This is a genomic window from Aeromonas sp. WP2-W18-CRE-05 (assembly GCF_014168615.1).
GTDB lineage: Bacteria > Pseudomonadota > Gammaproteobacteria > Enterobacterales > Aeromonadaceae > Aeromonas > Aeromonas caviae.
The window spans coordinates 4,740,001-4,782,500 of sequence record NZ_AP021917.1 but is presented as its reverse complement, the minus strand read 5'-3'; the positions used below and the strand labels follow the sequence as shown (position 1 = coordinate 4,782,500).

Sequence of the window (42,500 nt, the reverse complement as noted above, 5' to 3'; positions counted from 1 at the left end):
CTACGGTGCGGAAGCCATTGATGCCCTGCTTCCAGGAAAAGCCTCTAAGCTTCAGATTACAAGTCATCGTACCCCAAACCGACACAGGTGGTCGGGTAGAGAATACCAAGGCGCTTGAGAGAACTCGGGTGAAGGAACTAGGCAAAATAGAACCGTAACTTCGGGAGAAGGTTCGCTCTTGATGGTGAAGTCCCTTGCGGATGGAGCTGTCGGGAGTCGCAGTGACCAGATGGCTGGGACTGTTTATCAAAAACACAGCACTCTGCAAACACGAAAGTGGACGTATAGGGTGTGACACCTGCCCGGTGCCGGAAGGTTAATTGATGGGGTTAGCGCAAGCGAAGCTCTTGATCGAAGCCCCGGTAAACGGCGGCCGTAACTATAACGGTCCTAAGGTAGCGAAATTCCTTGTCGGGTAAGTTCCGACCTGCACGAATGGTGTAACCATGGCCATGCTGTCTCCACCCGAGACTCAGTGAAATCGAATTCGCCGTGAAGATGCGGTGTACCCGCGGCTAGACGGAAAGACCCCGTGAACCTTTACTACAGCTTGGCACTGAACATTGAACCTACATGTGTAGGATAGGTGGGAGGCTTTGAAGGCGTGACGCCAGTTGCGCTGGAGCCGTCCTTGAAATACCACCCTTGTATGTTTGATGTTCTAACGCAGGGCCCTGAATCGGGCTCGCGGACAGTGCCTGGTGGGTAGTTTGACTGGGGCGGTCTCCTCCCAAAGAGTAACGGAGGAGCACGAAGGTTGGCTAATCCTGGTCGGACATCAGGAGGTTAGTGCAATGGCATAAGCCAGCTTAACTGCGAGACGGACAGGTCGAGCAGGTACGAAAGTAGGTCATAGTGATCCGGTGGTTCTGAATGGAAGGGCCATCGCTCAACGGATAAAAGGTACTCCGGGGATAACAGGCTGATACCGCCCAAGAGTTCATATCGACGGCGGTGTTTGGCACCTCGATGTCGGCTCATCACATCCTGGGGCTGAAGTCGGTCCCAAGGGTATGGCTGTTCGCCATTTAAAGTGGTACGCGAGCTGGGTTCAGAACGTCGTGAGACAGTTCGGTCCCTATCTGCCGTGGGCGTTGGATGATTGAAGGGAGTTGCTCCTAGTACGAGAGGACCGGAGTGAACGAACCTCTGGTGTTCGGGTTGTCACGCCAGTGGCACTGCCCGGTAGCTAAGTTCGGAATCGATAACCGCTGAAAGCATCTAAGCGGGAAGCGAGCCCTGAGATGAGTCATCCCTGACCCCTTGAGGGTCCTAAAGGGCCGTTGGAGACCACAACGTTGATAGGTGGGGTGTGTAAGCGTAGCGATACGTTGAGCTAACCCATACTAATTACCCGTGAGGCTTAACCATACAACACCCAAGAAGTGTTTCTGGCCTTGTAGCGAATGAGCGAACTACTTACGAATTCAGTGGTAATGACAACGCAAACTAGCGAAGTCGTTATACACATCAGCTTTCTGGATTAAGAATTTGCCTGGCGGCAATAGCGCAGTGGAACCACCTGACCCCATGCCGAACTCAGAAGTGAAACGCTGTAGCGCCGATGGTAGTGTGGCATTCGCCATGCGAGAGTAGGACACTGCCAGGCACCCAATTAAACGGTGATGTGAAAGACATGACCAGCTGCGAGGATGACACCTCAGAATAAGCGGCAAAAGATTTAGCGAAAGCTAACCGAATGCGGAGCGGTAGTTCAGTCGGTTAGAATACCGGCCTGTCACGCCGGGGGTCGCGGGTTCGAGTCCCGTCCGCTCCGCCACTACTTAAGAAGCCCAGTCGAAAGACTGGGCTTTTTTTCGTTCCCGAGACAGCACCCATTTCCCCTCACATCAACACCGCCATCATCCGATCATCGCCCCTGAGAGAGGTTGCCGCTATAATGGCCGCCCTCAAGCAAGGTGGTGGTATGAAAGCAGAGTATCTACAGCGATTCGGGGGCATTGCCCGTCTTTATGGCCAGCGTGCCCTTGGCTCCTTCAGTCAGGCGAAAGTCTGTGTGGTCGGGATCGGTGGTGTCGGCTCCTGGGCGGCCGAGGCGCTGGCTCGGGCCGGCATCAACCAGATCACTCTGATCGACATGGATGACATCTGCATCACCAACACCAATCGCCAGATCCATGCCATGCAGGGCACGGTCGGCCGTCTCAAGACGGAGGTGATGGCCGAGCGCATCCGTGCCATCAACCCGGATTGCGAGGTGATCGAGGTGGATGACTTCGTCACCGCCGACAACCTGAGCGAGCATATCAAGCGGGAGTTTGACTATGTGGTGGATGCCATCGACTCGGTCAAGGCCAAGGTGGCGCTGATTGCCTTCTGCAAGCGCAACAAGATCCCGGTGATCGTGGCGGGCGGTGCCGGCGGGCAGATGGACCCGACCCAGATCACCGTGGCCGACCTGGCCAAGACCATTCAGGATCCGCTGGCCGCCAAGGTGCGCTCCGACCTGCGCCGACTGCACAACTTCAGCAAGAATCCGGCGCGCAAATTCGGGGTGGAGTGTGTCTTCTCAACCGAGCAGCTGAGTTATCCGGATGGCAATGGCGGCACCTGCCAGGCCAAGGCGGCCAGCGACGGCAATATGAAGATGGATTGCGCCTCCGGCTTCGGTGCCGTGACGCCGGTGACGGCCACTTTTGGCTTGGTTGCCGCGTCCCGGGTATTGAAGAAGATTGCCGAGCGGGGAGCCCGCGCCGAGAAAGAGGCCGGAAATGAAGACGCAGGGTCGATTGGCGAAGCCTGATCGACCACTGTACAAGGTGGGTTAGGCAGCCTGCTCCCGGATTGCCAACACGATTGCCCTGAGCCCGTTGCCTCGCGACGGGCTCAGGTGTTTCTCGAGCCCCAGTTCGCTGAAATAGGTATCCATATCAAAAGCCTGGATAGCGTTGGCAGTCTGATGATTGAGCGCCGCCAGCACGATGACGATGAGTCCACGCACGATGCGGGCATCGGAGTCGCAGGCAAAGTGCCAACGGTCATCCTCGCTCTTCTCACCCTTCAACCAGGCCTGGCTTTCACACCCCTTGAGGCGAAATTCCTCCTGCTGCCATTCGCCGGGCAGTGCAGGCAGCTGTTTGCCGAGCTGGATGATGAGTCGGTACTGGTTCTCCCAGCCGTTTGCTGCCGCAAACTGCTGACGGATGCTATTTGCGTCGGGCTCAAGGCCTATGGGGGTATAGGTTGCGAGGCTGTTCATCGGGTGTCTGCCTTAGAAGAAATCACGGAGTTTGTGCAGGGCGGCCAGCAGGGCGTCGACATCGTCCCGATTGTTATAGCAGGCCAGCGAGGCGCGCATCGTGCCGCCGACACCGAGCGATTCCATCAGCGGCATGGCGCAGTGATGGCCGACCCGCAGGGCTATGCCCTGCATGTCGAGCAGGGTAGCGGCATCTTGCGGGTGGATGTCGTCCAGCAGGAAAGAGACAGCGCCGGCGCGCTGACCGGGTTCGCCGACCAGACGCAGCCCTGGCACCTGTTGCAGTCCGGCAACCAGATAGTCGGTCAGCGCCGCTTCATGGCTGGCCAATGAATCCTTGTCCTGCTCCATCACAAAGTCGATGGCGGCGGCCAGGCCGATGGCGCCAGCGATATGGGGGGTGCCTGCCTCGAACTTGAAGGGCAGGGTGTTGAAGGTGGTGCCGCTGAAGCTGACCCTGTCTATCATCTCGCCTCCCGCTTGCCAGGGCGGCATCCGCTCCAGTAGTTCGGTGCGGCCCCACAACACACCGATGCCGGTCGGACCATAGAGCTTGTGACCGGAGAAGGCGTAGAAGTCGCAACCTATGGCCTGCACATCTACCTCCAGGTGAGCCACTGCCTGGGCACCGTCGATCAGACTCAGGGCCCCGACCGCCTTGGCCGCTGCCACCATCTCTTTGACTGGATTGACGGTGCCAAGGGCATTGGAGACGTGAGCCACGCTCACCAGTCGGGTACGTGGCCCCAGCAGGGCCAGATAGGCAGCGATGTCGAGATCGCCCCGCTCATCGAGGGGGATGACCCGGATGACGGCACCGGTACGCTGGGCGACCAGCTGCCAGGGGACGACATTGGCGTGATGCTCCAGGGTGCTGAGCACGATTTCATCCCCCGCCCTCAGCTCGCTCATCCCCCAGCTCTGGGCCACTAGATTGATCGCCTCCGTGGTGCCACGGGTCCATATCACTTCGTGGCTGCGAGGGGCATTGATAAAGCGGGCAGCCGTCTTGCGGGCATCTTCGAAGGCGCGTGTGGCCCGGCCGCTCAGGGCATGGGCGGCGCGGTGTACGTTGGCATTGTCGGCACGATAGTAGTGATTGATCGCATCCAGCACGGCTTGCGGTTTCTGGGTGGTGGCGGCGTTGTCCAGATAGACCAGAGGGTGGCCGTTCACCTCCTGCGCCAAGGCTGGAAACTGGCCGCGCAGCCGGTCGTGCTGTTGCTGATTCATGCTCCCCTCATCTCGTCTGGAAAAGTCGGTCATGATCCGGAAAATGGCGGGCAAACACAAGATGAAGTGGCGGGATCCCGTGCCCGGTTTCGGCTGCCTGCGGGATCTCTGCTACAATGCCGCCCCTCATCATAAGCCAAGAGATCCGGCCCATGAAGCTCAACCCCAATCAGAACGAAGCGGTCAAGTATGTCTCCGGCCCTTGCCTGGTGCTGGCGGGTGCCGGATCGGGCAAAACCCGCGTCATCACCAACAAGATTGCCTATCTGGTGCAGCAGTGCGGCTACAACGCACGCAACATAGCGGCGGTCACCTTTACCAACAAGGCGGCGCGGGAGATGAAGGAGCGGGTCGGTCAGACCCTGGGTCGCAAGGAGGCGCGGGGGCTGATGGTCTCCACCTTCCATACCCTGGGGCTCGAGATCATTCGCCGCGAGCACAAGAGCCTGAACCTCAAGGTCAACTTCTCCCTGTTCGATGACACCGATCAGCTGGCGCTGCTGAAGGAGCTGACCGAGGCAGAGCTCGACAACGACAAGGACAAGCTCTCGGCCCTCATCAGCCAGATCTCCAACTGGAAGAACGATCTCATCCTGCCTGCCCGGGCCATGCGTATCGCCCGCGGGCCGGAAGAGGTGCTGATGGCCCAGCTCTACGAGCGTTACCACCGCCAGATGGTGGCTTACAACGCGCTGGATTTTGACGACCTCATCGTAATGCCGACCCTGCTGCTCAAGAGCAACCAGGAGGTGCGCGAGCGCTGGCAGAACAAGATCCGCTACCTGCTGGTCGATGAATACCAGGACACCAATACCAGCCAGTACGAACTGGTGAAGCAGATCGTCGGCGAGCGGGCCCGTTTTACCGTGGTGGGGGATGACGACCAGTCCATCTACTCCTGGCGTGGGGCCAAGCCGCAGAATCTGGTGCTGCTGAACGAAGATTTCCCCAATCTGCGGCTCATCAAGCTGGAGCAAAATTACCGCTCCAAGCGGCGCATCCTCAAGTGCGCCAACATCCTGATCGCCAACAACCCCCACGTCTACGACAAGGCGCTCTTCTCCGAGCTGGACGAGGGGGTGAAGCTCAAGGTGCTGTTTGCCAAGAACGAGGAGCACGAGGCGGAGCGTATCGCCGCCGAGCTGATGGGCCACAAGTTCATGAATCGCACCCGGTTCAAAGACTATGCCATCCTCTATCGGGGCAACCATCAGTCGCGCATCTTCGAGAAGGCGCTGATGACCAACCGCATTCCCTACCGTATCTCGGGCGGTACCTCGTTTTTCTCTCGCACCGAGATCAAGGACATCATGGCCTACCTCAAGCTGCTGGTGAACCCGGACGAGGACACTGCCTTCCTGCGGGTGGTCAACCTGCCGCGCCGCGAGATAGGCCCTACCACCCTCGAAAAACTGGGCCAGTACGCCAACCAGCGTGGCAAGAGCCTGTTTGCCGCCAGTTTCGAGCTGGGGCTGGAGCAACACCTCTCCGGGCGCGGTCTATCCGCCTTGCAGGCTTTCACCAACTGGCTGGTACGGCTCGGTGAGCAGGCGCTGCGCGGCAATCCGGTGGAGGCGGTGCGGGACATGATCAAGGAGATCCACTACGAGGAGTGGCTCTATGAGACCTCCCCCAGTCCGAAGGCGGCCGAGATGCGGATGCAGAACGTCTCCACCCTTTATCGCTGGATCAGCGAGATGCTGGAGGGGGATGAGCTGGAGGAGTCGATGACACTGGCTCAGGTGGTGACTCGCCTCACCCTGCGGGACATGATGGAGCGCAACGAAGGGGAGGATGAGGCGGATCAGGTGCAGCTGATGACATTGCACGCCTCCAAGGGGCTGGAGTTTCCCTATGTCTACATGGTGGGCATGGAGGAGGGGCTGCTGCCCCACCAGACCAGCATCGACGAGGACAACGTGGAGGAGGAGCGGCGCCTCGCCTACGTGGGGATCACCCGGGCCCAGACCGAGCTGACCTTTACCCTCTGCAAGGAGCGTCGCCAGTTTGGCGAGTCGGTACGGCCGGAGCCGAGCCGCTTCCTGCTGGAGCTGCCCCAGGATGACCTGGAGTGGGAAAACCAGAAGAAGGTGACGGCAGAGGAGCGCCAGCAGAAGGGGCAGGTTGGTGTCGCCAACCTGCGGGCCCTGTTCAAGAAGGATTGAGGCCGGAAGGCTTGGCCTCTCGGGCGGCCTGACCCAGCAGGGGGGGAATATCGGCTCCCGGCAGCGGGGGGGAGATGTGGCGCCCCTGCCCGAGGGCGCAGCCAAGCTCGATGAGCTTTTGCAACTGTTGCTGATTTTCGATCCCCTCGACCACCAGGGTGAAGTCGAGGTCCTGGCAGATGTCCCGCATGGCGCGGATAAGCGCCAGATCCTTGGGTGAGTTCAACATGCGATGGGTGAAGCTGTCGTCCACCTTGATGTAATCCACCGGGAAGTGAAACAGGGCGTTGAGAGAAGAGAAGCCGGTGCCGAAGTCATCCAGGCTGACCTGGATCCCTTTCGCCCTCAGTTCATGCAGGGCAGTGAGGGAGTCGGCACTCTGCCGGGAGAGCTCGCGCTCGTTGAACTCAAAGATGAAACATGCGGGGATGACACCCTCCTCCTCCATGATGGTGAGGAGTTGCATGATCTGCTCGTGGCTGGCCAGGTGCTTGCCGGAGAGGTTGATGGCTATCCTGAAACGACCGACCCCGGAGGCGGGTTGCCAAAGCTTCAGTTGCTGGCAGGTGCGCTTGAGGATCTGGCGGTCCAGATCCTGAATGAGGCCGCACTGTTCCGCCAGAGGAATGAAGTCGAATGCATCCTTGAGCTCCCCTTCCTCCGTTATCCAGCGCGCCATCACCTCCAGTCCGACGAGGCGGCTGTCACACAGCCTGATCACCGGCTGGAAGTAGGGCACAATCCGCCCTTCCCGCAAGGCTCTGAAGAGCCGCTCTTCCGGTGACCCCGCCTGTTCGGTACAGGCCTCCGAATACATGACGATGCGGCTGCGACCGTTGCGCTTGGCCTGGTACATGGCGAGGTCTGCCTGGTGCAGCAGTTCACTGACATCGGCCGTTTGCTCCGTCACGCTGGCGACCCCCAGACTGACGGTGATGGTCAGTTCGTTGCCCTGGATCCGGAACGGATGGCCGATACGGCCAATCAGGCGATTGAGCACGGGGCTGATGTCCTCTTCCCGCTGGCTGTTGTCCAGATAGATGACGAATTCGTCCCCTCCGAGCCTCGCCACCATGTCATTTTGCCGGATGCAGCCTTGCAGCCTGCTGCCCAGCTCCTGCAGCAACTGATCGCCGGCACTGTGGCCCAAGGCGTCATTGACCTGCTTGAAGTGATCCACATCGACGAAGATCAGGGTGAAGCCGGCTGTCTGGTAGCGGCGGTAGCGGGTCATGGCATGATGCAGGTGATTCATCAGCAGCGCCCGGTTTGGCAACTGGGTCAGCGGGTCGTGCAGGGCATTGAACTGGAGCCGCCGCTCCAGCTCCTGATGATGCTTGAGCCGTTTCTGCAACCTCAGGTTGGTTTGGCGCAGCTGTTGGAGGCGCTGGTTGATGGACTCCTCCGAGTTGAGCTCATCGAGTTGCTGTCGCACCCTTTTGAGCTCCAGCAACAGGGTCAGCTGATGGCGCAGGAAATCGAGGAACAGCCTGTCATCGGTTTCCAGAGGCCGGGTCATGTTGAGGATGAGGTGGGCAAAGTATTGCTGCTGCTGGCGCAGGGGCAGGCTGTACCAGTAAAGCCCCTCTTCATGGCGCTCTACGCTGTTGGTGCTGTGGCACATGGCCCGAATGATGTCATCGTCGTATGTCAGGTGTGGTGGATAGAGTCGCTCCAGTCGCTGGTTTTCCAGCCGGATCAGCAACATGTCGCTGACCGAGAGCATCTGGCGCAACACAGCTTCCAACTGGGCAAACAGGGCATGCTGAGGCAGGTTGTGAGCCAGGCGCATCACTCGGCCGATCTTCTCGATTTTCTCCTGCCACTGGGGATCCCGCTGCATGAGAGGGGAGGCCTGCCCCGCCAGCTGGGTACCGGTCTGGGTTTCGTGCAGGCGTTTGGCCAGGCACTCCAGCAGCAACCTCAGGGTGGGTGCCTGATCCGGGGTGCTGCGTGCCAGCAACCACTGCACGTCGATATGCTCCACAGGCTGCACGCACCAGCCCTGACCTTCATCGAGCCGGGTGAGCTGTTCGGTGAGGCGAGGTTCTTCCCGTCCCAATTGTTGCTTGAACACGTCGGGAAGCTGATAGGTGTAACGCCAGTTCAGCCCCCCGTCGGCCAGCCCCAGCATGGCGAAATGTTGCAGAGGGCAGAGTTTGTCCAGCAGACCGACCAGTCGGGCGTAATCCTCGGGGGAGGCAATGCCGGGGGCGGGAAAATCCATGATGGAGGAGACGACCGCCAGCAAGGAGTGCGAGTCTGGCGGTGTGGTGGGCTGAACTGACATGCAACACTCCCGAAAAAACTTACCTTCAAGCGTAGTCGGAAGTGATGGGATTGAAAGGGCTGCAAGAGGAGCCCTTTCAATTACTTAGAGCTTGTCGATCATGTAGTGAATGGCGTTCTCGATCTCTTCGTCACTGCAGGTGGCGCAGGTCCCCCGCGGTGGCATCATGCCAGCCTTGCCGGTGAAGCCTTCGATGGCGTGTTTGCGCAAGGTGTCGAATCCCTGGGCGATGCGTGGCTCCCAGGCGGCCTTGTCACCTCGCTTGGGGGCGCCAGCGGCACCGGTATCGTGGCAGGCGAAGCAGGCACCCTTGAACACGGTCTCGCCGTCACGTGGGCCGGAGGAGGCTGCCGCAGGCGCCGCCGCCGCGGTCGCAATGCCTTCCAGATCCTTGGCGGTATAAACCTGGCCAACCGGGGCAATACGCTCGGCGATGGCCTCTGTCGACATGTCATCGGCGGCAAGGACGGCGCCGGACAGAGTGGCAGCCGCCATCCCGGCAGCCAGCAAATAGCTCAGTTTTTTCAACACGCTCATGTACTCCCAGCAGGCTCTTATTATCCCCAGAAAACGACGGGATTATAACCGAATAGTTACAGCCATTTAAACGCTTGTGTGTGAAGTGTTAAGCAATCTGCAAACAAAGTGGTAGAGCGGGAAGGGGTGATCCCACATAAAAAAACCCGGCATGCGCCGGGTTTCGTGAGGCTGAACAAAATAGGGCGCGCTGATTGCCCAGGCGCCCCTCGCGTGTCCTCAATCCCAGTTCAGGATCACCTTGCCGGACTTGCCGGAGCCCATGGCTTCGAAGCCCTGCTGGAAGTCATCGATATGGAAATGGTGGGTGATGATGGGGCTGAGATCCAGGCCAGACTGGATGAGGCTTGCCATCTTGTACCAGGTTTCGAACATTTCGCGGCCGTAGATCCCCTTGATGAAGAGTCCCTTGAAGATCACCTTGCCCCAGTCGATGGCCATGGTGGAGGGAGGAATGCCGAGCATGGCGATTTTGCCGCCGTGGTTCATCTTGTCGATCATGTCCTGGAAGGCGCTGGGCACCCCGGACATCTCCAGCCCCACATCGAACCCTTCGGTCATGCCGAGATCTTCCATGACATCGGAGAGCTTCTCCTTGGCTACGTTGACGGCACGGGTGGCGCCCATCTTGCGGGCCAGTTCCAGCCGGTATTCGTTGACGTCGGTGATCACCACGTGACGGGCGCCAACGTGACGGCAGACGGCAGCGGCCATGATGCCGATGGGGCCTGCGCCGGTGATGAGCACGTCTTCACCCACCAGATCGAAGGAGAGGGCGGTGTGCACGGCGTTGCCGAACGGATCGAAGATGGCGGCCAGCTCATCGGGGATGTTGTCCGGCAGCTTGAAGGCGTTGAAGGCCGGGATCACCAGGTATTCGGCGAAGGAACCCGGGCGGTTCACACCCACACCAATGGTGTTGCGGCACAGGTGGGTGCGACCGGCACGGCAGTTGCGGCAGTGGCCGCAGGTGATGTGGCCTTCGCCGGAGACGCGATCGCCGATGGCGAAGCCGCGCACTTCCTGGCCGACGGCGACCACCTCTCCCACATACTCGTGCCCCACCACCATGGGGACGGGAATGGTCTTCTGGGCCCACTCGTCCCAGTTGTAGATGTGCATGTCGGTGCCGCAGATGGCGGTCTTGCGGATCTTGATGAGCAGATCGTTGTGGCCGAGCTCGGGAGCCGGGACATCAGTCATCCAGATGCCGACTTCGGATTTGAGTTTGGAGAGTGCTTTCATGACAGATTCCTCACGGCGCCATGCCGGGTACAGAGGGTAATAAAATGGGGCCCAACCTTGGCCCCCGTTTTAATCAGCCAGCCATGTGATCAAATCACACCGAGCTCGCGACCGATGCGAATGAAGGCATCGATCGCCTTGTCCAGTTGCTCCCGGGTATGGGCGGCGGACATCTGGGTCCGGATGCGCGCCTGACCCTTGGGTACCACGGGGAAGGAGAAGCCCACCACATAGATACCGGCGTCCAGCATGCGGCTCGCCATCTCGGCGGCCAGTTTGGCATCCCCCAGCATGACCGGAATGATGGCGTGATCGGCACCGGCCAGGGTAAAGCCGGCGGCGCTCATGCGCTCGCGGAAGTAGGCACTGTTCTCCTTGAGGCGGGCACGCAGGTCGTGACCCTCGGCCAGCATGTCGATCACCTTGATGGTGGCCGAGACGATGGAGGGTGCCAGGGAGTTGGAGAAGAGGTAGGGACGGGAGCGCTGACGCAACCAGTCGATTACCTCTTTCTTGCCGGATGTGTAGCACCGGACGCGCCACCCAGCGCCTTGCCCAGGGTACCGGTGATGATGTCGACCCGTTCCATCACCTCGCAGTATTCGTGGGTGCCGCGGCCGTTCTCACCGATGAAGCCGACGGCGTGGGAGTCATCCACCATCACCAGCGCATCGTACTTGTCGGCCAGATCGCAGATGGATTTGAGGTCGGCGATGACGCCATCCATGGAGAAGACGCCGTCGGTGGCGATCAGCTTGAAGCGGGCGCTGTCGGCATCGGCCTGCTTGAGCTGGGCTTCCAGTTCGGCCATGTCGTTGTTGGCGTAGCGATAGCGCCTGGCCTTGCACAACCGCACCCCATCGATGATGGAGGCATGGTTGAGGGCGTCGGAGATGATGGCGTCTTCGGCACCGAATAGGGTCTCGAACAGACCGCCGTTGGCGTCGAAGCAGGAGGAGTAGAGGATGCTGTCTTCGGTGCCGAGGAAGGCGGACAGCTTCTGCTCCAGCTCCTTGTGCTGGTCCTGGGTACCGCAGATGAAGCGCACGGAGGCCATGCCGAAGCCGTGGCTGTCGAGCCCCTGATGGGCGGCGGCAATCAGGTCGGGGTGGTTGGCCAGCCCCAGGTAGTTGTTGGCACAGAAGTTCAGTACCTGCTCGCCGCCCACCGCAATCTGGGCCTGCTGGGCCGAGGTGATGATGCACTCCTGCTTGTATAGCCCTTCCGCCTTGACCTGTTCGAGCTGTTCGGTCAGGTGACGATAGAATCCGTTAGACATCCTCGGTCCTCATTGCTGTATCGACTGTGTTATCAGGATCCCGGGCCGTGCAACCCGCATGGTTCGGCGTTGTCACGGTCGCGACGAAACGCCGACAGACCCTAGAATGGGCAACATTTTACTGTAATCCCTGCGTATAAATTCAAATTTTTATGCTGATAATAAACAATTGTGAAACAGATCTCACCCGGCTGGTTGGGCCAGTTGGTGATAATGTTGCTCCAGTTGATGTATCTGGGGGGCCACCTGTGGCTGCACGTAGGGGCGCAGCAAAAACAGCACCCGCAAGACCCCCTGGTAGAGCAGGGGTTTGGTGATGCGGGTGGCCGGGGCCTGGGCGATCTGGAACGGGATCCAGCAGGTGACGACCATCTTGATGGTCTGGCCGAGATCCGGCAGGTCTTCATCGCTGACGGCGATGATGCCGCCTTCGCGCAGGCTTCTGAGCAGCGTCTCCACGGTGGCACGGAGCTGCTCCTGTGCCTTGAGGTATTTCTGCTGCAGCAGCTCGTCGCGACTCAGGATGTCCGGCAGGTTCGCGTAGAAGAAGCGGAACTGCCACATCAAATAGAAGATGGCATCCAGGTAGCCCATCAGATCCTCCAGCCGGATCTCGCTGCTGCGGATCGGAGTGAAGCTGTCGCTCAGGTGGCGGGCGTACTGATCGAAGATGGAGTGGATGATGTCTTCTTTGTTTCTGAAGTGGTAGTAAAGGTTGCCCGGGCTTATGCCAAGGTGTGCGGCAATGTGGTTGGTGGTAATGTTGCGCTCGCCCTGATCGTTGAACAGCTCGGTGGCGCTGTGGATGATCCTGTCTCTGGTCTTCATCGCTGGTCCCTCTGCCGAGCCCGAAGGGGAAAAGTCATCGAGGTCGAATCCCCTTGCGGCCCGTGATAAACTTTTCGGCAATTTCAAATTGGCCCACTATACACAGCTTTAACAGGCAGTCACACGGGGCCACAACGTACGCGAGGCAAACTCCATGATCGTAGTAACTGGCGGTGCTGGCTTTATCGGCAGCAATCTGGTCAAGCAGCTGAACGCTCAAGGACGGACCGATATCGTGGTCATTGATGACCTGACCGACGGCACCAAGTTCGTCAACCTGGTCGACCTCACCATCGCCGACTACATGGACAAGGACGAGTTCCAGGCGCGGATCGTCTCCGGTGACGAATTCGAGGAGTGGGATGACGGCATCGAGGTGATCTTCCACGAAGGCGCCTGCTCCGCGACCACCGAGTGGAACGGCAAGTTCATCATGGAGGTCAACTACGAGTACTCCAAGGATCTGTTCCACTACTGCATCGAACGGGAAATCCCCTTCATCTACGCCTCTTCCGCCGCGACCTATGGTGGGCGCAACGACAACTTCATCGAAGATCCCAGGTTCGAGCAGCCCCTCAACGTCTACGGCTACTCCAAGCAGTTGTTCGATCAGTACGTGCGTCGCTGGATGCCGGAGATCAACTCCCAGGTGGTGGGTCTCAAGTACTTCAACGTCTATGGTCCCCGCGAGCAGCACAAGGGCTCCATGGCGTCCGTGGCCTTCCACCTCAATACCCAGGTGAAGCAGGGTGACAATCCCAAGCTGTTCGAGGGCTGTGACGGCTTCCCGGATGGCGGCCAGATGCGCGACTTCATCTACGTGGACGACGTCTGCAAGGTGAACCTCTGGTTCTGGCAGAATCCGCAGCACTCCGGCATCTTCAACTGCGGCACCGGCCGGGCCGAGCCGTTCCAGAACGTGGCGGAAGCCGTGATCAGGCATCACCAGAAAGGCGCCATCGAATACATTCCCTTCCCGGATCACCTCAAGGGTCGCTACCAGAGCTTCACCCAGGCGGATCTCACCAAGTTGCGCGGCGTCGGCTATGACGGCGAGTTCAAGACTGTGGCCGAAGGCGTGGCCGATTACATGGCCTGGTTGAACCGGGCTTGATCCCTCTCTGGCGGGTGGCTCTGGCCACCCGTCGATCGGATGCGCTTGCATGAACATATTGATGGCTCTCTCCCAGCTCGAAGTGACGGGCGCGGAGGTCTATGCCACCACGGTCGGCAACGAGCTGACCCGCCGTGGCCACCAGGTTTTCTACGTCTCTGACACCCTGACCAAACCGACTCTGGGGCCGGTCTTTCGGTTGCGTTTCAACAAGCGCAGCATCCTGCGCCGCTTCTGGCACGTCTTCTATCTCATCTATCTGATCCGCAAGCACAGGATCCAGCTTGTGCACGCCCATTCGCGCGCCTCGGGCTGGAGCAGCTACGTCGCCTGCAAGCTGACCGGCACCCCCATGATCACCACGGTGCACGGGCGCCAGCCGGTACACGCCTCTCGCAAGGCATTCCATGCGCTGGGTTATCGGGCGGTGGCGGTGTGCGAGGATATCGCCAGCCAGATCATCGACAACCTGGGGGTGGACCCGGCCATGGTGCAGGTGCTGCGCAACGGCATCGAGACCGACAAGTTCCAGCCCGTGCCGATACCGGACAACGACAAACCGGTGATCGCCATCATTGGTCGGCTGAGCGGTCCCAAGGGGGAGCTCTGCTACCGGTTGCTGGACGAGGTGCTGGATCTGGAAGCCTGCAGGGTGCGCATCGTCAGCGGCACCCAGGTGCCGGCGCGTTTTGCCCGTTTTCAGGACAAGGTCGACTTCGTCGGTTATGTGGACGATGTGCCCGCCCTGATGGCGGGCTGCGATCTGGTGATCGGTGCCGGTCGGGTGGCGATGGAGGCGCTGCTGTGCGGTCGTCCGGCGTTTGCCATCGGCGAAGCCAGGGCCATCGGTCTGGTGACGGAGCAGAATCTGGACGAGGCGCTTGCCAGCAACTTCGGCGACATCGGCCCCAGGGATCTGGCCATCGACTTTGCTGGTCTGAAGGCGCAGATCCCTTCGGCGCTGGCCTCCAAGGTGGTGCCAGACCCAGTGCGTCAACGGATCCTGCAAGAGTATGATTTGCAAGGCGTCGTGACCGGGCTGGAATCCGTCTATCAGGATGCCGTGGTCGAGACCCTGCGCCGGGAGATGCCGGTCATCATGTATCACCGCTTCATCGAGCACGAGAGCGAAAAGGGAGTGCATGGCACCTGGCTCCCGGTCGCCATGTTCGAGAAGCACCTCAAGCTGATGAAGTGGCTGGGCTACGAGACGCTGACATTTGCCGACCTGGCGGAGAACGGGTTCATCCACCGGCTGCAATACGGCAAGAAGTACCTGATGATCACCGTGGACGACGGCTATCGGGACAACCTCACCCGCATGCTGCCGCTGCTGGAAAAGTATGGCTACAAGGCGGTGGTCTATGTGGTGACCGGTGAGGATCACAATCGCTGGGATGTGGAGCACCCGACCCACCCCGATACCCCGGTGACCCTGATGACCCCGGAGGAGATCAAGGCGCTGGTGGCCTCCGGTCATGTGGAGATCGGGGGCCATACCCTGACTCACCCCCGCCTGAGTACGCTCCCCCCAGAGGAGCAGGCCCACCAGATCCAGGCCAACAAGGCCTGGCTGGAGCAGCTGCTCGGCCATCCCCTGATCTCGTTTGCCTATCCTTACGGGGATCTGAACGACAGTGCAAAATCCCAGGCCGTTGCCGCCGGTTATCGCTATGCTGTGGCCACCAACAGCGGCCCCAGAGCCATGCACCGGGATCCGTTCCAGATCCGCCGGATCGCCATCTTCCCCCGCACCGACATGTTCGGCCTGTGGCGCAAGATCCGTGGCAACTATGTCTTCAGAAAATAAGACCGTTACAGAGAAGAGCATGTCCTCAAGTACAGATTCGTCGGCCCGCCAGGGTTTGTTTAAGTTGTCTTGTGACCAAGTCTTGCCTTGGGTGGTGCAACTGTCAGCCTTCTTGTTTGGGGCATTGTCGTTGTCTGTTTCAAGTGGGTACTCTTATGGGCCCGCCGTATTATTGTTAGCCAGCCTTTACTTTATGTGTACGAAGAGGCGTGAGTCCTGGGCAATGCCTCGGGAACTCAAGCTAATTGGACTCGGTTTGTTGCTCTATTTTCTGGTTATGTCTCTTTCTGTGTGGCTGGATGGAGGTAAGTTCAGTGAGATTGATAGGGCAAGCAAGGCGCTGATGGCGGCTGCCATATTGCCTTTAGTGGCCTGCATGCCGGTACGCCTCAATATATTGCTGTCGGGTTGCGGTATTGGTGCCATTCTTGCGTTTGCCATCGCTATCCATGACAAGTTCTTTTTGGCTTATGAGCGAGCATTTGGCGATGTGATGCCAATTCAGAGCGGCAATATTGCCATGTCACTGGGATTGTTTTGCCTCTGTGGTTTGTTGTGGGCGCAGAAGAAGGGGAAGCTGGCTTTCGCACTTTTCATGCTGGTGGGAACCTGTGCCGGCATGGGCGCCAGCTTTCTCTCGGGTTCCCGTGGTGGCTGGGTGATGCTCCCCGTCATCTTGATCACTATCGCAATGTTGTTTAAGGAGTGCCTTTATCGTAAGGGAACCCTGATTATGGTGATAAGTGTTCTTCTTTGTGGTGTTTTCTTCGTTGTTCAGCCAGAGAGTGGCGTGGAAAAAAGAATTGAGCTGGCGCAGCGCGATATCAGCCAGTATATGGACAAGACAAATCTCAACACTTCTCTCGGTATCAGGCTGCAGCTATGGAAAAGTGCTTGGCAAAGTTTCACAGAGAAGCCACTGTTTGGCTGGGGTAACCATGGGATAAGAGAATCACAGAAGGCACAATTGGAACAGGGGAAGATAACTCAGTTTATTTTCAACTTCAATTCTCATGCCCATAATCAATTTCTCGATGAAATGGCTAAACGTGGCATTTTGGGGCTGGGTTCCTTGTTGTTCATGTTGATTGCTCCTGTGCTTATAGTGAGGAGGAAATTGCGCCAGCCTCATAATATCGATGTGCATTGTGGGGCCACCTTGCTTATTGTTACCACGTTCTCATCTATTGACTATTGCCTCAGTCAGGCGTTCTTTGGCCACAATTCCGGTATCAGTTTCTTTGTCGCGTCGTTGGTTATGACAGCATCCATCGTCTTTGGGAGTCAAAATGAAGATTCGCGTCATTAGTTTGGCGACATCGATTGTCCGACGAGAAAAAATATCTCGTGAACTATCTTCGTTTGGACTGGACTTTACATTTTTCGATGCTGTGAACGGACTCACAACGGAGATAAAAGAGTATGATAATGCTCAACGAATGTGGGAAAAAGGACATGAACTGACAAAGGGAGAGCAGGGGTGTTTTTCAAGCCATAGATCACTTTGGAATGAGTGCTTACGTTTGGGGGAACCGTTGCTCATTATGGAGGACGATATTGAGTTCTCTGCTGATATTAAATCTGTCTTGAGTGAACTGAAGGGTCTATCCAGAGAGTTTGAGTATATTCGGTTAGGGCGTGGGACTTGTAGCTCTTTGCCGGGGATCGGTCCGTGGATAGATATGTTAAAGATAGATGAGAGTCATTCAGTTGTGAAATATATGACGGGCCCCAGTTGTGCTCATGCTTATATTATCTCTCCAGTTGCCGCCTCAAAATTTTTATCCGCATCGGAAACATGGTTTTGGCCGGTCGATGACTTCATGGATAAAGAGTATTTACACAAGGTCAATAATTATGGTGTCGAGCCACCATTGGCATGGCAAAGCGGAGAGGACTCAGATATCGGGGCTAGAGTGAAGCCAGCCTCAAGAAATATAATCGGTCGAATTCGAAAAGAGTATTACAGGGCCAAGGAGCGATTTTTTAATGACATATATAACTATGTCTTTTATATAAAAATAAAAAACAAAATGTAGATTTATGGAAATGGGTTGCTCATGCAGATATTAGGCTTTTTACAACATGCAAGAGATCGCATTCGTCGATACCTAGGCATCAAACTATTTGACCGCATCAACATAAACTCTAAACCTGATAACGGACCTGTAGTGATAATCCGCTGGGATGCCAAATTGGGCGATAGTATTATCTCCTCTTGGGTTCCCAGAGAGATTCGATGTGCTCAACCGGAACGTGAAGTCTGGATTGTGACCACTCCTGACGTCGCGCCACTCTTTCGCGAACACTTCAAGGCTGACAAGGTCATAGAGGTGCCCAAGCGCCCCAGTTATGGTGAATTGAAACGGCTGGCCCATCGCTTGGGAACTGTGGGTTATCTGGTTCATCTCGGTAAGCAGCTCAAGATGAAGGACATCTACTTCCTGACCCGAGTCGATGCCTCTCATATTGTGGGAATGGACGATAGTCTGGCTTGCGTTGATATCAAACTAGGGAAGGCTTCAGCAGGCTTGCACTTCGCCGACAAGTTTTCTCTTCTGTTATCCAGGATGGGCATTACCAATCCCGATACCCGCTATATAGTGCCAATGGACACAGCATGGGAGACAAAGCTTGCAGAGTGGTGGCCAGTGAATCAGAGGGTTATCGCTTTCAATCCTTATGGTAGCGGGCGCTCGCGTCGATTGCAGCCTGAGCAGATAGTCCCCATGCTGGAGAGCATGTTGGCGGCTTGCCCCCATCACTTGTGTCTGCTCTTTCCTGCTGGAATGGAGCAGGAGGTCTCAGCTCTGAAAGCCCGCGTGTCGGCACCTGAGCGAATCCTGATCTCGCCAGAGGTCCCTTCTCTGGGAGGCCTGTTTACTCAGATGCGTCATTGCCAAGGGCTGGTTTCGGTGGACACAGCCACCATCCACATAGCGACGGGGCTTCAATTGCCAGTCTTGGGGCTTTATAACCCCGATATTGGTGGTGGTAGTGAAAATTTCACCGAATGGCATCCAAACCAGGCTGATGCGGTCGTGATTTTTTCCAAAAACGTGCTGCAGCAGGAGATCAATTCTCTCGATCTCGATGAGTTCGCAGAAGCGTTCAGGGGGTGGGTGTCTGCCATCCGGGCAGGGTGAGTAGACGAGTCTTCACCAGCTCCGGCGTAATTGCGCGGAACAGGGCCTCATCGAAGAAGTCCTTCTCCTGGGTTGGCAGCTGGAAATCCTCTCCCTTGGCATCGAAGATATCGATGGCTTGATAGCGGGGGTGGTTCACCGGGTTGGCGATGATCTTGTCGCCACCAGGCGCCACTATGGTCAGCAGCGGCAGATCGATGGCCTGCGCCATATGCCGCGGTCCGGTGTCATTGCCGACGAAGAGCTGGCAATGGGCGAAGAGCCCCACCAGCTCCCGTACCGAACGGGTCTGAACATGGTCAAACACGCTGGCCTGCAACGCCTCTGGCAGCAGCGGCTTCAGCCCCCGGTTGTACTCCTCTTCCCCCGGTCCGCAATAGACCAGGATCTGGGCATTGTGCTCCTCGATGAGCCACTGGGCGACCTTGGCGAAGCAGTCGATGGGCCAGCGCTTGTAATGCCCGAGGGAGTTCACTCCCATGGCGATGAGTGGCCGGGTCGGGTCGACGCCAGCGGCCAGCAGGGTCTCGCGCCCCTGCCGCTTCTCCGCCTCACTCAGCCAGAGATAGTAGTTGCGATCCTCCCTGGCGAGGCCGAGGGGCTTGAGCAGTGAAAACCGGTCGTCCACCAGGGTGCTGTTGCCCTGATGCTCGGTGTCATGGCGAAAGCGCACGATGCGGTTGTGGCCCAGGCGCCATGGGAAGGAGTCGAAGCCGATCCGCAGGCGGGCGCCGGAGAAGAGGCAGGTCAGCAGGCCTATCATCTGGCCCTGGCTGTTGATCACCACATCGTAGCGCTCGCGGCGAATGCCCAGCAGCAAATCCTTCATGTAGCGCCACTCGTTGCGGCGCGCCTTCTCGATGACGATCAACCGATCGATGTTGGGGTTTCCCTCTGCCATGCCCGCGCAGTAATCCATGACCAGATAGTGAACTTCCCCGGCAGGGTCGTGCTGCTTGAGGTTGTTGCACAGTGCGGTGGAGATCAGCACATCTCCTATCTGTTTGGTTTGTACTACCAGGTATTTCATGGAAAGGGCCTCGAGCGAGGTCGGGTTGAACGTCAGCGCATCAGCATATCGCACTCCCCAGTCAGATGCTGCCGCTATGGGGTGAAAATCCGATCCAACGCACTGTGTTTGCACATATTTTCGACGTTGTTCGGGCTGGTGGGGCCCGGCTGGCAGTGCGGGAAGATGAGCGGGGGCATGGCACCGTCGGCCATGCCCCCGATGGGCAAGAGTGATCAGCGTACGATGAGGCCGAGCAGGATCCCCACCACGCCGAAGTCGGCATCGCTGAAGGTGGTGTTGGCAAAGCCCAGATCCCCCAGCACCGGCAGCAGGAATACCGGCAGGAAGGTGATCAGCAGGCCGTTGGCGAAGGCACCGAGGAGAGCGCCGCGACGACCGCCGGTGGCGTTGCCGAACACCCCGGCCGCCGCACCGACGAAGAAGTGAGGTACGACGCCTGGAATGATGACGGTGAGCCCCAGCAGGTAGAGCAGCACCATGCCCACCAGACCGGCGGCGAAGCTCGACAGGAAGCCGATCAGCACCGCATTGGGGGCGTAGGGGAAGACGATGGGGCAGTCCAGCGCCGGCTTGGCGTTGGGCACCAGCTTGTCGGAGATCCCCTTGAAGGCCGGCACGATTTCGGCGATGACCATCCGCACCCCCTGCAGGATGACGTAGACACCGGCGGCGAAGGTGATGGACTGCATCAGGGAGAACATGAACCAGTGTTTGCCCTTGGCGACGCTGGCGACGAACTCGGGGCCGGCGAAGGCGGAGGTGATGAGGAAGATGATGCCCATGGTGAAGGAGATGGCCACCGGGGTATCGCGCAGGAACAGCAGGCTCTTGGGCACCTGCACCTCTTCGCTGCTGTGGGCCTTGTTGCCGAACTTGGCGCCGATCCAGCCAGCCAGCACGTAGGAGCAGGTGGAGAAGTGGCCGAGTGCCACGTCATCGGAGCCGGTGATCTGCTTCATGTAGGGGTGGGCAAGGGCCGGGAACAGCACCATGGTCACGCCAACCACCAGGCTGCCCACCGCGATGAGCGGGATGCCGCTCATGCCGCCGGCGGAGAGGATGGCCGCCACCATCATCGACATGAACAGGGTGTGGTGACCGGTCAGGAAGATGAATTTCCACGGGGTGAGCCGGGCGATCAGGATGTTCACCAGCATGGCGAAGAACATGATCATCGCCATCTCCTTGCCGAACGACTGCTGGGCGATGGAGACGATGGCCTCGTTGTTGGGCACCACCCCCTTGATGCCGAAGGCGTGCTGGAAGATGGTGGCGAAGTCGCCCAGCGAGTTCACCACCAGGGTGGCGCCGGCCCCCAGGATGACGAAGCCCATGATGGTCTTGACCGTGCCCTTGATGCACTCGGTCACCGGTTTCTTCTGGGCGATCAGGCCGATGAGGGCGATGAGGCCGACCAGCACGGCCGGCTCCGACAGCACGTCAAACATCAGAAAATTGAAAAATTCCATGGTCAGCTCCAAGCAGATGGAAGCGGCGGCTCACCAGCCGCCCAGACAGTCGCAAAGGGGTTAGAGTGCGCCCAGCTCGCGCAGGGCGATGGCGAGTTTTTCTTTCATGGCGGCCTTGTCGACCATGTTGTCCAGGGATACCAGCCGGCCGTCGACGCCCATGCTGACCAGCTGTTCGGCGATGTCGCGGGTGGCGACAAAGATCTCGGCGCTCTCGCTGCCGGCGGAGGCGAGATCCCGGTGATCCACCTCGGCCGTCACGGCCAGCTCCTTGAGAATGCTCTTGATGCTCATCTCCATCATCAGGCTGGTGCCCAGGCCGTGTCCGCATACAACCAGAATTTTCATGTTCTCTTCCTCTGTCGGGCGCAGGGCGCCACTCAATAACGCGCCAGGATGCGCAAGATGTCGTCTTTGCTGGTGGCCGCCATGATGGCCGCCACGTCTTCTTCATTCATGAACAGCTCGGCCAGCTGGGCGATGGTCTCCACGTGGGAGTTGCTGTCGCTGGCGGCCAGGGTGACCAGCAACCGCACCGGGTCGTTGCCCTCGGAGCCGAAGTTGACCCCCTCTTTCAGTACGGTCAGCGCCAGTCCCAACCGGTTGACGCCGTCTTCCGGGCGGGCGTGGGGCATGGCCAGGCCCGGGCCCAGCACGTAGTAGGGGCCGAGCTCCTCGTGGGAGCGACAGAGCGCCGCCACATAGGAGGGCTCTATGGTGCCGTTGGCAAGCAGGGGGGCGGTGGCCAGCTCGATGGCGTGGCGCCAGTCGCGGGCGCCCGCTTCGATGGAAATGACCTCCTCGGTCAGCAATTGGGTCAGCATGGCAGTGTCCGGGCTGGATAGGATGGCGCCAATCTAGCGATCTTGCCCCTTGATAACTGTGAGCTTGATCTCGAAAGTTAGCGCTACCAGATGGCGCTAACATTGATCTGTGATAGCGCTATCATTTCTCTCACAGGAGGGATTCATCCTGCCCCTTATCGGCCTCAAAGAAGGTAAAATCCGGTTTGAGCAAATAGTCAGTGCCCCGCTTTTGTCTTAAAGTGAATGCCCGTATGCCGAGGAAGGGAAAGGATGTCAGAAGCGAAAAAACGCCGCAGCACGGGTCGGGTGACCCTCAACGACGTGGCCCAGTTGGCTGGGGTGGGAGCCATGACGGTGTCGCGCGCCCTGCGCACCCCCGAGCTGGTGTCCGACAAGATGCGCGAGCGCATCGAGGCGGCGGTGGATGAACTCGGCTATATCCCGAACCGGGCGGCGGGGGCGCTGGCATCCGCTACCTCCCAGACCATAGTGGTCATCGTCCCCAGCCTGGCGGAGCGCGCCTGCGGTGACATGATTGCCGGGCTGCAGCAGACCCTGCTCGCCGAGGGCTATCAGATCATGCTGGGGGATGCCCAGCACCTGAAGCAGCAGGAGGCCAGCCTGCTCAGCAATTTCCTGCAGCACAATCCGGCCGCCGTGGTGTTGTTTGGGGGGGATCCCGGGGAGGTCATCCGGCAGCGCCTGCAGGCGGCCCGCTTGCCGGTGGTGGAGGTGGGAGCCATGGCGCGCCATCCCATCGACATGAACGTCGGGGTCTCCAACTTCGATGCCGGTTATCAGCTGACCCGCCACCTCATCGAGCGCGGTCATCGCAACATCGGCTTTCTCTGTGCCCGCCAGGAGCAGTGGATGCTGCAGCAGCGCATGCAGGGCTGGCAGAAGGCGCTGCTGGACAACTACCTCTCCCCGGACGCCATCATCAATACCTCTGAGCTGCCGAGTTTTAGCACGGGGACGGCCATGCTGGGGGAGTTTCTGCTGCGCTGGCCCGAACTGGATGCGCTGATCTGCGTCAACGACGAGCTGGCGGCCGGGGTGCTGTTCGAATGCCAGCGCCGCCATCTGAGCGTGCCGGGCAAGCTCGCCATCGCCGGTTTCGACGATCTGGATGTGGCACGCGCCTGTCATCCTGCGCTGACTTCGGTCAGGATCCCCTATCACCAGATGGGCAGGGAGGCGGCGGAGCTGATCCTGCGCCAGCTGGCGGGCGAGGAGGTGGCCGGCATGAGCCTCGCCCTGGATTTTCAATTGCAAAAGCGCCAGAGCACCTGACGAGCGATGCCACGACAGGGCGAGGCAAGCATGTTCAAGGCGTTGTGACCGAAGGCCAGGTCGGTGCACCGTCGCCCTGCGCGGGCACTGCCAGCCGACGTGTTCGCCCGGTCTGTCACCGGGTTGGAGCAGAGCGTGGATGCCACCGGAGCCATGACTCCAGGTGGCTGGCTGCACCCTGGTCAAGCTCTGAGCGGAACCACTGGCGAGCACCATTATTCTGGATAGACTTTGTAGGCCGGTGCACTATCCAAGGAGAATGAGCATGGGTACGCAGACGCCTGATTTCGATCTCGATGATGACTGGGAGCCGGAATCCTGGGAAGACGAGCTGGAGGAGCTGGATGACGAGAGCTGGCAGGACTATGACCCTCTCGACGATCAGTGACTCCCTGTAACGCCTGAGGGCGGGCCTGGTGCCCGCCCGATTTTTTGTGTGGCGAGGGGGGCAGCCCTTGGTGAGAACGGGGCGGGCTGGTTAGAATGAACTGCTCAAATGACGCTGTACGAGGCAGGCAGCGGCTCAACAACGATTCCAACGACGCCAAGGATGAATATGCGCTCACTCGTCATCATGTTTTGTGCCGCCCTGCTCGGGGGCTGTGTTTCCAACTCCGACGACCCTTGCGAGAAGGTGTGGAGCGACGTGGGAGAGGCGGACGGCAAGCTCGGTTTTGCTGGCGATCGGGTGGCTTTTCACCAGACCCAGTGCGGGGAAAAAGTGGACGTTGCCCTTTGGGAGCTGGGTCGCCAGAAGGGGCTGGCCTGGTATTGCCGACCCGAGCATCTCTATCTGGCAGGACGGTCGGGAGAGGAGTATCGCGGCGTCTGTCCCAACGACGTGCAGGCCCGTCGCCTGTTTGAACAGGGTCGCCATGGCTGGACTGATCAATAAATCAGCCTTCCTCTCTCTTCTGAAATATTGCGTGAACCTCTTCGTGAGAAGAGGTACCTACCCTTCTTTATGCTTCAGCCGCAGCGGCTGGCACAGGTAATCCTTGTCATTGGCGCTGCGGGCACACTTGCCACACACGAATTTGGGTTTGCGCACAATCTTGCGCAGCGTCTTGAGATCGGCGGGGATCTCGTGACGGCGCCACTCACACAGCGTCTTGTGACCCATGACGTCCTCGACAGTGAATGCAACGGGTGAGAGGGGCAGGACCCCTCCCGGTGTGGTTACTGGTACAGGTATTTGGTGAAGATGAGCTCGCGGACCGCCTTCTTGCCCGTCTCCTTGACCAGCAGTTCGTTGACCTTGGCCTCACACTCCTTGCGCAGCTCTTCCCGGTTCACCAGGGACTTGATCTGTGCGCCCGTCTTGCTGCCAATCAGCCGGATGATGGCGTCGCGGATCAGGGGGTCGTGCTGCTCCAGCAACTTGAGGTCGGCAGCGTCCGTGGCCATCAGCTCTACCGTCACCCGTACATAGCCGAGGGTTTTGCCGTCGCCAAGGTAGTTGGTGATGATGTCCGGATCCAGTGCGTGATAGGCGAATCCCGGCTGGACGGCGGAGGAGGCGGGATCGGTGGCCTCTTCCTCATTGGCGAAGGCCTGTGTATTCAAGAGGGTACACCCCAGGGACAGCAGCAGAATTCTGAAGATCTTCATCTGGATGGCTCGGCAGCGACGGATGCCCCATTTTTGATGCTGCCATCGGGGCCGTCAAGCACGGATGTTCTTACAATTCGCCATTGATTTACGGATAATAAACCGGTTTTTAACCTGACAACGGAAATCTCCGGATGGTGAAGCTGTGAAGTCCGAGTTGACTGTTCCCCTCGTCCAGATCGTCCCGTGGCGGGCGCCTGCAGAGTGCGAACCGCCCGAGGCGCTGCGTCCCTGGTTGCTGGAGGCCGATTCCATGACCCGGCGCCTGCGTCGTTACAATCATCATCTCTCGGTGCAACTGCTCGGCAATCGCGCCGTGTCGCTGACGGTGGACGAGCAGGCGCTGGTGGCGGTGTTGTCCCCCGTGGGCATGTGCCGCGAGGTGATCCTGCACGGTGATGGCGGGCCTGCCATCCTGGGTTGGACCCTGTTTGCCGAAGCGGCCTTGCAGGGGGGCGGTTTGCAGGATCTGGGAGAGCAGCCGCTGGGAGAGCGCATTTTCGGTGATGCACCGGCGCGGCGGGATCACCTGCAACTGGCCTGTTTCGAGATAGCGAGCAATCCCTGGTGTCCGGCCGCCACCGTCTGGGGGCGTCGTTCCCGCCTGTTTCTGGGGCAATGGCCACTGCTGGTCCATGAACTTTTCCTGCCCTCGCTATCGTCTCATTCGTTGCCATCGGATAAGGAGCTGGAGTGAAGCTGTTAACCAAGGAGCGGGGACTGGCCTATGCGCAGTTGGCCCGCATCGACAAGCCCATCGGTACCCTGCTGCTGCTGTGGCCGACCCTGTGGGCGCTCTGTCTGGCGGCTGGTGGCCTGCCTGACCCCTGGATCCTGACCGTGTTCATGGTGGGCGTTTTTCTGATGCGCTCCGCCGGCTGTGTCATCAATGACTATGCGGATCGCAACTTCGACGGTCATGTGAAACGCACCGCCGGGCGACCGCTGCCCATGGGGCGGGTCGTCGAGCGGGAAGTGCTGGTGCTGTTCGCTGTGCTGGCGCTTCTCTCGTTCGCCCTGGTGCTGACGTTGAACCCGCTCACCATCAGCCTGTCCTTTGCCGGTCTGCTGCTGGCGGTCTGCTACCCCTTCATGAAGCGCTTCATCCCCATCCCCCAGCTGGTGCTCGGCATGGCCTTCTCCTGGTCCATTCCCATGGCCTATGCGGCCCAGGCCAATACCCTGCCGCCGGAAGCCTGGCTGTTGTTTCTTGCCAACCTGCTGTGGACCATTGCCTATGACACCGAGTACGCCATGGTGGACAGGGATGACGACCTCAAGCTCGGCCTGAAATCGAGCGCCATCCTGTTCGGTCGCCACGACAAGCGGATCATCGGCGCGCTGCAACTGGCGACCCTGCTGATCCTGCTGGGGGTCGGGCAGCTGATGGGGTTGGGATCCGGTTATTACTGGGGACTGCTGGGGGCGGCGGCGCTGTTCGTCTACCAGCAGCGACTGATCCGGGAGCGGCAGCGTGAGGCCTGTTTCCAGGCGTTTCTCAACAACAACTATGTGGGGGCGCTGGTGCTGCTCGGGGTGATGGTTCACTACCTCTAACCCGCCCCCTTCCTTGATGAAAAAAGGCCGCATGATGCGGCCTTTTTGTTGGGTGTCGACGCCTCAGAGCCGGTTGCCCGCCTGGATGGTGCGGCGGATCTTGTTGCTGAGCAGCGGCACTATGTTGTCGGCCAATGCCTGGAAGCGGCCGAGATCCGGTTTGCAGCCCGGATCCAGATAGCCTTCGCTGCGCAGGGTGTGGATCAGGGTGCTGAACAGCTTCTGGTCGAAGAACTCGGGGGCGTTGATGCCGTGCAGGGTGCCGAGGCGCTCCGCCATCATCAGGCCGTCCGCTTCCAGTTGCTCCGCCTCGATGTGGGGCTGGGCCAGCATGCGGGTCAGCACGATGGCGTAGCGTTGCAGGGTCTCCTGAATGCTTTCGGCCAAGAGCAGCAGGCGCATCTGGTTGCCGGGGTTGACCCAGTAGCCGCCGTCGCGTGCCTCGACCAGTTGCTGGCGTAACAGCTCGGCTAGCAGGGCATCGATCAGTTCAGGCAGCTCCTCCTCTTCATAGCGCAGGAAGAGTTCGGTCTTGAGCAGGGGGTAGATGTCGACACAGCGGGCGACGATCTCGCTGCGGGAGATCCCCTCGCACCGCTCGATCAGGGCCGCCACCAGGGAGGGCATGGCGAACAGGTGCAGTATGTTGTTGCGGTAGTAGGTGAGCAGGATCGCCTGATAGCGGTCAAGGCTGATGATCTGGCCCAGCTTGTCCTCGCTCACCTCGAACTTGTTGAGCTCCATCGCCTGCTCCAGCAGGGTCCTGGCGTCCTCGTCCGGCATGGTGCTGTGCGGGCTGTAGGGAACCTGCTTGAGCAGGTCCAGATAGGTGTTGAGCTGGGCCTGGAGTTCGTCCCGGGTCAAGGCGTGGCGCTCGGCGGCCAGCAGGGCCAGGGCACTCAGGGTCAGGCCGTTGACGGCGGCGGCATCGTTGATACGGGTCATCAGCAGCTCGGCCAGCTGATTGACGGTGGAGGTCATCCACTCGGGACGCTCCTCCCGGCCGATGCTCTCCTTCCAGGTGGGCACATGTTCGCCGAGGTAGCTGTTGAGGGTCAGCGGCTCACCGAAGTTGACGAAGCCACGGCCATAGTTGCGCAGCTTGCGCAGGATGCCGAGCACCTGCAGGAAGCTCTCCTTCTCCTTGCGGCTCCCCTTGAGTTCGTTGTGGTAGGTGTTCACCTCCATCACGTGCTCGTAGCCGAGGTAGACGGGGACCAGGGTCACCGGCCTGTCCAGCCCGCGCATCATGGCCTGCAGGGTCATGGCCAGCATGCCGGTCTTGGGGGGCAGCAGGCGACCCGTACGCGAACGCCCACCCTCGGTGAAGAACTCCACCGAGTAGCCCTTGGCAAACAGCAGGTTGAGGTACTCCCGGAATACCGTGCTGTAGAGCGGATTGCCCTTGAAGGTGCGGCGGATGAAGAAGGCGCCGCCGTGGCGGAAGATGGGGCCCGCCGGCCAGAAGTTGAGGTTGATGCCCGCCGCGATGTGGGGCGGCACCATGCCCTGGTGGTAGATGACGTAGGAGAGCAGCAGGTAATCCATGTGGCTGCGATGGCAGGGGACGTAGACGATCTCGTGCCCTTCCTGGGCCAGCTGACGCACCTGCTCTGCTCCGTTGACCGAGAGGCCGCGATAGAGCTTGTTCCACAGCCAGCCGAGGAAACTCTCCCCGAGGCGGATCAACCGATAGGAGAAATTGGAGGCGATCTCGTCCATGTAGCCGTGGGCACGCTTTTGCGCCTTCTCCAGGCTGATCCCTTCCCGTCTGGCCTCCTCCTCGATGGCCTGCTGGATCACGCTCGAATCCAGCAGTTGCTTGAACAGCAGGTTGCGGTTCGGCAGCTTGGGCCCGGTGGCGGCCAGCTGCTGGCGGCTGAAGTGGGTACGGGCCACCCGCGCCAGCTTGTGGGCGATGGCCTCGTCGGTGCCGTGCTTGTCCGCCATGTAGCGCAGGGAGAGGGGCGGGGAGAAGCGCACCAGGTTCTCGCGCCCTTTCAGGATCACGATCAGCGCCTTCTTCAGGCGGTTGGGCGCCAGGCTGCTGATGATGTTCCAGCCGGAGGCCTCCTCGCCTTCCCGGCCCGGGGCGCGGCCCCAGAACAGGGTGACGGGTACTACCTGGATGTCCAGCGCCGGATCCTGCTTGTGCAGGTCCAGCAGCTGGTGGAACTCCTGCAGGAAGGGGAGTGGCTTGTTGCGCGTGCCGAACAGGGGAGGTGGACGATCCAGACAGACGTAGCGTGGCAGCAGTTGACCGTTCAGCTCCAGCGGCGTGAAGGGGCCGGGCAGGCCGAGATCCTCGCAGCACTGTTGCAGGGTCATCAGGTCGGTGATCGAGCTGGTCTTCAGGGCATAGACGATGGGTCTGGCCGGATCCAGCTTGAGCTCGGTGATGGGGTTTTCCGGCAGGCTCTTGTGATTGACCAAGCCGCTGACCGGCCATTGCAGGATGGCTCTGGAAATCTTCTGTCCAAGGGACATGTGCGTCTGCTCTCCAAAAAAATGCGGCGTGAGCATAGCAAATCACCGCCTGCTTGTCGCCGAGAGGTACGATGAGTCGGCACTTCAGAGCGGGGGGAGGGACAAATGTGCGTCGGGTCGCGACAAATGCCAGTTGCGCCTTGCCTTGGCCCCAGCACTGTATATACTGCCAGTGTGCTGTATAAAAAGACAGGTGCCCATGCTATGAAACCCCTTACCCCTCGCCAGGCTGAAGTACTCGAGCTCATCAAGGCGAACATGAACGAGACCGGCATGCCGCCGACTCGCGCCGAGATTGCCCAGAAGCTTGGCTTCAAGTCGGCCAACGCGGCCGAAGAACATCTGAAGGCCCTGGCCAAAAAAGGGGTCATCGAGATCATGCCGGGTACGTCCCGCGGCATTCGTCTGCTGCTCGAAGAAGAGGACGTGCAGCCTGAAGAAAACGGCCTGCCACTGATCGGCAAGGTGGCGGCCGGGGAACCCATCCTGGCCCAGGAACACATCGAGAGCCACTACCAGGTGGATCCCGCCCTGTTCCACCCGCGGGCAGACTTCCTGCTGCGGGTGCAGGGCATGAGCATGAAGAACATCGGCATCATGGACGGGGACCTGCTGGCGGTACACAAGACCCAGGAGGTACGCAACGGCCAGGTCGTGGTGGCACGTCTGGACGAGGACGTCACCGTCAAGCGCTTCCAGCGCAAGGGCAGCCAGGTGTGGCTGCTGCCGGAAAACGAAGAGCTCTCCCCCATCGAGGTGGATCTCGCCAGTCAGCACCTTACCATAGAGGGCCTGGCGGTCGGCGTGATCCGCAACGCCGACTGGATGTAAGCATTCGATGCGATGAAGAGGCCTCCTGCGGGAGGCCTCTTCATTTTCATCTGCCGATGGCATCTTCCTCCCCACCTTTTCGCTTCTCCTTCCTGTGCACATAGTCTCGCCGCACGACATGCATTTCGGATATATCCTTTGATAAGGCCCCTGTCATGGTCGGTGATCAGGGAAGGGGGAGTCGCACCGGGCAGTACGCCATGGCAGGGATGCATGATCGCCGAGTCGGTGCGCAGAAGGGAGAGTCGCCTCAGACTGGGGACTCGTACAGTCAGTACGCTGCCGTGGTTGGTTCGTCGTTGGGGACAAAGAGACCCGTCAGCGTGACCTGTTGAGCAAGGAGGACAGGTATGGCTTCAAGCTCGCCGTGGGATCCGGTGCCGGCCGCAGCGCCCGCATCTTCCATCACCCGATTCATCAAGGGCAGTCGGATGACATGGTTCTATGCGCTCTGGGTCTATCACAAGGGAGATGGCTGGACCATCTGGCTTGGGTGCCCCAAAGACAAGATTGTCCGCCTGGTTCGTCTGTTTCGCCGTCATCACGACATCGGATTGCCGGATGAGCCTTGGACTGCCCCCGTCATCCCGCTGCGCGTCCCCCTGAGACGTGCCCAGCCGCAGCACAGGCTGCGGCCCTGATCCCTCTTCCTGTACAAACAAGAGCCCCGCCAGAGCGGGGCTCTTGTTTTGGCGCCGATGCGGCTTATCCATGGCACAGACGCTTTCCCGCCGGGATGCAAGACTAGCCATCGGCGGGGGCAGGCGGGTTACAATGACCCCTGCCGGTTTTGCCCCCCTGGGCTTCTAACATAAGCAAGGCTTTGTTTTATATGGTTAAACCACGCTTTTACCTGCTGCTGTTGCTGTTCATCGGCGCCATTGCGGCGGCTTATTACTGGAGTCAGCCCGCGGTGCCGGAACAGGCCGATTACTACCCGGCGGGGCGAGACATCAACCCGTTTACCCTCACGGATGCGGATGCACAGCCCTTTACCCCTGCCAACCTGACGGGACACTGGAGCTTTCTGTTCATCGGCTACACCTACTGCCCGGATGTCTGTCCGACCACGCTGGCGGATCTGCGCAGCGTCTATCCGGCGTTGAAGAAGATAGCCCCCACTAGCCAGGTGGTATTCATCTCGGCGGATCCCCAGCGGGATGACAGCGCCCGCCTGAAGAGCTATACCGCCTTCTTCGAGCCCGAGTTCAAGGCGGCGACCGCACCTCACAGTGCCCTCTTTCCTCTGGTCCGCAATCTGGGGCTGGTTTATTCCATCGTGGAAGGGGATCGCAAGGACTACCTGATCGACCACTCCGCCTCCATCGTGCTGATCAACCCCGAGGGGAAGCTGGTGGCCACCTTCCGACCCAAAGTGGCACCGGGTGAGGTGCCCCACGTGGACATGCAGACCATGGCGGCCGACTTCGCGCGCATCGTGCGGCTGGCTGGCGAGTGAGCCCGGCGCGCACCATGCTGATTCCCGCCTGGCTGAAGGATCCTCGCCGCCACCGAGCCGTCTTCGCCCTGGCCCTGCCCATGGTGTTCTCCAACGTCACCACGCCCTTGCTGGGGCTGGTGGACACCTGGGTGATCGGTCATCTTGGCCAGGCCTGGTTTCTCGGCGGCGTCTCGGTCGGTGCGACCTTCATCAATCTGCTGTTCTGGTTGCTTGGCTTCCTGCGCATGTCCACCACAGGGCTGACTGCCCAAGCTCAGGGTGCAGCCCATGCCGAAGGGCAGCTCGACACCCTGGCGCGGGCCCTGGGCTTGGCGATCGGACTGGGCATGGCGCTGTTGCTCCTCTTGCTGCCGTTCCTGCCTGCCATCATCGCCCTCGGTGGCGGCTCTTCCGAGGTACAGACCTATGCCGGTCAATATGTGTCGGTGCGGATCTGGAGCGCCCCGGCGGCCTTGTGCAATCTGGTCATCATGGGGTGGTTGCTGGGCATGCAGGATGCACGCAGTCCCATGCTGCTGCTGATCCTGGGCAATCTCGTCAACATGGTGCTGGATGCCTGGTTCGTGCTGGGATTGGGCTGGCAGGTGAAAGGGGTGGCCGCAGCGTCCCTGCTGGCGGATTACAGCACGCTCGGGGTGGGGCTCTGGCTGGTGAGCCGGCATCTGCGCCGACTTGATCCCGGGGTGTGGCACAACGCCTGGCTGCGTTGGCGCCAGTGGCCGGCCCTGCTACGGCTGCTCGCCCTGAACCGGGATATTTTCATCCGCTCCCTGTGCCTGCAACTCTGCTTCGTGTTCATGACTCTGCAGGGGGCCAGGCTGGGGGATGTGGCGGTGGCCGCCAATGCGGTGCTGCTCAATTTCCTGATGCTGATTTCCTACGGGCTGGATGGATTTGCCTATGCGGTGGAAGCCATGGTAGGGCGCGCCATCGGGCGGCGCGATCGGCCGCTGCTGCGGGAGGCCATCGTCCTCAATCTGGGCTGGGCGCTGCTGATCGCCCTGGCATTCACCCTCTCGTTTGCCCTGGGGGGCCACTGGCTCATCCGTCACATTACCGACATACCGGCGGTGATCGCCGAGGCGCAACGTCAGCTCCCCTGGCTGGTGGCCATGCCGCTGCTGGCGGTCTGGTGCTTCCTGCTGGACGGGGTCTTTATCGGCGCCACCCGGGCCCGGGAGATGCGCAACAGCATGCTGGTGGCGGTGTTTGCCGGCTTCTTTCCCATCTGGTGGTTCTGCCAGGGATGGGGTGTGGCGGCCCTGTGGGCCGCCATGAGTGCCCTGATGGCCGGTCGTGGCCTGACGCTGGGCTGGCTCTGCTGGCGACTGGAGCGTGATGGACGGCTGCTGGCGGGGCAGGGGACGGCGCAGTCAGTCTGAATTCTGGCCGCCTTGCCAATATCGTCAGCGGTCAGAGCGAGCCTGAATAGTCGAACTGTCGCCAGCTCTCGTAGACGAACACCGCGACGGCGTTGGCCAGATTCATGCTGCGGCTCTGGGGCAGCATGGGGATGCGCAGCCGCTGCTCGAATGGCAGGCTCTCGATGATCTCCATGGGCAGGCCTCGGCTCTCGGGCCCGAACAGCAGGGCGTCACCGGGGGCAAACCGGGCCGCCGAGTGGGCGGTGCGTCCCTTGGTGGTGCAGGCAAAGACCCGTTGGGGGGCGACGGCCGCCAGAAACGCCTCATAGTCAGGCCAGCGCTTGACGTCGGCAAACTCGTGATAGTCGAGCCCGGCCCGCTTGACCCGTTTGTCATCCCACTCGAACCCCAGGGGCTCTATCAGGTGCAACCGGTAGCCGGTATTGGCGCAGAGGCGAATGATGTTGCCGGTGTTGGGGGGGATTTCCGGTTGGTAGAGCACGATATCGAGCATGGAAGGATCCTGGGCTGGTGCGAAACGGGCGCCAGCATACCCAGCACCCGTGCCGATGAAAAGGGGGAGGTCAGGGCATGGGCAGACGGATGGTGATGACCAGGCCGGTCGGCTGATTGCTGCTGGCCCGGATGGTCCCCCCATGACGCTGGATTGCCTCGGCGGCGATGGCAAGGCCGAGACCAGTGCCCCCGGTCTTGGCGTTGCGGGCATCGTCCACCCGAAAGAAGGGCAGGAACAACCGGGGCTGCTGCTCCACCGGCACGCCAGGGCCGTCATCCCGTATGGTCATCACCCATTCCCGTCCCTCCCGGTACCAGTCCACCTTGATGAACTCGCGGGCATACTTGAGGGCGTTGCGCAGCGGGTTTTCCAGGGCGCGGGCCAACAGTTCCGGCCACATGGTGAGGGATTCGGCGGGCAGGGAAGGGAGCCTGAGCTGTTTGCCGTTCTGGTTTGCCTCGAACATGGCGTCGTCCAGGATGGGCTCCAGCAGCTCCGCCAGGGGCAGCGTCACTGGCGCCTCCACATGTTGCTGCACCCGCGACAGATCCAGCAGATCCCCTATCAGCTTGTCGAGCCGGGCTATCTCCCCTTCGATGCGCGCCAGCTCGGCGCTGTCCCCCTGCTTGCGGCGGATCAGCGCCTGTGCGAGCTGGATGCGGGTCAGGGGGCTGCGCAGCTCGTGGGAGATGTCGGAGAGCAGCTGCTTCTGCTTCTGGATCATGTCCTTGAGGGTATCGACCATGCGACTGACATGTTCGGCCAGCTGGCCTATCTCGTCGCGCCGCCCCAGGTTGGGGATCTGTATTTCCAGGTTGCCCTGGGCGAGTTGGGAGACCGACTGCTGCAACTGCAGTATGGGGCGGGTCAGGCGCCAGGCGAGCAACAGACAGAGCGGGGTGCTGACCAGCATGGCGATGCCCAGGATCTGGATGGGGTGATCCAGGATCTGGATGAAGAGGAACAGGTAGGAGTTTTCGACATTCAGACCGAAATAGACGTGATAGGTCTGGCCGTGATGGACCATCTGGAAGGGGCCGGCGATGGCGCGCTGGTGTTCGCTGCCCAGCATGGGCTTGGCCGGGTTGTCCGAGTCGAGCATGAAACGGATCACGAACTTGCTCAGCCGGGTGCTGGACTGCATCTGCCCCTTGGCATCGCGTAGATAGATGTTGTCCACCGGCAAAAGGCCCGCGGCATCGATGGCCTTGGCCAGATCGAAATCCTGCTCGGGATCCGCGCCCCGTTGCAGCGCCGCCAGGTTGTTGTTGAGACGGGTAATCTCGTGGGCCGGCAGCGGGATGATGTTGCGGGGGTCCAGGGTGGGTAGGATTACCACCGCGGCCACGACCAGCAGCAGGATGAACCAGAACCAGAGGAAGATCTGGGTGGAAAGGCCGTTGAAGGTGCGGGCCGATTTCATGCCTGCTCCAGCCACAGGTAGCCTCGTCCCCGCACCGTCTTGAAGCGGGGCTGGCCGTCGGCCCGCTCCGGCAGTTTCTTGCGCAGGTTGCTCAGGTGCATGTCGATGGCCCGATCGAAAGGTTCGAGCTTCTTGCCCAGCACCTGCTCGGAGAGCAGGCCCTTGCTGACGATCTGGCCCGGATTGCGCAGCAGGCACTCCAGCAGGCCGAACTCGGTGGCGGTGAGTTCCAGCAACTGATCGTCGCAGCGAGCCTGTTGCAGGCCAGGCTGCAGCACCAGATCCATGAAGCGCACCTCTTCCGAGCTACCGCCGCGCTGGGGAGCCTGGCTCTGGGTTCGACGCAGGATGGCGCGCACCCGGGCCAGCAGCTCCCTGTCGTCGAACGGCTTGGCGAGATAGTCGTCGGCACCGGCCTCCAGCCCGTTGACCCGATCCTGGCTGTCGCCACGGGCGGTCAGCATCAACACCGGGGTGTCGTGGGTCTTGCGCAGCCGGGTCAGCATCGCGAAACCGTTGAGTCTGGGCATCATGACGTCCAGCAGCACCAGGTCGAAAGCCTGTTCTGCCAGTCGCTGCAATCCCTCTTCCCCATCCTCGGCGACGGTGACCTCAAACCCCTCCAGGGTCAGGATTTCGGTGAGCAGCTGGGTCAGTTCGAGATCGTCGTCGACCAGGAGTATTTTGTTCATCTGGGAGTCACTCTGTTGATTTTGCACGCCAAACTGACGTCCGGGTCAGGGTATAATAAGTTTTTACGCGTCGGAGGAAAGCCGGTTTTGAGCCACCAACACTATTCCCGCTGGGTCACCCTGGCCAGCATGGCCGCTGTGACCACCGCCACCCTGCTCATCCTGGGCAAACTGATCGCCTGGCTGATGACGGATTCATCCAGCCTGCTGGCATCCCTGACCGATTCCTTCATGGACATCAGCGCCTCTCTCATCAATCTGCTGGCCATCCGTTATGCGCTGGCCCCTGCCGACGAAGAGCATCGCTTCGGCCACGGCAAAGCGGAGTCCCTGGCGGGTCTGGTGCAGTCGGCCTTCATCTCGGGGTCCGCCCTGCTGCTGGTGATGCACGGCATCTCGTCGATGCTGAATCAGGTGCCCGTGGTGCGCCTGGAGGCGGGGATCTGGGTCAGCGTCGGCTCCATCGTGTTGACCCTGTTGCTGGTGAGCTTCCAGAGCCTTGTCATCCGCAAGACCAACAGTGTGGCCATCAAGGCCGACATGCTGCACTACCGTTCCGACCTGCTGCTCAATGGCGGCGTGCTGGTGGCACTGGTGCTGGCGGGGCAGGGGTGGTACTGGGCCGACGGCCTGTTTGCCATTCTGATCGGTCTGTTCCTGGTGTGGGGGGCTGTCCATATCGGCTACGAATCGGTGCAGGCCCTGCTCGATCGTCAGTTGCCAGAGGAGGAACAAGCGAGAATAATGGCCCTCTGCTGCGCCGTAGAGGGGGTGCATGGCGTACATGACCTGCGTACCCGCCAATCCGGGCCGACCCGTTTCGTGCAGTTGCATCTGGAACTCGATGATCAACTGCCTCTGGTCAGGGCCCATCAGATAGCCGACGAGGCTGAACTGGCCGTCCGCCAGGCCTTCGAGCGGATGGATGTGATCATTCACATGGACCCCATCTCGGTGCTGACAAAAGAACGACAAAGCACTCACCCTGAACAACAGTAGGCTGCAACATGGATGATCTGGTTGCCAGAACCTGGCAAAAAATTCAGCAGGAAGCGCAGAGCATGGCGGCCCAGGAGCCCATGCTGGCCAGCTTCTTTCATTCCACCATTCTCAATCACCGGGATTTGCGCTCGGCGCTGAGCTTCCAGCTCGCCAACAAGCTCGACAGCACCACCATGCCTGCCATCGCCTTGCGGGAAGTGATCGAGCTGGCCCTGCGCAGCGAGCCCGAGCTGCTGGCTGCAGTGGCCGCCGACATCTGCGCGGTGCAGGATCGCGACCCGGCGGTCGACCTCTTCTCCACTCCGCTGCTCTACCTCAAGGGATTCCATGCTCTTCAGGGGTATCGGGTGGCCAACTGGTTGTGGCGTCAGGGACGCCGTGCCCTGGCGCTCTATCTGCAAAACCAGATCTCCGTGGTGTTCGGCGTGGATGTACACCCGGCCGCCCGCATCGGCAAGGGCATCATGTTTGACCATGCCACCGGTATCGTGGTCGGCGAAACCGCCGTCATCGAGAACGACGTCTCCATCCTGCAGAGTGTGACTCTGGGGGGGACCGGCAAGGAGAGTGGCGATCGTCACCCCAAAATCCGGGAAGGGGTGATGATAGGGGCGGGGGCCAAAGTGCTCGGCAACATCGAGGTGGGCGTCGGTGCCAAGATCGGTGCCGGCAGCGTGGTGATCAACCCGGTGCCGCCTCACACCACGGTCGCTGGCGTGCCCGCCAGGATTGTGGGCCGCCCCGAGTGCGACAAACCTTCCCTGGACATGGATCAGTGCCTCTGATCCCCTGACCGAGGCCGTTGTATGGTCAAGCGCTGGTCAGGCTTTCTGATCCTGGGGATGTGGCTGCTCAACCTGCTGCACCTCTATCTGGACTTCTCCCCCTGGCCCGCCGCCATCGCGGCCTGGGCCGCCTCCCTGCTCACCTGGCCCTGGCTGGTGGGTGCCGCACGGCGCCAGGCGCTGGCCCTCTACGGCGCGGCGCTCCTGCTGCTGCTCTTTTCTTGGTGGCGAGGGGCCAGCCTCAGCCCAGGTGACTGGTTCTTGCCGAACATCAACATGCTGACCATGTTTGCCGCAGTGAGCACCCTCAATCTGGCGACCTCCGGCCTCTTGACCGGCACCGCCTCCTGGTCCGGTCGCAAGGGGCTGTGGAGCACCATGGCCAGCCTCAATCTGCTGGGGGCCGTCATCAATCTTTCGGTGCTCTTCATCATCGGCGATCGGCTGGAGCGCAACGGGACGCTGGAGCGGCGTCAGGTCATGGTGCTGAGCCGGATCTTCTGTGCGGCTGCATTTTGGTCCCCCTTCTTCGTCGCCATGGCAGTGGCCCTCACCTATGCACCGGGTCTGCAATTGGGCAGCATACTGCCTTTTGGCATACTGGCGGCCTTGCTGGCCATGGGGCTGACGGCCTGGCAGGTAGAGCGACTCGGTGTGGAGACCTTTGAAGGTTATCCGCTGCGGCTCCAGACCCTGGGGCTACCGGTGACCCTGGCACTGCTGGTGCTGGTGATCCACCGTTTCTGGCCCGGACTCAGCATTCTGGCGGTGATCGCCCTGGTGGCGCCCTTGCTGGCCTTGCTGTTCATGCCGCAAGCGGGGCGAGGGGCTGCTCTCAAGCGCCAGGTGGTGGAGCGCTTCCCGGCCATCGGTGGCCAGCTTGTGCTGTTTCTGGGGGCCGGCCTGCTGGCGGCTGGCATCAACAGCGCGCTGTCAGTACTGGACTTTGGCAGTGGCCACGGCCTGCCGCTGTTCAACCACTTCGGCTGGCTGGAAGCCTGCCTGACCCTGCTGCTGATCTTCCTGGTGGCCATAGTGGGCGTGCATCCTCTCATCAGCATCTCGGGGGTGGCGCCGCTGCTCTGGCCGCTGGCACCGGATCCCAGCCTGCTTGGCATGTGCTTCCTCATGGGGTGGGGGCTGGCGACCGGGACGAGCCCGCTCTCCGGCTCCAATCTGGCGCTGGCGTCCCGCTACAACCTGAGCGCCGGGCTGCTGCTGCGCTGGAACCTGCTCTACGGCCTGTTGATGTACGCCGTGGCCTGTCTGATGATGGGGGGCTTCATCGCCTTGCATGGCTGATGGTGGCATCGGCAGGAGGGCGGGTTATGCCACGGCGGACGCCCGGGATCGAGGTTCCTGCTGCCTGCGAGAAAAACCGACGCATATTTAAGCAATACCGGGCTGCAGGGCGCATTTTGCAACGTGCTGGCTTGTTTGTGCCGAGCGCATCAGGGTATGCTGGCTCCACGCGCTTGAATCGCCCTCTGTGGGGCATCGCAATTGAACATACAGGTATGCATATGTCACTAGAAGTCCTTGAGCAACTCGAATCCAAAGTACAATCCGCCGTCGACAACATCTCCTTGCTGAAGATGGAGCTGGACGAGCTGAAAGAGCAGAACAGCAAGCTGCAAGACGAAAACCACCAACTGCGCAACGAGCACGTTGCCTGGCAAGAGCGTCTGCGTGCCCTGCTGGGCAAGATGGACCAGATGGGCGATGCCATCTGATCCCGTCTAGACTGACCGAAATGAAAGCGGGTCGCTCCTTGAGCGGCCCGCTTGTTTTGGTCTGCCGGGCAATCAGAGTGCCAGCAGCTGTTTGACGGTCTTCTCGATGCCGTCCGCCGCCTCCACAATATTGTTGGCCAGCATGTAGGCAGGGGTGGAGATGACCTTGCGCTCCTGATCCACCACGAATTCGCTCACCGGGCAGTCGAGATGACTGCCACCCATGGCTTCGATGGCGTTGGCGGCGCCCTCGTCGTTGCCAATGGTGGCCAGGGTGCCTGCCCCATAGATGAGCGGGATCATGGCCGGTGCGATGCAGATGTAGGCGGCCGGTTTGCCTGCTCTGGCAAAGCTCTGGCAGGCCTTCAGCACATCCAGCTGGATGCGGCACTCTGCTCCCTTGATGGCGAAGTCACACAGGTTCTTGGCGGCGCCGAAGCCGCCCGGCACCAGCAGGGCGTCGAAGTCAGCTGCATCCAGTTCAGCCACATCCCTGATCTGGCCGCGGCAGATGCGGGCCGCCTCGACCAGCACGTTGCGGCTCTCTCCCTCGCTGACCTCGCCGGTCAGGTGATTGATGACATGAAGCTGAGGGACATTGGGGGCGAAGCATTGAACGGATGCTCCCTGACGGGCCAGCGCCAGCAGGCTGATGACGGCCTCGTGGATTTCGGCGCCGTCAAACACGCCACAACCACTCAAGATCACGGCCACTTTTTTCATGACAGACTCCTCGTTGTTGAAAATGTGAGCCAGGGTAGATTGTTGTACTTTTGTATGGTTATCGTTCGACCTCCGCTGGTCAAGTCATCTCCCTGTGCTAGGATTGTTTCGTTTTGGATCCTGCCTCAGCACCCCTCTTGAATTTTTTTCCACATTGATCGAGATCATGATGCGTGCGTCATGCTGAGTTTTAATGGTCTCAACGTAATGTTTTAAAAGATATTTTTTGTTTTAATCCACAGCTTTATCACGGCTGTGATGCAATGGCGCCATTTTTGAGCACAGAGTTATCCACAGTAATGTGCCCCACCGGTGCGCCGGGGTGATGGTGGGAGTCCCCTTGGTGTGGTGCGGGCCCTGTGGCATCCTAGCGGCTGTTTATTCTTGGCAGGACGATTTTCATGGCCTCTAGCAATCCTCTTATTCTGGTCGACGGCTCTTCATATCTTTACCGCGCCTTCTTTGCCTCGCAGCAGGCCGATCTGCGCACCTCGACCGGCTTGCCTAGCGGCGCCGTCCGTGTCATGGCCAACATGATGCGCAGCCTTCGCAAGCAGTACCCCGACTGCCACGTGGCCGTGGTTTTCGACGCCAAGGGCAAGACCTTCCGTGACGACATCTATCCCGAATACAAGGCAACACGCGCCAGCATGCCGGACGATCTGCGCAGCCAGGTCGCCCCTATCCACCAGATGATCAAGGCAATGGGTTTCCCCTTCCTGATGGTCGAAGGGGTGGAGGCCGACGACGTGATCGGCACCCTGGCCCGTCAGGCGACCGAGAAACAGCTGCCTGTGCTCATCAGCACCGGCGACAAGGACATGGCGCAGCTGGTCTCCGACCATGTCACCCTGATCGACACCATGAAGGATGTGAAGACCGATCGGGAAGGGGTGATCGAGAAGTTCGGCGTACCGCCCGAGCTCATCATCGATTACCTGGCGCTGATGGGGGACAAGGTGGACAACATTCCCGGCATGACCGGTGTCGGCGAGAAGACCGCACTGGCCCTGTTGCAGGGGATAGGCAGCATCGACGAGATTGCCGCCAACCTCGACAAGGTGGCGGCGCTCGGCTTCCGCGGCTCCAAGGCGTTTGCCGACAAGTTCCGCGAGCAGGAAGAGCAGGTGCGCCTCTCCTATGTGCTGGCCACCATCAAGACCGACGTGGCGCTGGAACAGAGTCTGGAAGAGCTGCAGCTTGGCCCCATCGACAAGGAGGCTTTGCTGGCGGTCTACCGCGAGTACGAGCTGCGCAACCTGATCAAAGAACTGGAGTCTGGTGGCGAGGAGAGCGAAGCCGCAGGTGATGAGGAAGGCGGCGCCCCGGCAGCCGCCATTGAAACCGACTATCGCTGCATCCTGGATGAGGCCGAATTCGATGAGTGGCTGGCACGGTTGCAGGCGGCGCCGCTGTTTGCCTTCGACACCGAGACCACCAGTCTCGACTATATGGAGGCACGCGTCGTTGGCGTCTCCTTTGCCATCGAGCCGGGCAAGGCGGCCTACGTGCCCTTCGGCCACGACTATCTGGGGGCGCCGGTGCAGCTGACCGAGGCCGTGGTACTCGGCAAGCTCAAACCGCTGCTGGAAGATCCGGCCCGTCTCAAGGTGGGGCAGAACCTCAAGTACGACCGCAATGTGCTGCTCAACCACGGCATCGAGCTGCAGGGTATCGCCTACGACACCATGCTCGAGTCCTATGTGCTCAACTCTACCGCCAGCCGCCACGATATGGATTCCCTAGCCCGCAGGTATCTGAACGTCGAGACCATCTCGTTCGAGGACATTGCCGGCAAGGGGGTCAAGCAGCTCACCTTCAACCAGATCGAACTGGAGCAGGCGGCTCCTTACGCGGCGGAAGATGCCGACATCACCCTGCGTCTGCATCAGGCACTGTGGGGCAAGCTCTCTGCCGAGCCGGGCCTTGCCAAGGTGTTCAGCGAGATCGAACTGCCGCTGCTGCCGGTGCTGGCGCGGATGGAGCGACTCGGTACCACCATCGAGCCCAAGCTGCTGCATCAGCAGAGCCAGGAGATCGAAGTGCGTCTGGCAGAGCTGGAGAAGCAGGCTCACGAGCTGGCCGGGCAGGAGTTCAATCTCTCCTCGCCCAAGCAGCTGGGGGAAATCCTCTTCACCAAACTGGGGCTGCCGATCATCAAAAAGACCCCCAAGGGAGCGCCATCCACTGCGGAAGAGGTGCTGGCCGAGCTGGCGGAGACCTATGAGCTGCCGCGTCTGCTGATGGAGCACCGTGGCCTGGCCAAGCTCAAGTCCACCTACACCGACAAGCTGCCGCTGATGATCAAGCCGCAGACCGGGCGGGTGCACACCTCCTATCACCAGGCGGTGGCGGCGACCGGTCGACTGTCGTCCACTGACCCCAACCTGCAGAACATTCCGGTGCGCAACGAACAGGGGCGCCGCATTCGGCAGGCCTTCATTCCGTGCGCCGGTTACAAGCTGGTGGCGGCGGACTACTCCCAGATCGAGCTGCGCATCATGGCCCACCTCTCCGGTGACAAGGGGCTGCTGACCGCCTTCGCCGAGGGCAAGGACATCCACAAGGCGACCGCCGCCGAGGTGTTCGGCGTCGCGCTCGATGCGGTGACCAGCGACATGCGTCGCAGCGCCAAGGCGATCAACTTCGGTCTCATCTATGGTATGAGCGCCTTCGGTCTGGCCAAGCAGCTGGGTATCGGCCGTGCCGAGGCGCAGAAGTACATGGATCTCTACTTCGAGCGCTACCCGGGGGTGCTGGAGTACATGGAGCGTACCCGCCAGCAGGCGGACGCCCAGGGCTATGTCGAAACCCTGTTTGGCCGTCGCCTCTATCTGCCGGATAT

General features: G+C 60.4%; 38 protein-coding genes, 1 tRNA gene, 2 rRNA genes and 1 pseudogene (2 of these 42 only partly in view). 24 read left to right on the top strand and 18 right to left on the bottom strand.

The genetic code is table 11. The annotated features are described in order from the left end of the window. The 4 genes from H7R73_RS22395 to tcdA all read left to right on the top strand — a co-directional run. Positions 1-1,371, top strand: a 23S ribosomal RNA gene (locus tag H7R73_RS22395); it begins 1,518 nt to the left of the window's first position. Between the two features lie 123 nt (positions 1,372-1,494). After that, positions 1,495-1,609 (top strand): 5S ribosomal RNA (rrf, locus tag H7R73_RS22390). A 94-nt stretch (positions 1,610-1,703) separates the two neighbouring features. Further along, positions 1,704-1,780, top strand: a tRNA-Asp gene (locus H7R73_RS22385). A gap of 147 nt (positions 1,781-1,927) precedes the next feature. Further along, positions 1,928-2,764 carry a tRNA cyclic N6-threonylcarbamoyladenosine(37) synthase TcdA gene (gene tcdA / locus H7R73_RS22380; protein WP_103260990.1) on the top strand — a complete coding sequence of 279 codons (837 nt, stop codon included), beginning with the start codon at positions 1,928-1,930 and terminating at the stop codon, positions 2,762-2,764. 21 nt (positions 2,765-2,785) lie between these two features. On the opposite strand, the gene H7R73_RS22375 is transcribed toward tcdA, so the two are convergent. Both H7R73_RS22375 and H7R73_RS22370 read right to left on the bottom strand, forming a co-directional pair. Beyond that, positions 2,786-3,220: a SufE family protein gene (locus tag H7R73_RS22375; RefSeq protein ID WP_103260989.1), complete on the bottom strand. Its 435-nt coding sequence runs from the start codon at positions 3,218-3,220 to the stop codon at positions 2,786-2,788. A gap of 12 nt (positions 3,221-3,232) precedes the next feature. Further along, positions 3,233-4,453 (bottom strand): cysteine desulfurase, encoded by a 1,221-nt coding sequence (locus H7R73_RS22370; RefSeq protein WP_103260988.1) that lies wholly within the window; start codon positions 4,451-4,453, stop codon positions 3,233-3,235. A gap of 152 nt (positions 4,454-4,605) precedes the next feature. Between H7R73_RS22370 and rep the strand changes: the two genes are divergently transcribed. Continuing rightward, entirely contained in the window at positions 4,606-6,618 is a 2,013-nt protein-coding gene (gene rep, locus H7R73_RS22365) for a DNA helicase Rep (RefSeq protein WP_103261202.1), read from the top strand. On the opposite strand, the gene H7R73_RS22360 is transcribed toward rep, so the two are convergent. The 5 genes and pseudogenes from H7R73_RS22360 to H7R73_RS22340 all read right to left on the bottom strand — a co-directional run bounded on the left by H7R73_RS22360 (position 6,605) and on the right by H7R73_RS22340 (position 12,797). Next, positions 6,605-8,908, bottom strand: coding sequence for a putative bifunctional diguanylate cyclase/phosphodiesterase (locus tag H7R73_RS22360; RefSeq protein WP_103260987.1), 2,304 nt, complete (start codon positions 8,906-8,908; stop codon positions 6,605-6,607). The two genes, rep and H7R73_RS22360, sit on opposite strands and share 14 nt — an antisense overlap. An 84-nt stretch (positions 8,909-8,992) precedes the next feature. Continuing rightward, positions 8,993-9,445, bottom strand: coding sequence for a c-type cytochrome (locus tag H7R73_RS22355; RefSeq protein ID WP_039041132.1), 453 nt, complete (start codon positions 9,443-9,445; stop codon positions 8,993-8,995). Positions 9,446-9,664: 219 nt separating this feature from the next. Then, positions 9,665-10,690 carry an L-threonine 3-dehydrogenase gene (tdh, locus tag H7R73_RS22350; protein WP_010672427.1) on the bottom strand — a complete coding sequence of 342 codons (1,026 nt, stop codon included), beginning with the start codon at positions 10,688-10,690 and terminating at the stop codon, positions 9,665-9,667. Between the two features lie 89 nt (positions 10,691-10,779). Beyond that, positions 10,780-11,969: pseudogene (locus H7R73_RS22345) on the bottom strand (glycine C-acetyltransferase). Positions 11,970-12,152: 183 nt separating this feature from the next. Continuing rightward, entirely contained in the window at positions 12,153-12,797 is a 645-nt protein-coding gene (locus H7R73_RS22340; RefSeq protein WP_010672429.1) for a TetR/AcrR family transcriptional regulator, read from the bottom strand. Between the two features lie 154 nt (positions 12,798-12,951). On the opposite strand from H7R73_RS22340, the gene rfaD reads away from it, so the two are divergent. The 5 genes from rfaD to H7R73_RS22315 are packed head-to-tail and all read left to right on the top strand — an operon-like array spanning position 12,952 to position 18,867. After that, entirely contained in the window at positions 12,952-13,911 is a 960-nt protein-coding gene (rfaD, locus tag H7R73_RS22335; RefSeq protein WP_039041134.1) for an ADP-glyceromanno-heptose 6-epimerase, read from the top strand. Positions 13,912-13,960: 49 nt separating this feature from the next. Continuing rightward, positions 13,961-15,721, top strand: a complete 1,761-nt coding sequence (locus tag H7R73_RS22330; protein WP_182951418.1) for a polysaccharide deacetylase family protein — start codon at positions 13,961-13,963, stop codon at positions 15,719-15,721. 19 nt (positions 15,722-15,740) lie between these two features. Further along, positions 15,741-17,030, top strand: coding sequence for an O-antigen ligase family protein (locus H7R73_RS22325; protein WP_103260984.1), 1,290 nt, complete (start codon positions 15,741-15,743; stop codon positions 17,028-17,030). Beyond that, entirely contained in the window at positions 17,011-17,760 is a 750-nt protein-coding gene (locus tag H7R73_RS22320) for a glycosyltransferase family 25 protein (protein WP_182951417.1), read from the top strand. Before H7R73_RS22325 ends, H7R73_RS22320 begins: the two co-directional genes overlap by 20 nt. A 21-nt stretch (positions 17,761-17,781) precedes the next feature. Further along, positions 17,782-18,867, top strand: coding sequence for a glycosyltransferase family 9 protein (locus H7R73_RS22315; protein ID WP_103261201.1), 1,086 nt, complete (start codon positions 17,782-17,784; stop codon positions 18,865-18,867). Here H7R73_RS22315 and H7R73_RS22310 read toward each other — a convergent pair. From H7R73_RS22310 to H7R73_RS22295, 4 genes are all read right to left on the bottom strand, one after another. Beyond that, on the bottom strand, positions 18,833-19,897 hold the full coding sequence (locus H7R73_RS22310; RefSeq protein WP_103261200.1) for a glycosyltransferase family 9 protein: 1,065 nt from the start codon (positions 19,895-19,897) through the stop codon (positions 18,833-18,835). The genes H7R73_RS22315 and H7R73_RS22310 overlap by 35 nt on opposite strands. A 215-nt stretch (positions 19,898-20,112) precedes the next feature. After that, on the bottom strand, positions 20,113-21,369 hold the full coding sequence (locus H7R73_RS22305) for a PTS ascorbate transporter subunit IIC (RefSeq protein WP_011704190.1): 1,257 nt from the start codon (positions 21,367-21,369) through the stop codon (positions 20,113-20,115). A 60-nt stretch (positions 21,370-21,429) separates the two neighbouring features. Then, a complete protein-coding gene (locus H7R73_RS22300; RefSeq protein ID WP_016349013.1) occupies positions 21,430-21,717 on the bottom strand; it encodes a PTS sugar transporter subunit IIB in 288 nt (95 codons plus the stop codon). Between the two features lie 32 nt (positions 21,718-21,749). After that, complete coding sequence (locus H7R73_RS22295) at positions 21,750-22,193, bottom strand: PTS sugar transporter subunit IIA (RefSeq protein ID WP_103260982.1); 444 nt, start codon at positions 22,191-22,193, stop codon at positions 21,750-21,752. 252 nt (positions 22,194-22,445) lie between these two features. Between H7R73_RS22295 and H7R73_RS22290 the strand changes: the two genes are divergently transcribed. The 3 genes from H7R73_RS22290 to H7R73_RS22285 all read left to right on the top strand — a co-directional run bounded on the left by H7R73_RS22290 (position 22,446) and on the right by H7R73_RS22285 (position 24,363). Next, on the top strand, positions 22,446-23,468 hold the full coding sequence (locus H7R73_RS22290) for a LacI family DNA-binding transcriptional regulator (RefSeq protein WP_103260981.1): 1,023 nt from the start codon (positions 22,446-22,448) through the stop codon (positions 23,466-23,468). A gap of 265 nt (positions 23,469-23,733) precedes the next feature. Then, positions 23,734-23,856, top strand: a complete 123-nt coding sequence (locus tag H7R73_RS24450) for a hypothetical protein (RefSeq protein WP_010672437.1) — start codon at positions 23,734-23,736, stop codon at positions 23,854-23,856. A gap of 162 nt (positions 23,857-24,018) precedes the next feature. After that, positions 24,019-24,363: a DUF2799 domain-containing protein gene (locus H7R73_RS22285; protein WP_080560357.1), complete on the top strand. Its 345-nt coding sequence runs from the start codon at positions 24,019-24,021 to the stop codon at positions 24,361-24,363. Positions 24,364-24,420: 57 nt separating this feature from the next. Here the strand turns inward: H7R73_RS22285 and H7R73_RS22280 are convergent, their stop codons facing one another. Then, positions 24,421-24,591, bottom strand: a complete 171-nt coding sequence (locus H7R73_RS22280) for a hypothetical protein (protein ID WP_010672439.1) — start codon at positions 24,589-24,591, stop codon at positions 24,421-24,423. 56 nt (positions 24,592-24,647) lie between these two features. Continuing rightward, positions 24,648-25,079: a flagellar basal body-associated FliL family protein gene (locus tag H7R73_RS22275; RefSeq protein WP_010672440.1), complete on the bottom strand. Its 432-nt coding sequence runs from the start codon at positions 25,077-25,079 to the stop codon at positions 24,648-24,650. Positions 25,080-25,224: 145 nt separating this feature from the next. On the opposite strand from H7R73_RS22275, the gene H7R73_RS22270 reads away from it, so the two are divergent. Together H7R73_RS22270 and ubiA are read left to right on the top strand one after the other, a co-directional pair. Further along, a complete protein-coding gene (locus H7R73_RS22270; protein WP_103260980.1) occupies positions 25,225-25,776 on the top strand; it encodes a chorismate--pyruvate lyase family protein in 552 nt (183 codons plus the stop codon). Then, on the top strand, positions 25,773-26,636 hold the full coding sequence (ubiA, locus tag H7R73_RS22265) for a 4-hydroxybenzoate octaprenyltransferase (protein ID WP_103260979.1): 864 nt from the start codon (positions 25,773-25,775) through the stop codon (positions 26,634-26,636). Before H7R73_RS22270 ends, ubiA begins: the two co-directional genes overlap by 4 nt. Before the next feature lie 63 nt (positions 26,637-26,699). Here ubiA and plsB read toward each other — a convergent pair whose 3' ends face one another. Then, positions 26,700-29,123, bottom strand: coding sequence for a glycerol-3-phosphate 1-O-acyltransferase PlsB (gene plsB / locus H7R73_RS22260; protein WP_103260978.1), 2,424 nt, complete (start codon positions 29,121-29,123; stop codon positions 26,700-26,702). A gap of 204 nt (positions 29,124-29,327) precedes the next feature. On the opposite strand from plsB, the gene lexA reads away from it, so the two are divergent. The 4 genes from lexA (at position 29,328) to dinF (ending at position 32,798) form a co-directional block, all read left to right on the top strand. Then, the gene (gene lexA, locus H7R73_RS22255) at positions 29,328-29,954 is read left to right on the top strand and encodes a transcriptional repressor LexA (protein WP_010672444.1); all 627 of its coding nucleotides are present in this window, start codon (positions 29,328-29,330) and stop codon (positions 29,952-29,954) included. A 350-nt stretch (positions 29,955-30,304) separates the two neighbouring features. Then, complete coding sequence (locus H7R73_RS22250) at positions 30,305-30,595, top strand: hypothetical protein (RefSeq protein WP_010672445.1); 291 nt, start codon at positions 30,305-30,307, stop codon at positions 30,593-30,595. Positions 30,596-30,786: 191 nt separating this feature from the next. After that, positions 30,787-31,413 carry an SCO family protein gene (locus tag H7R73_RS22245; RefSeq protein WP_052815553.1) on the top strand — a complete coding sequence of 209 codons (627 nt, stop codon included), beginning with the start codon at positions 30,787-30,789 and terminating at the stop codon, positions 31,411-31,413. Positions 31,414-31,427: 14 nt separating this feature from the next. Further along, positions 31,428-32,798: an MATE family efflux transporter DinF gene (gene dinF / locus H7R73_RS22240; RefSeq protein WP_052130377.1), complete on the top strand. Its 1,371-nt coding sequence runs from the start codon at positions 31,428-31,430 to the stop codon at positions 32,796-32,798. Between the two features lie 31 nt (positions 32,799-32,829). Here the strand turns inward: dinF and trmL are convergent, their stop codons facing one another. The 3 genes from trmL to H7R73_RS22225 form a co-directional block, all read right to left on the bottom strand. Continuing rightward, a complete protein-coding gene (gene trmL / locus H7R73_RS22235; protein ID WP_039041146.1) occupies positions 32,830-33,294 on the bottom strand; it encodes a tRNA (uridine(34)/cytosine(34)/5-carboxymethylaminomethyluridine(34)-2'-O)-methyltransferase TrmL in 465 nt (154 codons plus the stop codon). A 70-nt stretch (positions 33,295-33,364) separates the two neighbouring features. Beyond that, a complete protein-coding gene (locus H7R73_RS22230; protein WP_039041147.1) occupies positions 33,365-34,720 on the bottom strand; it encodes an ATP-binding protein in 1,356 nt (451 codons plus the stop codon). After that, complete coding sequence (locus tag H7R73_RS22225; RefSeq protein ID WP_010672450.1) at positions 34,717-35,412, bottom strand: response regulator; 696 nt, start codon at positions 35,410-35,412, stop codon at positions 34,717-34,719. The genes H7R73_RS22230 and H7R73_RS22225 overlap by 4 nt, the downstream gene beginning before the upstream one ends. An 87-nt stretch (positions 35,413-35,499) precedes the next feature. Here H7R73_RS22225 and fieF point away from each other — a divergent pair, with 87 nt between their 5' ends. The 4 genes from fieF (at position 35,500) to H7R73_RS22205 (ending at position 38,932) form a co-directional block, all read left to right on the top strand. Then, a complete protein-coding gene (gene fieF, locus H7R73_RS22220) occupies positions 35,500-36,411 on the top strand; it encodes a cation efflux pump FieF (protein ID WP_103260977.1) in 912 nt (303 codons plus the stop codon). A gap of 8 nt (positions 36,412-36,419) precedes the next feature. Next, positions 36,420-37,199 carry a serine O-acetyltransferase gene (cysE, locus tag H7R73_RS22215; protein WP_010672452.1) on the top strand — a complete coding sequence of 260 codons (780 nt, stop codon included), beginning with the start codon at positions 36,420-36,422 and terminating at the stop codon, positions 37,197-37,199. A gap of 21 nt (positions 37,200-37,220) precedes the next feature. Further along, positions 37,221-38,501 carry a hypothetical protein gene (locus H7R73_RS22210; RefSeq protein WP_103260976.1) on the top strand — a complete coding sequence of 427 codons (1,281 nt, stop codon included), beginning with the start codon at positions 37,221-37,223 and terminating at the stop codon, positions 38,499-38,501. Between the two features lie 221 nt (positions 38,502-38,722). Then, a complete protein-coding gene (locus H7R73_RS22205; protein WP_010672454.1) occupies positions 38,723-38,932 on the top strand; it encodes a cell division protein ZapB in 210 nt (69 codons plus the stop codon). 72 nt (positions 38,933-39,004) lie between these two features. On the opposite strand, the gene elbB is transcribed toward H7R73_RS22205, so the two are convergent. Beyond that, positions 39,005-39,655: an isoprenoid biosynthesis glyoxalase ElbB gene (gene elbB / locus H7R73_RS22200; protein WP_103260975.1), complete on the bottom strand. Its 651-nt coding sequence runs from the start codon at positions 39,653-39,655 to the stop codon at positions 39,005-39,007. Between the two features lie 401 nt (positions 39,656-40,056). Between elbB and polA the strand changes: the two genes are divergently transcribed. Continuing rightward, on the top strand, positions 40,057-42,500 hold the 5' portion of the coding sequence (gene polA, locus H7R73_RS22195) for a DNA polymerase I (RefSeq protein ID WP_103260974.1). The gene runs 307 nt beyond the window's last position; only the first 2,444 of its 2,751 coding nucleotides appear in the window; its start codon is at positions 40,057-40,059; the stop codon falls past the right edge of the window.

Bases quoted from the DNA above. Each gene is read 5' to 3' on its own strand.
- H7R73_RS22360 (WP_103260987.1), bottom strand. From the start codon at position 8,908: ATGTCAGTTCAGCCCACCACACCGCCAGACTCGCACTCCTTGCTGGCG.
- H7R73_RS22325 (WP_103260984.1), top strand. From the start codon at position 15,741: ATGTCCTCAAGTACAGATTCGTCGGCCCGCCAGGGTTTGTTTAAGTTG.
- dinF (WP_052130377.1), top strand. From the start codon at position 31,428: ATGCTGATTCCCGCCTGGCTGAAGGATCCTCGCCGCCACCGAGCCGTC.
- H7R73_RS22205 (WP_010672454.1), top strand. From the start codon at position 38,723: ATGTCACTAGAAGTCCTTGAGCAACTCGAATCCAAAGTACAATCCGCC.
- H7R73_RS22250 (WP_010672445.1), top strand. From the start codon at position 30,305: ATGGCTTCAAGCTCGCCGTGGGATCCGGTGCCGGCCGCAGCGCCCGCA.
- lexA (WP_010672444.1), top strand. From the start codon at position 29,328: ATGAAACCCCTTACCCCTCGCCAGGCTGAAGTACTCGAGCTCATCAAG.
- cysE (WP_010672452.1), top strand. From the start codon at position 36,420: ATGGATGATCTGGTTGCCAGAACCTGGCAAAAAATTCAGCAGGAAGCG.
- tdh (WP_010672427.1), bottom strand. From the start codon at position 10,690: ATGAAAGCACTCTCCAAACTCAAATCCGAAGTCGGCATCTGGATGACT.
- H7R73_RS22295 (WP_103260982.1), bottom strand. From the start codon at position 22,193: ATGCTGACCCAATTGCTGACCGAGGAGGTCATTTCCATCGAAGCGGGC.
- H7R73_RS22340 (WP_010672429.1), bottom strand. From the start codon at position 12,797: ATGAAGACCAGAGACAGGATCATCCACAGCGCCACCGAGCTGTTCAAC.
- H7R73_RS22330 (WP_182951418.1), top strand. From the start codon at position 13,961: ATGAACATATTGATGGCTCTCTCCCAGCTCGAAGTGACGGGCGCGGAG.
- plsB (WP_103260978.1), bottom strand. From the start codon at position 29,123: ATGTCCCTTGGACAGAAGATTTCCAGAGCCATCCTGCAATGGCCGGTC.
- H7R73_RS24450 (WP_010672437.1), top strand. From the start codon at position 23,734: ATGGGTACGCAGACGCCTGATTTCGATCTCGATGATGACTGGGAGCCG.
- H7R73_RS22245 (WP_052815553.1), top strand. From the start codon at position 30,787: ATGGTTAAACCACGCTTTTACCTGCTGCTGTTGCTGTTCATCGGCGCC.
- elbB (WP_103260975.1), bottom strand. From the start codon at position 39,655: ATGAAAAAAGTGGCCGTGATCTTGAGTGGTTGTGGCGTGTTTGACGGC.
- trmL (WP_039041146.1), bottom strand. From the start codon at position 33,294: ATGCTCGATATCGTGCTCTACCAACCGGAAATCCCCCCCAACACCGGC.
- H7R73_RS22310 (WP_103261200.1), bottom strand. From the start codon at position 19,897: ATGAAATACCTGGTAGTACAAACCAAACAGATAGGAGATGTGCTGATC.
- H7R73_RS22305 (WP_011704190.1), bottom strand. From the start codon at position 21,369: ATGGAATTTTTCAATTTTCTGATGTTTGACGTGCTGTCGGAGCCGGCC.
- H7R73_RS22285 (WP_080560357.1), top strand. From the start codon at position 24,019: ATGAATATGCGCTCACTCGTCATCATGTTTTGTGCCGCCCTGCTCGGG.
- rep (WP_103261202.1), top strand. From the start codon at position 4,606: ATGAAGCTCAACCCCAATCAGAACGAAGCGGTCAAGTATGTCTCCGGC.
- rfaD (WP_039041134.1), top strand. From the start codon at position 12,952: ATGATCGTAGTAACTGGCGGTGCTGGCTTTATCGGCAGCAATCTGGTC.
- H7R73_RS22300 (WP_016349013.1), bottom strand. From the start codon at position 21,717: ATGAAAATTCTGGTTGTATGCGGACACGGCCTGGGCACCAGCCTGATG.
- H7R73_RS22290 (WP_103260981.1), top strand. From the start codon at position 22,446: ATGTCAGAAGCGAAAAAACGCCGCAGCACGGGTCGGGTGACCCTCAAC.
- H7R73_RS22375 (WP_103260989.1), bottom strand. From the start codon at position 3,220: ATGAACAGCCTCGCAACCTATACCCCCATAGGCCTTGAGCCCGACGCA.
- H7R73_RS22355 (WP_039041132.1), bottom strand. From the start codon at position 9,445: ATGAGCGTGTTGAAAAAACTGAGCTATTTGCTGGCTGCCGGGATGGCG.
- H7R73_RS22320 (WP_182951417.1), top strand. From the start codon at position 17,011: ATGAAGATTCGCGTCATTAGTTTGGCGACATCGATTGTCCGACGAGAA.
- H7R73_RS22225 (WP_010672450.1), bottom strand. From the start codon at position 35,412: ATGAACAAAATACTCCTGGTCGACGACGATCTCGAACTGACCCAGCTG.
- H7R73_RS22280 (WP_010672439.1), bottom strand. From the start codon at position 24,591: ATGGGTCACAAGACGCTGTGTGAGTGGCGCCGTCACGAGATCCCCGCC.
- tcdA (WP_103260990.1), top strand. From the start codon at position 1,928: ATGAAAGCAGAGTATCTACAGCGATTCGGGGGCATTGCCCGTCTTTAT.
- H7R73_RS22315 (WP_103261201.1), top strand. From the start codon at position 17,782: ATGCAGATATTAGGCTTTTTACAACATGCAAGAGATCGCATTCGTCGA.
- H7R73_RS22275 (WP_010672440.1), bottom strand. From the start codon at position 25,079: ATGAAGATCTTCAGAATTCTGCTGCTGTCCCTGGGGTGTACCCTCTTG.
- H7R73_RS22230 (WP_039041147.1), bottom strand. From the start codon at position 34,720: ATGAAATCGGCCCGCACCTTCAACGGCCTTTCCACCCAGATCTTCCTC.
- H7R73_RS22210 (WP_103260976.1), top strand. From the start codon at position 37,221: ATGGTCAAGCGCTGGTCAGGCTTTCTGATCCTGGGGATGTGGCTGCTC.
- H7R73_RS22370 (WP_103260988.1), bottom strand. From the start codon at position 4,453: ATGAATCAGCAACAGCACGACCGGCTGCGCGGCCAGTTTCCAGCCTTG.